The 57,671-nt window shown below is 43.8% G+C and carries 47 protein-coding genes (2 of these 47 cut by a window edge); 28 read left to right on the forward strand and 19 right to left on the reverse strand.

The window, feature by feature from the left end; genetic code table 11:
• The 3 genes from BR06_RS0105785 to BR06_RS0105795 all read right to left on the reverse strand — a co-directional run.
• On the reverse strand, positions 1–1,145 hold the 5' end (the start) of the coding sequence (locus tag BR06_RS0105785) for an efflux RND transporter permease subunit (protein ID WP_031481047.1). Its footprint begins 2,086 nt before the window's first position; only the first 1,145 of its 3,231 coding nucleotides appear in the window; the start codon lies at positions 1,143–1,145; its stop codon lies off the left edge, out of view.
• Positions 1,142–2,302 (reverse strand): efflux RND transporter periplasmic adaptor subunit, encoded by a 1,161-nt coding sequence (locus BR06_RS0105790; protein ID WP_034602881.1) that lies wholly within the window; start codon positions 2,300–2,302, stop codon positions 1,142–1,144. Before BR06_RS0105790 ends, BR06_RS0105785 begins: the two co-directional genes overlap by 4 nt.
• Before the next feature lie 83 nt (positions 2,303–2,385).
• Entirely contained in the window at positions 2,386–2,763 is a 378-nt protein-coding gene (locus BR06_RS0105795; RefSeq protein WP_051676940.1) for a cupin domain-containing protein, read from the reverse strand.
• A 332-nt stretch (positions 2,764–3,095) separates the two neighbouring features.
• On the opposite strand from BR06_RS0105795, the gene BR06_RS0105800 reads away from it, so the two are divergent.
• A complete protein-coding gene (locus BR06_RS0105800; protein WP_031481053.1) occupies positions 3,096–3,749 on the forward strand; it encodes a TMEM175 family protein in 654 nt (217 codons plus the stop codon).
• Here BR06_RS0105800 and BR06_RS0105805 read toward each other — a convergent pair.
• Positions 3,730–5,040 carry an alpha/beta hydrolase gene (locus BR06_RS0105805; protein ID WP_031481055.1) on the reverse strand — a complete coding sequence of 437 codons (1,311 nt, stop codon included), beginning with the start codon at positions 5,038–5,040 and terminating at the stop codon, positions 3,730–3,732. The genes BR06_RS0105800 and BR06_RS0105805 overlap by 20 nt on opposite strands.
• Positions 5,041–5,230: 190 nt before the next feature.
• On the opposite strand from BR06_RS0105805, the gene BR06_RS0105810 reads away from it, so the two are divergent.
• Both BR06_RS0105810 and BR06_RS0105815 read left to right on the forward strand, forming a co-directional pair.
• A complete protein-coding gene (locus BR06_RS0105810) occupies positions 5,231–6,850 on the forward strand; it encodes a TolB family protein (protein WP_031481057.1) in 1,620 nt (539 codons plus the stop codon).
• A 26-nt stretch (positions 6,851–6,876) separates the two neighbouring features.
• On the forward strand, positions 6,877–9,300 hold the full coding sequence (locus tag BR06_RS0105815; protein ID WP_031481059.1) for a fatty acid cis/trans isomerase: 2,424 nt from the start codon (positions 6,877–6,879) through the stop codon (positions 9,298–9,300).
• A 75-nt stretch (positions 9,301–9,375) separates the two neighbouring features.
• Here the strand turns inward: BR06_RS0105815 and BR06_RS0105820 are convergent, their stop codons facing one another.
• Positions 9,376–11,373 carry a beta-1,3-glucanase family protein gene (locus tag BR06_RS0105820; RefSeq protein WP_031481061.1) on the reverse strand — a complete coding sequence of 666 codons (1,998 nt, stop codon included), beginning with the start codon at positions 11,371–11,373 and terminating at the stop codon, positions 9,376–9,378.
• Positions 11,374–11,803: 430 nt separating this feature from the next.
• Between BR06_RS0105820 and BR06_RS0105830 the strand changes: the two genes are divergently transcribed.
• The gene (locus BR06_RS0105830) at positions 11,804–12,877 is read left to right on the forward strand and encodes a TRAP transporter substrate-binding protein (RefSeq protein WP_051676941.1); all 1,074 of its coding nucleotides are present in this window, start codon (positions 11,804–11,806) and stop codon (positions 12,875–12,877) included.
• Positions 12,878–12,952: 75 nt separating this feature from the next.
• Here BR06_RS0105830 and BR06_RS0105835 read toward each other — a convergent pair whose 3' ends face one another.
• The 5 genes from BR06_RS0105835 to BR06_RS0105860 all read right to left on the reverse strand — a co-directional run bounded on the left by BR06_RS0105835 (position 12,953) and on the right by BR06_RS0105860 (position 19,694).
• On the reverse strand, positions 12,953–13,198 hold the full coding sequence (locus BR06_RS0105835) for a GlsB/YeaQ/YmgE family stress response membrane protein (RefSeq protein WP_031481065.1): 246 nt from the start codon (positions 13,196–13,198) through the stop codon (positions 12,953–12,955).
• 426 nt (positions 13,199–13,624) lie between these two features.
• Positions 13,625–15,109 (reverse strand): M81 family metallopeptidase, encoded by a 1,485-nt coding sequence (locus BR06_RS0105840; RefSeq protein WP_031481067.1) that lies wholly within the window; start codon positions 15,107–15,109, stop codon positions 13,625–13,627.
• Positions 15,110–15,466: 357 nt separating this feature from the next.
• Positions 15,467–17,089 carry a sodium/proton antiporter NhaB gene (nhaB, locus tag BR06_RS0105850; protein ID WP_031481069.1) on the reverse strand — a complete coding sequence of 541 codons (1,623 nt, stop codon included), beginning with the start codon at positions 17,087–17,089 and terminating at the stop codon, positions 15,467–15,469.
• A 154-nt stretch (positions 17,090–17,243) separates the two neighbouring features.
• Entirely contained in the window at positions 17,244–19,043 is a 1,800-nt protein-coding gene (locus tag BR06_RS0105855) for an SLC13 family permease (protein ID WP_031481071.1), read from the reverse strand.
• A 42-nt stretch (positions 19,044–19,085) separates the two neighbouring features.
• Entirely contained in the window at positions 19,086–19,694 is a 609-nt protein-coding gene (locus tag BR06_RS0105860; RefSeq protein ID WP_031481073.1) for a hypothetical protein, read from the reverse strand.
• 495 nt (positions 19,695–20,189) lie between these two features.
• On the opposite strand from BR06_RS0105860, the gene BR06_RS0105865 reads away from it, so the two are divergent.
• A complete protein-coding gene (locus BR06_RS0105865; RefSeq protein ID WP_031481075.1) occupies positions 20,190–22,235 on the forward strand; it encodes a S16 family serine protease in 2,046 nt (681 codons plus the stop codon).
• On the opposite strand, the gene BR06_RS0105870 is transcribed toward BR06_RS0105865, so the two are convergent.
• The 5 genes from BR06_RS0105870 to nagE form a co-directional block, all read right to left on the reverse strand.
• Complete coding sequence (locus BR06_RS0105870; protein ID WP_084154038.1) at positions 22,232–23,578, reverse strand: sigma-54-dependent transcriptional regulator; 1,347 nt, start codon at positions 23,576–23,578, stop codon at positions 22,232–22,234. The genes BR06_RS0105865 and BR06_RS0105870 overlap by 4 nt on opposite strands.
• A complete protein-coding gene (locus BR06_RS0105875) occupies positions 23,575–24,903 on the reverse strand; it encodes an ATP-binding protein (RefSeq protein WP_235727674.1) in 1,329 nt (442 codons plus the stop codon). Before BR06_RS0105875 ends, BR06_RS0105870 begins: the two co-directional genes overlap by 4 nt.
• A 285-nt stretch (positions 24,904–25,188) precedes the next feature.
• Positions 25,189–26,901, reverse strand: a complete 1,713-nt coding sequence (ptsP, locus tag BR06_RS0105880) for a phosphoenolpyruvate--protein phosphotransferase (protein ID WP_031481081.1) — start codon at positions 26,899–26,901, stop codon at positions 25,189–25,191.
• 46 nt (positions 26,902–26,947) lie between these two features.
• Positions 26,948–27,205, reverse strand: a complete 258-nt coding sequence (locus BR06_RS0105885) for an HPr family phosphocarrier protein (protein ID WP_031481083.1) — start codon at positions 27,203–27,205, stop codon at positions 26,948–26,950.
• An 8-nt stretch (positions 27,206–27,213) separates the two neighbouring features.
• Positions 27,214–29,073, reverse strand: coding sequence for an N-acetylglucosamine-specific PTS transporter subunit IIBC (nagE, locus tag BR06_RS0105890; protein ID WP_031481238.1), 1,860 nt, complete (start codon positions 29,071–29,073; stop codon positions 27,214–27,216).
• A 326-nt stretch (positions 29,074–29,399) separates the two neighbouring features.
• Here nagE and nagA point away from each other — a divergent pair, with 326 nt between their 5' ends.
• On the forward strand, positions 29,400–30,539 hold the full coding sequence (gene nagA, locus BR06_RS0105895; protein ID WP_031481240.1) for an N-acetylglucosamine-6-phosphate deacetylase: 1,140 nt from the start codon (positions 29,400–29,402) through the stop codon (positions 30,537–30,539).
• A 96-nt stretch (positions 30,540–30,635) separates the two neighbouring features.
• On the opposite strand, the gene tpx is transcribed toward nagA, so the two are convergent.
• A complete protein-coding gene (gene tpx, locus BR06_RS0105900) occupies positions 30,636–31,151 on the reverse strand; it encodes a thiol peroxidase (protein WP_031481242.1) in 516 nt (171 codons plus the stop codon).
• A gap of 249 nt (positions 31,152–31,400) precedes the next feature.
• Between tpx and BR06_RS0105905 the strand changes: the two genes are divergently transcribed.
• The 6 genes from BR06_RS0105905 (at position 31,401) to BR06_RS0105930 (ending at position 38,713) form a co-directional block, all read left to right on the forward strand.
• On the forward strand, positions 31,401–32,543 hold the full coding sequence (locus tag BR06_RS0105905; protein ID WP_031481244.1) for an iron-containing alcohol dehydrogenase: 1,143 nt from the start codon (positions 31,401–31,403) through the stop codon (positions 32,541–32,543).
• Positions 32,543–33,727, forward strand: a complete 1,185-nt coding sequence (locus BR06_RS0105910) for a two-component system sensor histidine kinase NtrB (protein ID WP_031481246.1) — start codon at positions 32,543–32,545, stop codon at positions 33,725–33,727. Before BR06_RS0105905 ends, BR06_RS0105910 begins: the two co-directional genes overlap by 1 nt.
• 8 nt (positions 33,728–33,735) lie before the next feature.
• A complete protein-coding gene (locus BR06_RS0105915; protein WP_031481248.1) occupies positions 33,736–35,076 on the forward strand; it encodes a sigma-54-dependent transcriptional regulator in 1,341 nt (446 codons plus the stop codon).
• Positions 35,077–35,453: 377 nt separating this feature from the next.
• Positions 35,454–36,635 (forward strand): iron-containing alcohol dehydrogenase, encoded by a 1,182-nt coding sequence (locus BR06_RS0105920; RefSeq protein WP_031481250.1) that lies wholly within the window; start codon positions 35,454–35,456, stop codon positions 36,633–36,635.
• 504 nt (positions 36,636–37,139) lie between these two features.
• Complete coding sequence (locus BR06_RS0105925; RefSeq protein ID WP_031481252.1) at positions 37,140–38,306, forward strand: ATP-grasp domain-containing protein; 1,167 nt, start codon at positions 37,140–37,142, stop codon at positions 38,304–38,306.
• Between the two features lie 92 nt (positions 38,307–38,398).
• Entirely contained in the window at positions 38,399–38,713 is a 315-nt protein-coding gene (locus BR06_RS0105930; protein ID WP_031481254.1) for a hypothetical protein, read from the forward strand.
• Positions 38,714–38,821: 108 nt separating this feature from the next.
• Here the strand turns inward: BR06_RS0105930 and BR06_RS0105935 are convergent, their stop codons facing one another.
• Entirely contained in the window at positions 38,822–39,733 is a 912-nt protein-coding gene (locus BR06_RS0105935) for a hypothetical protein (protein ID WP_031481256.1), read from the reverse strand.
• Between the two features lie 128 nt (positions 39,734–39,861).
• Here BR06_RS0105935 and BR06_RS0105940 point away from each other — a divergent pair, with 128 nt between their 5' ends.
• The 8 genes from BR06_RS0105940 (at position 39,862) to BR06_RS0105980 (ending at position 48,009) form a co-directional block, all read left to right on the forward strand.
• Positions 39,862–40,692 carry a hypothetical protein gene (locus BR06_RS0105940; RefSeq protein ID WP_031481258.1) on the forward strand — a complete coding sequence of 277 codons (831 nt, stop codon included), beginning with the start codon at positions 39,862–39,864 and terminating at the stop codon, positions 40,690–40,692.
• A 365-nt stretch (positions 40,693–41,057) separates the two neighbouring features.
• The gene (locus tag BR06_RS0105950) at positions 41,058–42,338 is read left to right on the forward strand and encodes an anti-phage deoxyguanosine triphosphatase (protein ID WP_051676942.1); all 1,281 of its coding nucleotides are present in this window, start codon (positions 41,058–41,060) and stop codon (positions 42,336–42,338) included.
• A 28-nt stretch (positions 42,339–42,366) separates the two neighbouring features.
• Positions 42,367–43,839, forward strand: coding sequence for an FkbM family methyltransferase (locus tag BR06_RS0105955; protein WP_031481262.1), 1,473 nt, complete (start codon positions 42,367–42,369; stop codon positions 43,837–43,839).
• Between the two features lie 3 nt (positions 43,840–43,842).
• On the forward strand, positions 43,843–44,610 hold the full coding sequence (locus tag BR06_RS0105960) for an exodeoxyribonuclease III (protein WP_031481264.1): 768 nt from the start codon (positions 43,843–43,845) through the stop codon (positions 44,608–44,610).
• 157 nt (positions 44,611–44,767) lie between these two features.
• On the forward strand, positions 44,768–46,924 hold the full coding sequence (locus BR06_RS0105965) for a methyl-accepting chemotaxis protein (RefSeq protein WP_031481266.1): 2,157 nt from the start codon (positions 44,768–44,770) through the stop codon (positions 46,922–46,924).
• A gap of 119 nt (positions 46,925–47,043) precedes the next feature.
• Positions 47,044–47,349: an NIPSNAP family protein gene (locus BR06_RS0105970; RefSeq protein ID WP_031481268.1), complete on the forward strand. Its 306-nt coding sequence runs from the start codon at positions 47,044–47,046 to the stop codon at positions 47,347–47,349.
• Between the two features lie 207 nt (positions 47,350–47,556).
• Positions 47,557–47,709 carry a hypothetical protein gene (locus BR06_RS20290; protein WP_156952662.1) on the forward strand — a complete coding sequence of 51 codons (153 nt, stop codon included), beginning with the start codon at positions 47,557–47,559 and terminating at the stop codon, positions 47,707–47,709.
• Positions 47,710–47,811: 102 nt separating this feature from the next.
• A complete protein-coding gene (locus BR06_RS0105980; RefSeq protein WP_031481270.1) occupies positions 47,812–48,009 on the forward strand; it encodes a hypothetical protein in 198 nt (65 codons plus the stop codon).
• Between the two features lie 42 nt (positions 48,010–48,051).
• Here the strand turns inward: BR06_RS0105980 and BR06_RS20295 are convergent, their stop codons facing one another.
• Positions 48,052–48,228 (reverse strand): hypothetical protein, encoded by a 177-nt coding sequence (locus BR06_RS20295; RefSeq protein WP_156952663.1) that lies wholly within the window; start codon positions 48,226–48,228, stop codon positions 48,052–48,054.
• A 267-nt stretch (positions 48,229–48,495) separates the two neighbouring features.
• On the opposite strand from BR06_RS20295, the gene BR06_RS0105990 reads away from it, so the two are divergent.
• Positions 48,496–49,182 carry a hypothetical protein gene (locus BR06_RS0105990; protein ID WP_156952664.1) on the forward strand — a complete coding sequence of 229 codons (687 nt, stop codon included), beginning with the start codon at positions 48,496–48,498 and terminating at the stop codon, positions 49,180–49,182.
• Between the two features lie 149 nt (positions 49,183–49,331).
• Here BR06_RS0105990 and BR06_RS0105995 read toward each other — a convergent pair whose 3' ends face one another.
• Positions 49,332–50,651 carry a malic enzyme-like NAD(P)-binding protein gene (locus tag BR06_RS0105995; RefSeq protein WP_031481274.1) on the reverse strand — a complete coding sequence of 440 codons (1,320 nt, stop codon included), beginning with the start codon at positions 50,649–50,651 and terminating at the stop codon, positions 49,332–49,334.
• A gap of 293 nt (positions 50,652–50,944) precedes the next feature.
• On the opposite strand from BR06_RS0105995, the gene BR06_RS0106000 reads away from it, so the two are divergent.
• The 7 genes from BR06_RS0106000 to cobM form a co-directional block, all read left to right on the forward strand.
• On the forward strand, positions 50,945–51,700 hold the full coding sequence (locus BR06_RS0106000) for an RNA methyltransferase (RefSeq protein ID WP_031481276.1): 756 nt from the start codon (positions 50,945–50,947) through the stop codon (positions 51,698–51,700).
• A gap of 75 nt (positions 51,701–51,775) precedes the next feature.
• Complete coding sequence (locus BR06_RS0106005) at positions 51,776–52,519, forward strand: tetratricopeptide repeat protein (protein WP_031481278.1); 744 nt, start codon at positions 51,776–51,778, stop codon at positions 52,517–52,519.
• Between the two features lie 27 nt (positions 52,520–52,546).
• A complete protein-coding gene (locus BR06_RS0106010; protein ID WP_031481280.1) occupies positions 52,547–53,923 on the forward strand; it encodes a cobyrinate a,c-diamide synthase in 1,377 nt (458 codons plus the stop codon).
• Positions 53,924–53,964: 41 nt separating this feature from the next.
• Positions 53,965–55,152 carry a DNA polymerase IV gene (gene dinB, locus BR06_RS0106015; protein ID WP_156952665.1) on the forward strand — a complete coding sequence of 396 codons (1,188 nt, stop codon included), beginning with the start codon at positions 53,965–53,967 and terminating at the stop codon, positions 55,150–55,152.
• A 7-nt stretch (positions 55,153–55,159) separates the two neighbouring features.
• Positions 55,160–56,242 (forward strand): cobalt-precorrin-5B (C(1))-methyltransferase CbiD, encoded by a 1,083-nt coding sequence (cbiD, locus tag BR06_RS0106020; protein WP_031481284.1) that lies wholly within the window; start codon positions 55,160–55,162, stop codon positions 56,240–56,242.
• 166 nt (positions 56,243–56,408) lie between these two features.
• Positions 56,409–57,629, forward strand: coding sequence for a bifunctional cobalt-precorrin-7 (C(5))-methyltransferase/cobalt-precorrin-6B (C(15))-methyltransferase (locus BR06_RS0106025; protein ID WP_031481286.1), 1,221 nt, complete (start codon positions 56,409–56,411; stop codon positions 57,627–57,629).
• Positions 57,630–57,633: 4 nt separating this feature from the next.
• A protein-coding gene (cobM, locus tag BR06_RS0106030; RefSeq protein WP_031481288.1) for a precorrin-4 C(11)-methyltransferase crosses the window boundary here: on the forward strand, positions 57,634–57,671 show its 5' portion. The gene runs 724 nt beyond the window's last position; 38 of the gene's 762 nt are visible here — the first part of the coding sequence; its start codon is at positions 57,634–57,636; its stop codon lies off the right edge, out of view.

Genomic DNA, 57,671 nt, shown 5'->3' on the forward strand with positions numbered 1-57,671 from the left:
GTGAAAGCGAGTAAGAGAACAACCGTAAGCACCGCAAAACCAAGGGAATTCAGCAAATCACTAACTTTAGCATCTGCAGTTTTTCCGTAGTCTCGAGAGACCTCCACTTCTATTCCAGCGGGGAGCACGGTAGTCTTTAGCTGGTCAAGACGAGCAAGAACTGCTTCGGCGACCTTAACTGCGTTCGTTCCTTTTTTCTTGGAAAGAGCAATGGTCACAGCAGGACGAGAAACTTCTTCGGAAGGTTGTCCCGTTCTAGTTAAGTAGAGCCGCGAAAACCCTATCCGTGAATAAGCAGAGGGTTCTTCAGGACCATCTACCACCACTGCGACGTCACGCATATAGACCGGCTTGGAATCAAAAACACCTACAATCAGGTTTTCCACATCGGCGGCAGATTCCAAGAAAGAATTAGCAGAGATTGTAATCTCTTTATTGCCGGACAGCACAGTACCCGCCACGGCAGACTGATCAGCTCCATCAAGCGCCTTAACTATATTCATGGGAGACACGCTGAGTCCGGCCATACGCTCCGGCAGCAGTTCTACCCGAATCTCGCGGGATCTTCCCGAAACGAGGGAAACACGCGATAGATTCTCCACTTCTGCAAGACGTGAGGAAAGCTCTTCCGCCACGCGCCGCAGTTCAAAATCAGAAATTTCAGGATGACCAGCCGATGGATAAAGGGTGAGAGCAACTATCGGTACATCATCAATTTCAACGGGCTTAACGGCCCATCCGGTCACAATTCCCGGCACTTTTTCAGTATTTTTTGTAATGGCATTATGAAGCTTGATCAGTGATTTTTCACGATTTTCGCCCACGAAGAATCTGACCGTAACCATGGCAGTGTCACGGTAGGAAACGGAATAAACATACTCAACGCCGTCAATTTGCCACAAAGCTCGTTCAAGAGGAGTAGTTATAAGTTTTTCAACTTCCTCAACTCCCGCACCGGGAGCCTGAACCACAATGTCCGCCATAGGTACAACGATCTGCGGTTCTTCCTCTCTTGGAGTAAGTTGGATCGCGGCTACACCGAGCAAAAGAGAGGCAATCACTAAAATAATTGTCAATTTAGAGTGCAGAAAAAATCTTACAGCGGAAGAGATCAGCCCTTTAGACTTTTCGTCTAGCGTACTCATTTCAGCTCTCCGGTTGGTTCCAGAGCTGTCATGCCGACAGTCTCATTACCTCGCAGACCGGACATAATTTCAATATTTTTACCGTAAGTCAGACCTGTCTGAACATATACAGGCTCCCAAATTTCGCTGGTATTGAGCAAAACAGTCTCAAGCTGGCCCACTCTGGAAACAGCGCGTTCAGGCACAACTACTATTTCCTTTTCTCTGATAGGAACAAGTAATCTGCCGAACATTCCGGGGTATAAACCGGGCAATTGCTCAAGTCCCACCTTAACTAAGAAAGTCCGTGTTGATGGGTCCGCAGACGGCACAACTTCTTCAACAATGCCTTCACATCTCTCATTTAGAGCACCTATTTCCACAGACAACTTTACACCGGGCCGAACCTTTCCAATGACACCTTCACGGACTAAAGCTTCGAGCCTGAGAGATCCACTTGTCTGAATAAGCATGAGACTCTTACCGGGAAAAGCGATATCGCCCGGTTCTACCTTGCGTCTGGCGACTTCTCCATCAGTGTGAGCTAAAATTTTTGTGTAGCCGAGGTTAATTCGTGCTTCCTCAACGCCCTTAAGTGCTTGCTTTACTTTAGCAGATGCGGCGGTAAAACCATCATCAGCCTGCGCTAGGTAGGCTTTGGCCTGTAAATAGTCTGACTCCATGCGATCAAGTTCATCAAGTGTAGCCACCTTATCTTCATGCAGGATTTTGATTCGCTTCCATGTTGAAGTAGCTTTGGAAGATGCCGCACGCGCTGCGTTAATGGATTCTGCAGCCTGCCTACGCAAAGCTTCAGCAGATTTTAGTCCCTGCTCTGCACTTTCAAGACGGGTTTGAAAGCCTCGACTATCAAGTACTATAAGTTCGTCATCCTTACTTACTTTATCCCCTGCGCGGACAAGAACTTTCAGCACTTTTCCGGTGACTTGCGATTCAATATTTGTTTCGGTTTTCGGACGAACGGTACCAACAGCCTCATACATAACAGGTACGGTGACGAGCTGCGCCTGCACAGTCAAAGCGGGGTCTTCCGTCGACCTTGTCGGAACGATTCTCCCCTGCTGAATCACGCCTGAACTAAAAGCACCTGCCAGCCATAAAACCAGCAAGGTAAGTCCCACTCCGCAACCGGCAACCAACAAACATCTTTTTTGCATTCTAAGTCTCCGAAACAGCAAAATCGCAAATAAAAAAGGAGAAAGCCTTAAACGACTTTCTCCTAATTAATCTCAATTTATAGTTATACTTTTTTTTCTTTAATCAGAGTCAAAAGCATTTTAAATCTCTCATTGGACTTAAGTCCATGAGCAATGTTAGCAGGCATTACAATTGATTCACCCGCTCTAACTGTGAACACCTCATCTCCAATCGTGATTTCAGCTGCCCCATCAAGCACCTGAACCATTGCGTCACCCGGAGTAGTATGAGTGCTGATACCTTCACCCACATCAAAAGCAAATAGAGTAAGGGTCACTGTTTTATGCTGAGACAATGTTCTACTCACAACCTGCCCTTCTTGATATGTAACAAGATCAACTAGGCTTACAACTTTTCCATGATCAATATTCTTAATAATCACAGGATTTGGAACTTTTTTGAGGAAGTTTGGATCAGCCATGATTGCTCCTTTTTATATTCAACTTTAATTACTGAAATAAGAGAACTGTTGCTCTCGTAATTTCATGATACACCTTTTTCAAAACATAGAAAACAAAACAAAGATATTATACAAAGTATTCTGAGCCATTAATTGTGAAGATTTAAAGTTTTGACCTATCTTGCTTTACCGTTTGCTTCAAAGACTTTGCATACCCACAAAAACTAACATATTACCAAACATACTATCTAACCCACTGGGGAAATGATTCCCTGAGTCAATAGAACAACCAAATTGCAACATTTAATATGATATAAGTCAGAACAGCAGCAAATATAAATGGAGAGCACATTATGAATCAGGAAGAATATCGAGAAAAACGGCACGCAAGGCAGTTGCCACGATTAAAAGTATTCATGGACGTTGTCTTTGCTATTTTACTTTGGCAAATTTTTATGATGCTGCCTGATATAAAGAATTATCCTGAAGTGAAGACTGTCTGGGAACTTTTGACCATAGATTTAGACGACTTAGCTACATTCGTAATAGGATTGATTTTTATAGTAATTTACTGGGGCCAAAATAACAGACTATTCAGCCATCTGGTTTCAACAGATAATAAACACACAGCCATATCCGTAGTTCAGCTATTTCTGTTGCTTACATACTTTCATTTCATGAGTATGGGTCTTAGATTTAACGATGACCCGTCAGCTCTACTGATGCAATCGGTGTCCCTTGCGCTGGTGGGTTTCACCTCTATGTGGGGCTGGCATTATGCTGCGAACAAAAAAGACTTGATCGACAGCGATATGCCTAAAAACAACATCCCATATATGAAGGTTACGATTCTTCCTGAACCAATCGCAGCATGCATCTCCATCCCATTTGCCTTTGTGGGGCCAATTGCCTGGGAGATTTCATGGCTGTCATACCCGATTGTCGCTTACCTGATAAAAAAATATGTAAATGCACAGGTAGCAAAGGCTATGGATTCGACTCCTTAGCTATCTTCTTGGCAAGCCTACGCATTATCCTTTCATGCAGCTTCTCCATATAATCTTCTGGAAAGGACCAGACAGGACCGTAATCCTCACGCTTTAAACCTCGCTCACCAGGTTTAAGATTATATTTAAGGGTCATCAGAATATCACTGCTAACCTGCGGACTTTGCCTGAAATATGCGTGACCAATCCCACTAGCGGCGTCTGAATCGTTTGTCACATCCACTACGTTCAGCTTTGGATTACCTTCAAGAAATCTTTTAACGGTTAGAGTTATTTCATTACCCAGTTGGCCAAGTCTTGACCTGCTAAACACCCATCCAGAGAAAGCAAGAGCCTGATCATTCTCTGAAATATAAACAGTTATATCATCTACAATATCAAGTAGTCCCTCATTTATATTCGCTCCGAACATATCCGCATCCAAGTCACCGCCAAGGAGCATAACATGGCCAATCCGAAGTTTTTCTCCACCATGCCTGCGGGTAAGACTTAACTGCGACAAGCTCTTAACAACGATACGGGCTCCGACACTATACCCCAAAATGTGAATCCGTTCCGCGTCTGTATTCTCAGACAAAAAAGATATCAACCTTCGGAGCTGATAAGATGATATTTCTGCAGTTTCTAAATCGGCAAGGTAGGCCATGACGCGAGGAGTTGAAGGCCATGAGAAGGCTACAAAAGCTCCTTCGTACCCAAGAAAATGCCACAGTTCCGATGCCACTAAAATCGGATTATCAAAATCAACTTTGTACCCGTGCACATATATATAAACATCTTTACGAGACGAATTCGCAAGAGTTTCATTAATCCGCTTAGCAAATTGATCATCTTGAGCAGTTCGCCCGCTTTTCAAAACTTCCTCAGCATAGAATGAATTCAAACTTTTGTTGAATAAGCCATACTCTTGCACGTCTGTAACGCTAAGTGGATATTCTTCAGAACGATTTTTAAGCAGTGAAATTTCTCGAACTTCTTCAAAAGTATGCTCACCTTTTCCCATCATAATCCTAGCCTCTCCAAAACGCAGCACACCACCACGTTCTCCGCTATATTGGGTAGAATTGGCAACAGCAGGAGCACGGTTAGTCGCATAGAAAATCTCAGTGGGAGGAACAAGAACACCCTTGCTTATATTCAGAGCCTCTTCAATTTCGGGATTGTATATAGAAGGAGCAGGCATCAAATTTAGGGTAGAAGGGCCGCTGCTTGAACAGCCTGCAGCCAAGGAAAGCAGGACAAGCATCAATAACATATGAATATTATTTTTTTTTATTATCAGTGTGTACATGATAATAATCTAAATTTATAAAATCATTTTGTCCACTCGGTATGCTAAAAAAGTTTATGCAAACTTATTTTTAGCAGCCCTCATCTGTGGATTGAACACAACATAATGGCGTGATACTCTGACACATAAATAATTTTTAAATACTCCTCATTCTGCACACATGACATAATCAGTTTAAACCCATTAAATAATGAAAAATACCACAAGCAAAATATTAAAAATACTCCTTCTTGCCATAATTGCTATGACAATAGCTGGGTGCACTCCCAAAAAATGGACATGGGACAGCCATCTAAGTTCACCGGAATCCATGACCAAGGAAACAAAGTTCTTTCTGCAAAAAATAGTAATAGAAGGCATACCTTCTACAGTTACAGCACTGAAAATAACTCGGCCCGTAAATGGTGCTGTTTTCCCATCTGAAATTGCAGCCCCCCAAATAATCTGGAACGACGAAGACCCGGATTCCAGAAGCTGGTTCATTGCTTTTACTTTCGAAAACGGACGAGCTCCGATCTATGTATACAGTTCAACTACATCATATGAACCGAACCGCAACTTATGGGAAACAATTAAAACGAACTCAGTCAAAGCTCCCGCAACTATTTCTATATACGGATTCAAGAATAAAGATGGAAAACCAGTTGCAACCGCAGCCTCAAGTGTAAATATCAGAACATCCACAGACCCAGTTGACGGAGCCATTCTGTATAGACAGGTTCCACTCCCTTTTAAAGTAGGGGTTAAAACTTTTCGCAAGCTAAAATGGAGACTCGGAGATATTTCTTCATACAATGAGCCTCCTGTTATTTTGGAGAATCTGAACACCTGCGCAAACTGCCATCAGGGATCAAAAGACGGAAGCCTGATCAGTATGGAATTAAACTATAAGGGCGATAGCGGCGCTCAGTTTATCGCAAAAGTGAGTGAAAACATTTCACTTTCAGACAAAGATTTTATGACGTGGACTGATTATCCAAAATCCGTGGTCTTGCCGAAAACACGTGGACTCTTCGCTAGACTCTCGCCCTCCGGCAAATATATAGCCAGCACAGTTAACGAGATTTCATATTCTGCGGTGACTAATTCTGGCAAATACAGCCAGCTATTTTTCCCAACATATGGAATTCTGGCCTGTTACTCTACTGATACGAAGGAGATAAAAGCCCTGCCCGGTGCGGCAAGCCTCGACTACATACAAACTAACCCCGCATGGAGTCCGGACGAAAAAGCCATCACCTTTGCACGCTCAGAAACCATGAACAAATATCATGAAGATGTTTTCAAAATAAAAACTAGCTTCGAAAACAAGAACATTCATGAACTGAACGAACAATTTCCTGTTCAATATGATCTATATACAATCCCTTTCAATGCAGGAACTGGCGGGCAGGCAAAGCCGCTTAAAGGTGCTAGTAATAATGGAAAAAGCAATTACTTCCCAAGATACTCCCCAGATAGTAAATGGGTAGTATTTACACAAAGCAAAACAGGAATTATGCTTCAGCCTGACAGTGAATTATTTATAGTTCAAGCAAAAGGCGGAGTCCCCAGAAAAATGAACTGTAACCGCACATCCTTCAACTCCTGGCACAGCTTTTCGCCAAACGGGAAATGGATGATCTTCAGTTCCAAGGTAAATTCCGAATATACCGAAATTTTCATGACTCACATAGATGAGAACGGCACGGATAGTCCGCCTGTTCTTCTCTCGCGCTTCAGCAGCAATAAGTATGCGGCCAATCTTCCAGAATTTTTAAATATCAGGCCAGATGCGATTAAAAGTATACACGTTAGCAACCATAACTGATCAACCGCTTAACAAACGGGCAAATAATGAATAAATTAATCTCCTTAGCTTTTCTACTTATAGTCCTTCTTGTGGGCTGTACTTCATACTACCGTGACTCCCAATTTAACAAAGCGTATGGACCGGTTCAAGCCATAGACCGCAGGGTCACGGCTATCCCTCCAGGCGATATTTCCTTTTATAATGATGTACGACCTATTTTGGAAAGACGCTGCGACGTTTGCCACAGTTGCTACGATGCGCCGTGTCAGGTGAAGCTGACCAGTTTTGAGGGGATTGACCGTGGCGGTAGCAAAAGCATGGTCTACGCTTCTAGAGTTTTACGAACAACTCCAACACGGCTTTTTATTGATGCAGACTCAATTGGGGAATGGCGCCAACTGGAATTTCACCCAATCTTAAATGAACGCAATCAAACTCCAAAAGCTAATGTACAAAATTCACTAATCAGCCTTATGCTAGAGCTAAAAAAAGACCATCCTCAGCCCATTTCTGACCTTCTCCCATCAACCTTTGATATCGGGCTTGATAAAGAAGGAGCCTGCACTACAGCTGAAAATTTTGTTGACTACAAAGAGAAGTATCCATTGTGGGGAATGCCGTATGCACTTCCAGGACTAACCGCAGATGAGCACAAAGTTTTAACAGAATGGATAGAACAGGGAGCTAAAATAACCCCGCGCCCCGAACCAGCCCAAAAATCAGTTACTCTCATTACCGAGTGGGAAAATTATTTCAACAGAGATTCGCTTAAAGAGCAGCTTGTTTCCAGATATATTTATGAACATTTATTCATGGCGCATATCCATTTCAAAAGCTTAGGGGACCGTGAATTTTACCGCATGGTCAGATCCAGCACTCCGTCCGGTGAACCTATTATCGAATTAAATACTGACAGACCTTATGACGACCCCGGACCGATCAAATTTTACTACCGCTTAAGACCTGTTGTCAGCACTATTGTTGCAAAGAACCATACTGTTTATACAATTGATGAAACAACTATGGACAGGTACAATGAGCTATTTTTCGAAGCAAAATACAAAGTGACATCACTCCCCGGATACGAGGTCGGTTATGCTTCAAACCCCTTTAAAGTTTTCAGAGAAATTCCGGCTAAATCGCGCTATAAATTCATGCTCGACAACGCAAAATATACCATTGAAGGGTTCATTAAAGGGCCTGTTTGCCGTGGCCAGATTGCACTCAATGTAATAAATGACCATTTTTTCGTGTCATTTATTAACCCGGATAAAGTTACCGTCAGCGATGACACCGCTTTTTTAGACAGAGTTAGCGACAATCTAGCTCTGCCTACGTCCGTAGAAAGCACCATTAGACTCGTTTCACTCTGGTACGAATTCAACAGCAAGCAGCAAGAGTACCTAACCGCCAAAGAAGAGCACGAACAAGGAATTTTCCCTGACAATAAAGGCTGGGATCTCTCGTACATCTGGGATGGTGACGGACACAAAAACGACAACGCTCTACTAACCGTATTCAGGCACTTCGACAGCGCAAGTGTGGTGAAAGGATTTATTGGTGAGAACCCAAAAACAGGATGGGTCATCGATTATCCGATGCTTGAAAGAATACATTACTTACTGGTCGCAGGTTTTAACATCTTCGGAAATGTCGGCCATCAGTTGCAAACCCGCCTTTACATGGACTACCTGCGAATTGAGGGAGAAAATAATCTACTGAAATTCCTCCCACAAGATAAACGCATAGCAATCCGCAGCAATTGGTACCAAGACACCAAGGATGAATATCAAGAAGAATTTGAAATGGGTCTCCACGGCATGAAACTCGAAACCAACGTTGAATTCTCCACCGATAACCCTAAGATAGAATTTTTCAGCATGATGAAGAAGCATGTAAATATCCCCATAAAAGAGCACACATCCCTTGGTGGTTGCCCGGACGGAATATGTCCAGGCACGACCTCTAATCCTTTTGAACGGAAAGCAGACAAAGCCTTCTGGAAAATTGCGCAACTTCGTGGCAAGCAGGTGCAACTTGTTCCTGACGTATGCTTTGTTCATATAACCACTGGTAATGACAAAACAGACCTTATTTACACCGTCATTCGCAACAAGGCTCTTAGCAACAACTCGTTTCTACTTGATGAGGAACGCCGAAGAGTCATCGAAAATGACACCTTAACTGTTGTTAAAGGTTACATAGGAAGCTATCCGAATTCTTTTGTAAAAGTTGATATCGATGAAGTTGAAAGTTTTGCGGAGGAATTAGTGAAACTAAGAGACCCCATTGGATACTTCAACTTAGCTTCAAAATACGTGGCAAGAAGAACAAGCCCCGATTTCTGGACAGAATCCGACTGGCATAATCAAAACTTCTTAAAAGAAGATCCGGTAGAAGCAGGTCTTTTTGATCTTTACCGCTATCATCGTATTTCTGAAATGTTTGAAGTGGAATTTAAATGGTAAAAAAAGAGGCCCGAAATACATATACGTATTTCGGGCCCTTATTTTTATTTAAGAGATAAACTAAAGAATCTTATTCTATAGAGAACGGTTTCGAACACGAACTCTCCTTCGCAAACATATCCCAAACACAGCTATAAGAAACAGCCCTGCAATTTCAAAGGTGAACCCTGCATTTGAATTCAAGACACACCCTGAAGACGTGTCACTCTTTGTTCCTGCGCTAACAGGGTCAGTGATTTGTCCGGCAACTGGATTTTCATCATATGGCCCGTCATCTTTTATGACGAAGTGAATGTAGTACTGAGTGCCATAAACGAGACTATCCATTTGCATCAGATGATTCCCGGACGAATCAGTAACCCACCAGTAGCCGTCAGTATGACTGATTCCGGAAACAGCATACTTATATGCAAGTGTAGCACCGGAAGAATACAGCTTCAATAACTGCAATTCCGAAACAGTCCCCGTGGGTAATTTATCACAATCCATCATAAATGTAGCCACAGATCCCGCAGGGCTGACTGTTCCATTAAAGGAACAAACAGATGTGTGCGGAGTAAAGTCTTTGGTCGAATACTGTGCCGACAATTGCGCCGCGGTCAAAGTTTTACCTGTGAAGTTAGTAAGTTTCACAGTCACCCCAGCAGCCTGTGAGGTGCTTTCAAAGACAGACGTGTGCGGAGCCTCAGGCTCAATGCTGAATTTAAGATAAGCATTCGTGTCAACGGAAGTATCAAACTGTAAGAGGTTATTACCGAGTCTATCCTGCAACGCGAATCCATACCCTGAGGTATAGCCATCAAGTGCATCAGCGTAAGTATGGTAATTTGAAGAGTTAGTCTGAACCTTACTAAAAACAGTTCCATTTCCTGCAGGGGTATCAGCCAGCAGGAGTACAGAATTATCTACCATCCGTCCGCCCCACCACTCTGTGCTTGTGAGGTTTCCTATTGCGGTTCCTTTATATGTAACCTTACTGGCAGGAAATCCCCAACTCATTCCGGCAAGCAGATCACCTACAACCCGCCCAGAAAAATCGTTCACAATACCGGCAGTAGGAGTTCCACCACCAATCTTATAACTCGGATTATTCCCATATACGCCGGCAGCGTTATTCAAAGAATCCAGCGAAATGGTAATAACCATGTCTGTTCCGTTTCCAACTCCCTGCCCTTGCTGAACAGCCGGAACACAGGGTGCAGTTCCATTTCCTGAGTCTTTTTGCGGAGTCAAAGTCGCATTTCCGAAAGTATCAAAAGTAGCGATGTAAGAGAAACTCTGAGCCTGTGTAGCGTTACTGGCTGAAGGCTGATTTCCTGTCCCAACATAAGTTCCATTGAGATAAACAGGAGTCCCTTGAAGGGTAGAATTTAAATACCAAGACCAGTCATGATATAAAGGAGCCTGCATGCTAGGCGAGATTACGCGAACAGACTTTCCCGTGACTGGCAATCTGTTACCAAGAACACTTGTAGTGGCAACTCTATCCATAAGTACTGTACTAGTAATCTTAGTCAACTGCGGCGTATTTACACCACTTGTAGTCGCATTCACAGCTTCCATGGACATAGAAATGGATGCAAAGTCAATATATGAAAGGTCAGCAGTAATTGAGCTGGCATTCACATTTGCTTCAAAATATTGATAGCGGCGCGTAAAATTTGCGTCGCTAGGATTTGCTGGATTAGGCTGGTAACAATGACTGGGGACATCAAGTCCAGCCCCGCCTATCGTCACATATATACGCCCAGAAATGAACTCCGTAATTGAAACAGCAGGTGTGGAAGCTGGAGCGCTGCCACCAACGGAGGTTGGACTGGTCAAATCTGCCAAGGCGTATGCCCTGTTCGTCTGCAAACTATTATTAAGAGTCGTCGCATTATTATACGTCCCCGTAATAGAGCTTGCATTATTTACACAATTAAAAAACTGCACATAAGTGTCCGTAGCATTTAATGTCGAAGGTATTTCAAACACAATTGGAACAGGATCCATAGCAACTGCTGCATTCGCAGCATTCGTTGCAAAAGCTGAAAAAACAGACAAACAAACTATTAAAAGAATCCTTTTCATATCTGGCCCCTTGCGTTTTAAAGTCTACCTTTGAACGAAGTAACTAAGTATTTTTTAGTTAAATATATTTTTATTAATTCCTTATAAGTATTAACTATATTTTCATAATATTCCATACTAAAAAAATATGTATTTTAAACAGATCATTTTTACGAAAAGCCTCATATTTAAGGATACTTATAAAATACATACAAACTCTTTACGCAGCAACAAACTGTCGTAAAAAAAAATATCCTTATGCTAACAACCGCCCTCATACCGACATTGATCTTTTAAGACTTGAAAAGGACCGGATTGAATGCAATAAAACAGAGCACTTTGTAGTTATTATCAGAGACAACCTTGTCTATTGCCTCCTAAAACTACAAATAGAATCATATTATTTTGCCAAAAGAAGGAACACACAGCCTTCCATACAAGGAGCTTGAAAGTGAAATCTACAATTAAAGTCTTTACGTTTTTTGTTTTGCTAACCCTGCTAGCAACACCGGCATTCGCAGCTAAGAAAATTAAATGGAAGCTGGCCATGACATGGTCTACAACCCTTACCCCACTTTCTACAGCTCCAATTCAGTTATCCAAAATGGTCCGCGAGATGAGCGGCGGTAACTTTATTATCCGCGTTGAAGGTTCTGAAAAGCATAAAGCTCCGCTTGGCATCCTCGACATGGTTAAAGGTGGCCAGTATGACATGGGCCACAGCGCATCATACTACTGGAAAGGGAAAGACATCGGAACCGTATTTTTCTGCACAGTGCCTTTTGGCATGAATGTGGATGAGCAGTACGCTTGGCTATATTACGGCGGCGGCATGGAGCTTATGCAGGAAGCGTTTGATAAGTATAATGTACTTAGCTTTCCCGGTGGTAACACAGGCGTTCAGATGGGCGGCTGGTTCAAAAAAGAAATCAAATCCCTCAAGGACCTTAAAGGTCTCAAAATGCGTATTCCTGGACTTGCAGGCGAAGTTTTTGCAAAACTAGGTGTGAACGTAACCAATATCCCTTCCGGCGAACTTTACACATCTCTTGACCGTGGAACCATTGATGCTCTTGAATGGGTTGCTCCTTCTATGGACATCAAAATGGGTTTCCACAAGATCGCACCATACTACTACACAGGCTGGCATGAGCCAGCATCCGAGCTTCAGTATATCATCAATAAAAAAGAATACGAAAAGCTTTCAGCTGAATACAAAGCTATCCTTAAAACAGCCATGAAAGCGTGTTCCATGGACATGTTCATCGACAACTACGCAATGAGCATTGAAGCTTGGGACAAGATGAAAACTGATTACCCTAACATTAAAGTTAAAGAATTCCCTAAACCAGTTCTTCAAGCTATGAGTAAAGCGGCAAACGAGCTTTACGACAGCTACGCGGCTGAAAACGCATTCTTCAAAAAAGTGCTGAAATCACAGCGCAGCTACATGAAGAAAGCCCGCGCATGGACTGCAATATCTGAGTTCAATTACATCAAGACTTCAATGGAGCTCGATAAGTAAAAGACTAATCAATACGCAAAAAAAAGGGTTACTCTCAAATCAAGAGTAACCCTTTTTTTTGTCGTAAACCAACGATCAGATCCGCTTAATCAGCCGTAAGAGAAAAATCAGAATCACTGCACCGACTGTAGCTACGAATACTTGTCCGATAAATCCATGAGTTCCGACGCCAAGAAAACCAAAGACGAATCCACCAATCACAGCCCCGATAACACCTACAACAATATCACCTATAAGACCGAAACCTCCGCCTTTCATAAGCAATCCAGCCAACCAACCGGCAACCAACCCAATCAATATAAACCAAATTAATCCATGCATTGCAGACCCCTAAAGATTTAAGGTTTCAGACCACTCCAATTTAGCACGGCTTTTTAGAACAAGCAAAACTAATAAAATAATGTAGCACAACGTTCAGCGCTCTTCCAAAATCCATAAAATCAAGCCATACTTGCTTCGGCCTAGCATCTATCAAATAAACTTTTTGGAACCGCCGCAGTTATTGAACTGGTCTCCGACAGCGCAGAGTTGCCTATCGTATATCAAATGGTACTTTTGAATTAGACAGGACAATTAATGGCTAATTTTCTTATATATGGAGACATATGAAAACGAAGCCATGCCTGACAATCCGCTTGATGTAAGCGTGGACGGGTTTCCCCGAAGTGGAAGAAGATGAAGCACCCATTCATTTGCTGGTTAATGACTATGCTAAGTATAATTAAAGACTTTTAATTTCGCGTAAAATCAAATTTCAAACTGATCGAGCGGAAAAATAGGTCTTGGCACATTACGATAGGGAAGACGGTCATATCGCGGGGTGCAAAGTGCGCCGCTGTCACAGATAATTATTTGTCCCGCAATAGGTTCAAACGCTGCTCGAAAATGTTGCATAGACTTCAGCGCCACAACCTCTTTGCATAGTGGGTCGATATTAAAGGCTTTAAACTGCTGTAAATCTAGTATTTGTCCGGGAATGGTAACCACTAATATTTCGATGCCGCCAACACGGATAACGGCACTTGGTCCGAAGCTACCGTGAAGCCCATGAAGCATGGGGCCATCGCCAATAAAGTGTCCTTCGCTCAGAAAAAGAAGTTCGGCATCGACAACAAGTGGACCTCCACCAAAATCAGGATCGGTCTTGCCACCAATCGCAATCTGAACAGATTCACCAACAACCGCTTCCTGTAACGTCTGCACCGCCTCTCCATCCACTATGGGAGCAAAACACCCATTGGCTACCCCCGCTCTCAGCAGTGCTCGCAATAGATCAGTTGAATCGCCATAGCCACCGGCCCCGGGATTATCCGCATAGTCTGCAATGATCAATGGCCCGTTGTCTGGTTCGTAAGACGCGGCAATTGCGGCAGCCTCTGTCACGTCTAGATAATCGTTGAGAACGTCAAAACGCTTGTTCCAGATATCATCCGCAATGGTTTCGGAGAATGCAGTGTGCGCCGCGAAATCCCCTTGTCCGGTGACAAGCACAGTTGGGCCAACATCCCTGACATCAGCACTGGCAAATCCTCCATTGACACTTACGGCAAAAACATCCGGTTGCTCCTCATATTTACGTGCGGCAGCAATGCGTTCAATCATCGGGCCGATATCTGTTCGGCCACCATTAATTTCTTCGAGCATGGGCCGACTGGCGCGGACTGTCCGTGGATTGATTTCGCCAGCCATAGTCCGCTGTAAAATCTCGCCAGCTTGCTTGCCAATATCCCGCATATCGATGTGCGGATAAGTTTTGTATGACACAATGATGTCAGCCAACCCGCATATCTGCTTACCCACATTTGCATGTGGATCAAGAGTGATGGCAATCGGCATTTTAGTGCCCACCAAACTGCGGATACGGCGCAACAGTTCACCTTCACCATCATCACAAAAATCTAACCCCATCGCCCCATGTAGGCCAAGAAGCAGTCCGTCATATTGATGGTTCTCGATACTGCAAAGAATTGGTTCGCATAGCCAATCAAATGCCTTGCGCCTAATTTTCCCGCTTGGCCCAGCAGCGGCACTGAGGACATGAGTTATCTGCCAATCGTGCTCTCGTCCAACATCAAGAAACCCAGCCAACGACGTGTTTTCTGCTCCCCTCTCGGCAATAGCAGCGTCGCCCATTAGTACATAGCGCGCCATGAAAGCACGCCTGCCTGTTCTGTGGCGGCTAAAGGAATTGGTTTCGTGAGACATTTCGGCAGTCATTACATTGAAAGACATCAGCAAATCCTTGCATAAAAAATTGCCTCGCGCTCATCACCAAATGCGACTTGCCGGGCTTTTAAAATGTTTCTCGCCATGCATCAAGAAACTGCTCGGTTCATGATATGTCTTATAGAATATTGCAATTACTTTCTTTACCATTCTGGCGAACAAAGTCGATTTTCACAGGGGAGGGGTAATAGTCTTACTTGCGGTATATTTCGTTTGGAGTTTTGTATGCAGACTTATGAAAAGAAAGCACGATTACAGAAAAAGTTACGCCTAATTACACACTATAATTCTGTCCCCGATCTCCCGAGGGGGGCAGCCCTGACAGGAGATCGGGAATGCCGCGTTTCAAGCGGCGGCTATTAACTACAATAAGTAATTAACAGCAAGTAGGCCCGTTATAGACATCGTGATTGTGTAGGGTAATGCAAGCACTACCATCCGGCCGTAAGATAATCTTATAACCGGAGCAAGGGCCGATGTTAGAAGGAAAAGGAAAGCGGCCTGACCATTCGGAGTGGCAACACTTGGGATATTGGTTCCGGTGTTGATTGCCACTGCCAACTTGTCAAAATTATGCATAATATCAATAATCTTAGTCGCTGTAGCCTGAGGCATACCAGCGACAACATCAGCACGAAGCAAATGAGGATCAGTCAGTTTTGCCATCAAAGCCTGTCCACTGATACCTATGCCAGGCAAGGTTCCGAGTAAGTTGATGAAATGCAATTTGGTTTCAGAGATGTAAACTGTTGCGACAAAAACATTGTCTGATATTGCAGAAAGCAAACCGTTGGCAATGTAGTAAGCTACAAGCTGTGTCTGTCCCTTAAGACTGAGAACAAATTCAATGATGGGATGAAATAGACCTTGATCATGAATCACTGCGACAATGGAGAAAAAGACGACTAAAAGAGCGGTAAATGGCAATGCTTCTTCAAATGCTTTACCGAGTTGGTGTTCTTCCACAATACCGTTCATAGATGTAAGTATAATAATCACTGACAGACCAACAATCCCAACTGCTGCCAAATGGAAAGCAAGAGCCGCAATCAACCATACCCCGGTCAAAGCTTGAACTACCAGTTTCGTTTTGCCTTTCTGGCCCTGGTTTTCTTCCATTTCTATGGCAGTTTCCAGCAAGTGGGAACGAATGTTCCCCGGTAGTGTTGAACCATATCCAAAAAGATGAAATTGCTCGACCGCAACGCAGGTCAATAGTCCCACAGCAAGAACCGGCATTGTCACAGGCACCATTCTTAGAAAAAAGTCTGCAAAATGCCAGCCCATTTCGCTGGCTATGAGCAAGTTTTGAGGTTCACCCACCAGAGTGCATACTCCGCCAAGTGCGGTCCCTACCGCACCATGCATCATTAAGTTGCGCAGAAAGCCTCTAAATTCTTTAAGATCTTCACGATTTTTTTCGACAACAACCTTATCACAACATAGATCATGATCACATTGCATGCTCTTACCAGACGCAAATCGGTGGTAAACATTATAAAAACTGTAACCGACAGCAATCATAACAGCCGTTACAGTCAGCGCATCTAAAAATGCGGACAAAAATGCTCCCGCCAGACAAAACAGCAGAGAAATTAATATTTTAGACTGAACTCGAACAAGAATACGCGTGAACGTGAATTGCAAAAAATCTTTCATGAAATAAATACCTGCTACCATAAAGATAAGCAGCAGAATTACTTCAAAGTTTTTAAGAGCTTCATGATAAACTGTTTCTGGAGAAGTCAGACCTATAATTACAGCTTCAAATGCGAGAAGACCACCTGCCGGAAGGGGGTAACACTTCAAAGCCATTGCCAGAGCGAAAATAAATTCAGCAATTAATGCCCAACCAGCGACAGTGGCTCCAAGTGCAAACATAAGGCATGGATTTAAAATTAAAAAAGCGACAATGACCATTTTATACCACTTAGGAGCATTGCCTAGGAAGTTGCTACCGAGTGATTGCACAAATGATGGCTGCATCAGTTTCTCCTTATAAAATTAAAAAATGACGGTAGCAGATTCGCACTATCGGATTGTATAATAACCATCCGACAACGTTCCCTGCACCCGTCTTATTATGTTTGGAAAAAATCATATGAGCCGGGGAAAATTCCCCGGCTCTTGGTTCTTTGAGTTAATATAAAACCATCAAGGTAAAGATCATTACTCCCATATAGAGTACGGTCATACCTGTCCCTGCCCGGACGTAGTCGATCGTTTTATAACCACCGGGACGCATAATGAGTGCGTTAACCTGATGAGTTGGCAACACGAATGTATTGGATGCCGCAACAGCTACTGTCAGTGCCGCAATGCGAGGATCTACGCCTGCATTCAAAGCCATATTCATGGCTAACGGAACCAGTAGTACAGTTGCTCCAACGTTTGATGCAACCAAAGTAAAGAATGAGGTCAATATACCAATTACCGTCAGCAATACCACCGTTGAAGGATGGCCGAGAGCAGACATGATAGTTGCTGCAATATATTGCGCGGCTCCAGTGTTTTCAAATGCCATTCCAAGCGGGATCAGCCCTCCAAGAAGGAAGACAGTCATCCAGTCAACTGACTGGTATGCTTCATCAATGCTTAGAACCTTAGTCAGAATCATGCCTAAAGCTCCTGCGAGTAAGGCAATGGAAAGCTGAATGTGCAGTGCCAGAATCAAGAACAGAGATACACCTAGCCACAACAAGGCAAATTTAGCCTTATCAGTGCGTAGTATTTCTCCCTTTACTTCTTCTGTGAAAACAAAATCAGGTCTGTCTTTAAGCAGATGGAACATCTCCCAGCGACCATGGAGAAGGAAAGCATCTCCAGACTCAATCTGGAGATCACTTAAACCACTGATAAAGAGTTTTTCACCACGAAAGATTGCAAGCGGTGAAACCTGAAAGCGGTTGCGTAAACGGATTTCGGAAAGAGTCTGCCCGACAAGTTCCGACCGAGGAGTTACAATACCCTCCATTATTCCGGCATTATTAGGAGAAAGCTCTTCTGCAAAAGAGCTAAGCTCTTCCTGCAGTTCCCACCCAAAGTTGTCAGCCATATGCTGCACAAACTCACGGTGACCGACTATAGCCAAATGGTCACCAGGTCTGATGACTTCAGAAGCATCAGGAGCAATTTTGTGTTGTTTGCCATGATCTCTTGCAATGGCAACCACTGTTGAAAAATAAATGGGCCGAAGTGCGAGGTTCTGTAGATCCTCATCACTTTCCCATGTCTCTGGAACATGGACCTCAAACAAAGAGCCGATACCGCCGTATGTATCATTCAAAAGCTCCGACATAGGACCGGAGAATTCAGCGACATCCTTACTAGGAAGAATAAATCTTCCAAAAAGCATAAAGTATATAAGAGCTGCCACAAGCAGCGCAATTCCTATAGGGGTAACACCGAACATCCCGAAGGGTTCGTACTGTTTCCCACCAACAATCATCAAATCGTTCAACAAAATCAGAGGACTTGATCCGACCAGTGTCAGACAGCCACCGATAATTGCACAGAACCCCATGGGCATCAGCAATCTTCCAACCGGAACCCCGGTCTGATTGCCGATGCGTTTTGCTGCAGGGAGAAACAGGGCCGCAGCCCCGATATTCTGCATGAACCCTGAAATGATCGCCACGGTACCGGCAATCAAAGTCATGATTCGAGTTTCACTTTTACCGGCAAACTTGAGGATAACTCGGGCCATTGAGTTCATAACACCGGTCTTGTCCAGTCCGGCCCCGATGATAATAACGGCTATAATTGATACGACAGCATTACTGCTTAAACCACTGATTGCCTGTTTAGGCGTAACCAATCCGAGCAAAGGAAGAAGTACCATCATAATGATACCGACTACATCCACACGGACCCATTCGAAGATGAAGAGCAGTATTGCGAAAGCAAGAACTGCCATTACTAGAATAATCTCTGGAGTCATAATTTACCTTTTAAGCTTAAAGCGTAATGCTGGTTTGCAGGCCTATTTTACCCGCAGCATCGCTCGTGTATATACAGGGATAGCCGTATTTGTTTTTCTATCTGCGACATCTTCCATGACATAACGGTAGTCGCAATCTTCACAATGAAGTTCTGCGACAACAGCATCTTCTTTGCCGCTTTTAATAAGGTGTGCGAACAATAGACCGGCCTCTTTAGCTTGGCCGGAAAAATCAGCGATATTCTCTTCAGATTTATCGCGGAAATTGTTGAAATCTGAACCATGTTCATCGAGGTTCAGCGCAACCAGACTGCTTTGAGTCTTGGCTGCCATGCCTATTGCATAGCTGACGACACTTCCAGAGAAAGCCGCGCCTTTGCTGACAACAAGAATTTTTCCACCGGCAGTTGTTGTTTCTGAAAGATTCTTAACAAGTTCATCATTTTCTTTTTGGGAAGTCGGTGCCTTCTGGCTCTTGAGCCGAAAACGGTTTAACAATGATTTCAAGAAAAGCCCCCTTTCGTTTTGGCCAGCTAATAACTGGTCCCGATTAATGGCCCATTTGCCTACGCTACAGGTATTGCACTGATTTTTGGCCTTTGTTGCATAATGTCGATCAAAGAAGCCAATAATGTACTGAACGGTAGCCATGGAACCTCCTCGTTTTTGTTTCTTCTCACGCTCCTTAAGATCAATAAGCATGCCAACCAAAATAACACCCCCAAACTATCGTAATGTATGAATATATATAAAGGACGCAACTTTAGCTCAGTTTGAGATGTTGCGTTATGCAACTCTGATTATCCAAAATATCGTGAGTAATGCCCAATCTACGTAAAACAGGGGGTTAATGCATGTTTCATTTTGCAACATCTTCGATCGGATCATTACAATCTAAGAGATTCTAATGGTTTCTTAATTTTTTAATCAGGATCGTTATACCCCGCATAAACAGGGCTGATGCTAGGTTGTGCCTTTCCTCACAATGTTTTCAGATACTTTTTTTGCGTTTAAAACTGCGAGCTGAAGGGGTGTTGTTTCACAATGCAACATTAACAACGTAAGTCATTGATGATAATAACTGTCTTATCTCGAATGGCGTGACGTAATATTTCTATAATGATTTTCAGTGAGAAGGATGTGCATATGCTAAGGTGGTTCAATAAAAAAAATGACGAGAAACTGAATCCGGAAGTGAAAACTCCAGATGAAAGTAATTTACCTCAGCAGAAAAACGGAGCGCAAGAGCTGGTCGAGCGCGTCAATTCGGCCGAACTTCCCGACCACATAATAAATACAACTCATGATGAATGCGAAAGACTGCTTAAGTTGGACAGTTCGTCTCCTGAATTCGCTATCGGGCATAACTATCTTGATTTTATACTCTCTTTACCGTGGAATAATACCACTAAGGACGACCTTGACCTTGAGCGCGCGAAAGAAGTGCTTGATGCTCGGCACTACGGTTTAAATAACGTAAAAGAAAGAATTCTTGAATTTCTTGCTGTAAAGAATCTTCGTAGCAGGATCAATCCAAGCTTAATTATTGCTGACGATGAAATCATCGCCAGAGAAAATCTATCCATCATTTTTGAACACGAGGGATTCACAGTAAGAACTGTTGCCAACGGACAGGAGGCTGTGGAGGCCATGGAAGATGAGCCTGCGGATATTGTGATAACCGATCTTAAGATGGATGTTATGGACGGCCTTGAGCTTCTTGAAGAGGTGCGAAGCCGCTGGCCTGATACAGGTGTGATAATGCTCACGGGGTATGCAACAGTGAAAACAGCTGTAGCAGCCATGAAAAAAGGAGCTGACCAATATCTGGGTAAACCGGTGAACCTGACCCGCCTTCGTGAGCATGTGCAGGACTTGTTAGGTAAAAATCAACGAATTCAAGGATTGCGAGGACCTGTACTCTGCTTCAGCGGTCCTCCCGGAACAGGTAAAACTTCAATAGGGAAGGCTATCGCAGAGTCAATGGGACGTAAGTTTATATGTATGTCCCTTGCAGGACTACGGGATGAAGCTGAATTGCGCGGACACCGCCGCACTTATGTAGGAGCCATGGCAGGAAGGCTTTTGCAGGAAATTCAAAAATCAGGAGTGCGCAATCCGGTTATTATGCTGGATGAGATGGACAAGATTATTCAGAATTTCCAAGGCGATGCAACTTCTGTACTGCTTGAAATTCTTGATCCTAAGCAAAATTCAGAGTTTGTAGACCAGTATCTGGGATTGCCGTTTGACCTTTCAGGAGTTCTGTTCATCGCCACTGCAAACATCATTGACCGTATACCGGCGCCGCTACGAGACAGAATGGAAATGATCGAATTTTCGAGCTATACACTTAGTGAAAAATCTAAAATAGCGACCAACTACCTCATTCCTGAGCAACTGCTTCAGCACGGCCTTGGAATAAAGGAAATTACAGTGCAGCCCAAGGCTGTAAAACATCTCATTATGGATTACACCCGTGAACCTGGATTGCGCGGGCTGGAAAAACAGATTGCATCACTTTGTCGCAAGCTGGCGAGAAAAATTATAGCAAAAACGGATGGGAATAACACATTCGTGGTCGAGCAAGAGCAGCTTGCGGAAATCATGGGGCCTCCCCCGCATTTCACAACCTCTGCCAGCGAGGATCCTAAAGTCGGACTGGCAACAGGGCTCGTCTGGTCTGAGAATGGAGGAGAAATAATCTTTGTGGAAGTAGCAAAGATGTATGGTAATAAAAATCTAATTCTAACTGGATCTCTTGGAGATGTTCTTCAAGAATCTGCTCAGACGGCTTTGAGTTTCATTCGTGCCAACGCTGAAAAATTTGACTTGTCACCTGACTTTTTTGAATCTTCGGATATTCATGTACATATTCCCGCCGGATCCGTGACAAAAGAAGGGCCTTCCGCTGGAGTTACCATTGTTATTGCCATCCTGTCTCAGCTGACTGGACGCCCTGTATTGCAGAATATGGCTTTCACAGGAGAAATATCACTACATGGAGATGTGCTACCAGTCGGCGGAGTTCGCGAGAAAATCATGGCCGCCTCAAGGTCTGGAATTCGTACCGTAGTTTTACCTAGTAAATGTTCGTATGCCCTCCAGAGAATAGAGCCGGAGGTACTAGAAGGAATCGAAATCCATCTTGTAAGCAGATTAGAAGAAGCCGTAGAACTGGCCCTTCTTTAACTTTTCTCCTTTTCCAGACCGAGACGCTTCATTTTACGCCATAGGGAGACTCTATCTATCCCGAGAATTTTGGCTGCCTGTGTCTTATTTCCGTCTGTAGCAAGCAAAACCTTTTCTATATGGTGGGATTCAACCTCCTCCAACGTCTGTAAAGGATTATCATGAGGGATATCGCGTATCTCCCTCGGTAGCAGGTCCGGGGTGAACACGGTCCCCTTGGAGAGAGCCAAGGCTCTTTGAGCAATATTTTCCAGTTCTCGAACGTTACCCGGAAATGGATAATTCATTAAAGTGTCTAACGTTTCTTGAGAAATAGTATTAATGGCCTGAACCGGAGTCCTGTGTTTTTCAAGAAAGTGCCCTATCAACACAGGAATATCTTCCCGATGTTCCCGCAAAGGCGGAGACGAAAGAGTTACTACATTTAACCGATAAAAAAGATCCTGTCGAAAAGTACCCTTTTCCACATTCTTTTTCAGGTCACAGTTGGTAGCCGCGAGAACCCTGATATCAATCGGGATCTCCTGAGTTCCTCCCACGCGCAAAAAAGTGCGTTCTTGAAGGACCCGCAAAAGTTTCACCTGCATGTTAAGTGGAAGTTCACTCATTTCATCAAAAAATACCGTCCCACCGTTGGCAACCTCAAGTATACCTTTCTGTCCGCGCTGAGCTCCTGTAAAGGCTTCTCGTTCATGGCCGAATAATTCTTTATCCATTAACTCTGCAGTAAAAGTCCCACAGTTTATCGCCATGAATCTTTCCTCTGAACGAGGGCTGAGCATATGAATGCCACGGGCGATAAGCTCCTTACCAGTACCGGTTTCTCCTTGAATAAGAACATTGCAATTCATATTTGCAAGCTGTTTGATGGTACTTTTCAATTTAAGAATTTCATCACCTTGCCCAACCAAAGGAAAATCCTGCTTACCTTGTGCCAGCACCTGCCTGAGGCGCAGAACTTCCACCGATAACGCCCTGCACTCCAGAGCCTTACGAATCTGTGCACGTAATTCATCGAGATTGAACGGCTTTGCAATATATGAGTGAGCTCCATGTTGCATTGCAGACACAGCCGTAGTCACAGCTGCATGGCCGGTAATAACTATGACCTGTGTTGAAGGCTCCTTCTCTTTAATATGCTCAAGCAGCTCAATTCCGTTCATGCCCGGAAGCATGAGGTCAGTAAGCACTAACTCAAATTCAGCTTTTTCGAACTGCTGCAAGGCTTCTGATCCAGAACCGACCGCAACAGTAGTGTACCCTTCCTTATTTAGAACATGGGTAAGATTATCTCTTGCGATTTCCTCATCATCAACAATAAGGATTTTAATGTCGCTCATCATGCTTTCATACCTTCAACCAGAGGGATGGTTATATAAAAAGTTGTTCCTTTGCCCTCGCGGCTTTCGGTCCGGATATGACCTTGGTGCTTTTCAATAATTCCATAAACAATATATAGTCCCAGCCCGGTGCCTTGCCCGACTTCTTTTGTCGAAAAGAACGGATCAAAAATTCTTTCCAGCGTGTCCGGAGTCATGCCTTCACCTGTGTCGGACACAGTAATAATTGCATTATCATCTTTGGTAGAAGCGGCAATACGTATAGAGCCTTGCTTCGGCTCAATAGCCTGAATAGCGTTGATAAGCAGATTGATAAATGCCTCCTGCATCTTGCGCCGGTCAACTCGAACAACAATATGTTCCGAGATGCCCTTTGTAAGAGAAATATTTGATGGAACCTGACTTGAAACAAGGCTTATTGCTGATTGTACAATCTCATCCAGTTCGATTGGCCCCGGAGAATACTCACGTTCGCGGGAAAACTCGAGAAGCCCTTTCACAATATCACGCGAGCGGAGTGTCTCCTGCATAATATTATCCATCATTTTATCGGAAAGAACATCCTTCCCTTTTGTTCCTTCCATCAAAATCTGACAGGATGTTGAGATATTATTAAGAGGATTGTTTAACTGGTGGGCTATGCCGGAAGCAAGAGTTCCTATTGATGACAACTTCTGAGCCTGCACCAACTGGCGACGCCTCTTTTTCAATTGTTCAACCATAGAATTTAGCGCAGCAAATACCTGCTGAATTTCATCATGAAAATTTTTGATCGGCAATGCCTTAAAAGTTCCCAGTGATATTCGTTTTGTCGCATCCTGTACTTGCCTGAGAGGCTTCAAGATGCTTGAAGAAACAAACACCACAAGAATGAAAATAACTACAGCGATCCCAACCATGGAGAATGTTAGGTTTGAGCGCAACTTCTGGTTAATAGAAAGAATGTTCTTTCTCTCGAAACGGGAAATTGATTTGGAATCTTCCACAAGAGCCTGACCCACTTCTCTAATATTACTGTTTTGAGTTCCGGCAAAGAGGTTATTCTTTTTCCCCGATAATTCAAGGTTATGTAATAAATTTCTATAGAGATCCAAATTGGTTTTCAGACTTTTACCTGTTTTCTTTATTTCTTTATTAATGAACTCCTGCATTAACGCAGAAAGTAACTTGTCGGTCTGATTAAGATATTCAAACCCCTGAGCAAGCAGAGCATTATCGTGGTATAGCAAAAAGTTTTTTTCTGTTCTCCGGATTTCCAAAATAAGATTACTGAGGTCATCAACTCGCTCAACAAGCATAACCTCTCGCTCTAGTTGCAAGGTATTCATGTATGACAACATCCCTATGCAACCAAAACAGATGGAAAAAATAATAATTCCTAAAATAATTTTTTGACGAATATTTAATTTGGGCACGCGGATAACCTTCTTTGCAAACGTTACTCTGATTGAATTTATATGATTCCAAGTGTTAATTGAGTCTAAATACGACTAGTGCAGGTAAAAGGCAAACGGAAGCAGAGCCAGACATGAAATAATCATCAGCGAAATACATAATAAAAACTAAAAACCGAACACATTTACTGTGCAATATCGGCAACAAACATGTTCTTCTCAGCCCCAATATTCATCCAATTTCATTTTAACCTCAGTAGCAGTGGAAAGCCCCAACACTTCTTTTGCAATCTCGCGAAGTCTGGCGAGGTCCTGTCTTCTTATTGCGTTTTTCACCCGTGGAATATGCACTGGACTCATGCTGAGTTCTTCCACCCCCATCCCCACTAAAAGCAGAGCGGAATTCACATCCCCGGCCATCTGCCCACAAACGCAAACAGGCTTTCCTTCCTCGCGAGCGGCATCAACAGTGTGTTTGATACCAAGAAGAACCGCTGGCGAAAGCTGTTCAAAGAGATCAGCTATACGCTCATTCTGACGATCCACAGCTAGAGTATATTGAGTCAGATCATTTGTGCCTATACTGAAAAAATCTGTTTCGTGAATAAGATGCGGAGCGAGAAAAACAGCTGCCGGAGTTTCGATCATTACTCCTAGCGGCAGTTCTTTGGCATGAGCAATACCTTCATGCTCCAAGGAATTTTGGGCCTCGGCAAGAAATTCTTTGAACCTGCGAACCTCATCCAATGATGAAATCATGGGCACGAGAATCCTGACATCACCGTGCACGCCAGCACGGAGCAAAGCTCGCAACTGACGTAAAAGCAGACGAGGGCGTTCAAAACACAGCCGTATGCCACGACATCCAAGGAAAGGATTATCTTCTTTAGGAAGATCCAAATAAGGCAGGTCCTTGTCTCCGCCTACATCCAGCGTGCGGATGACCACAGGCATACCCTTCATATCTTCTACAACAGACTTAAAAGCCTGATATTGCATTTCTTCATCAGGCTGTTCAGCTGTTTCCATGAACAGAAACTCAACCCTGTATAATCCTACTCCCTCGGCCCCTTTACCTAAGGCTGGTCCACTGTCTGCAGGCGAACCAATATTGGCAGCAAGCTTGATCCTTACTCCATCACGAGTCTGAGCGGGCAGGTCACGCCCCCCTTCAAACTGCTTGCATTCGAGCATATATTGCTCACGCTGAGATTCAACATGTTCAAGCTGGGACGGAGTGGGATTTACAATAATATGATTATGTTCAGCATCCAGAGCGATCATATCCCCATTACAGATTGCGCTTGTGGCCCCTTCGACTCCCACAATAGCGGGAATCTCCATAGAGGCCGCCATAATAGCAGTATGTGAAGTTCGGCTGCCCCGCTCGGTTATTATTCCCATGACCTTGGAACTATCCAGCACCGCGGTCTGTGACGGTGTAAGCTCCCCGGCCACGATAATGACTTCACGGTCAAAAATTTCAAGACTTTGCGGAGCAATGCCCAGACAATTGAGCACGATCCTTTGCCCTAAGTCGCGCATATCCACGGCGCGGGCTTTAAGATACTCGTCATCCAACTCTTCCATGGCCGAAACATGCTCGCTTATAACGTCTTCAACAGCTGCCGGAGCAGTGAAACATCGGTCCTTAATCTTTTCAATCACGGCTTCGGACAATTCTTCGTCCTCAACCAACATCAGGTGGGCTTCAAAAATTGCGGCTTTATCATCACCCATTTTTTTACGCACTTGTGCTTCGATCAAGGTTAACTGTTTCACGGATTCAGCTATCGCATTCTTGAATTTATCAATTTCCCTTTCAATAAATTCAGCTGCGACAGGAGACCTGTCAAAACTGACCGGTTCATTGCTCAGCACAACGGCCTGCGCAAGAGCCACCCCTGGTGAGACAGATATTCCACTAAACATTTGCAAGCACCTCCGCATCCTAAATCCAGAATATGCCTTTAGGGCGTTATTTCAAAGACACTAGAAAATTTGAAAGAGTTGCAACAGCTTCCTGCTCATCACTGCCCGTAGCATCAATGGACACATCCGCACCCTTAACAAGCTCCAGTAATTGCAATTTAAAAAGACTTTTGGCGCTGGCAGACTTCCCGTCCACGCTTACTTTAATATCAGATTCGAACCCTTTAGCCATCTTGACGAACTCTGCCGCAGGTCTGACATGCAAACCATCTTCGGCCTGAATTGTGATTGTATTTTTGGTCATATTACACTCTATTTTTTCTTAATAAACAGGATAGGATCGCCGGCAGCAACCTTGCCACTAACTTTGGTCATCTCACCGAACTCGTCCATATTGCTTATGACTACGGGAGTAATCACGGACTTAGCTTTCTCGGTAAGAAGGGCCAAGTCAAAACGGATAACTGGATCACCCTTTTTAACGGTTGCGCCTTGCTCAGCCAGCCGAGTGAATCCCTCTCCCTTGAGATTTACGGTATCCACACCAAAATGGACAAACAACTCAATCCCATCATCGGTGAGCATGCTGAACGCATGATTAGTCTTGAAAATCTTTCCTATTATCCCGTCAGCAGGAGCACACATGGTGTCTCCGCTAGGAATGATAGACACACCGTCTCCCACTGTTTTTTCAGCAAAAACCGGATCAGGAGTATCTTCAATAGGAAGAATCTCACCTTCGATAGGAGAAAATAACGTTAAGGATTGGGATTCCAGAAGGTCGGATTCTTCTCTTTTCATACCGCCCATGGCCATAGCTACCAGTTCTGCCTGCGTTCCGAGAATAACCTGAACGCCCTTTTTACCCACACGAACAACGCCTTTGGCACCGCAACGCTTAAGACCATCATCATTAATGATAGACGGGTCATTAACTTCAAGACGAAGCCTGGTGATGCAGGAGTCAATGGAAATTAAATTGGAAAGGCCACCCAGTTCTCTAACGCAAGCTTGGGCGAGGTTTAACGTGTCCTCGTCCGAAATATCAACAAGAGCGATGCCTGCATCGTCCTCTCTACCGGGAGTCTTGAGATCGAAAAGCTTGATGGCGAAGACAAACAAGAAATAATAAACAAAGAAGAAAATTGCTCCAAGCCCTAAACCGAGCAGAGGGTTCTTAGCGAGTCCATAGTTCAGCACATAGTCAATGGCTCCTGCTGAAAATCCGAATCCGAGCTTGATATCAAACAAACTACACAAGGCGAGAGAAAGGCCCGTCAACACTGCATGGAAAACGTAGAGAACCGGAGCAATAAACATGAACAAGTATTCGATTGGTTCTGTAACCCCGGTGAGAAATGCAGTGAAAGCAACAGAAAATAGTATCCCTGCCACTTGCGCCCGATGTTCAGTTCTAGCTGTTTTGTACATTGCAAGGGCAATGGCGGGAAGACCGAACATCATTATCGGGAAAAATCCGGCCATGAATCCGCCTGCATCAGGATCTCCTGCAAAGAATCTATGCAAATCACCATGTACAACCTGACCAGCAGCATTGGTGAAATCACCAAACTGGAACCACACGATATTATTCATGATATGATGCAATCCAGTAGGAATGAGCAGTCTATTCATGGTTCCGTATACAAATGTCCCGATGGGGCCGGACCCGATAACCCAATTGGCGACGAAGTCAATTCCGGCTTGAACAGGAGGCCATGCAAAATTGAAAAAATAGGCAAGAACCAGAGCGCAGCCCGAGGTTGCAATCGGCACAAATCTTCGGCCTCCAAAAAAGGCAAGCCATTCAACAAGTTTGATTTGATAAAAGCGGTTATATAGCGTCCCGGCGACCATCCCCATAACAATACCGGACAAAACCCCCATGTCCAAATCCTCGTTCAAACTACCGAGGGCCGCAGTAAACACCAGATATCCTATAGCTCCGGCAAGTGCGGAAGCTCCTGCATTGTCTTTAGAAAGTCCCACGGCAACACCAATTGCGAAAATCAGTGGAAGATTGGAGAAAATTGCATCCCCAGCTTTAAAAATAAATGGAATATCAAGCAGGTCTCCGGCCCCTAAGCGTAACATCAAAGCTGCAACCGGCAAAACTGCGATGGGCAACATCAATGAACGACCCAGCTTCTGCAAGCCTTCCAAAATATTCATAACTCTTCTCCTAACAATTTTCACTTTTACTGGACACAAGATCCAAAAATTCATGCATTCCGCCGCCCCGACTAATCTACGATAATTCTAGTTATATGCAGCAAAAGCAGTATAATAGGAAAAGTAGTTTAACAAGAAAAAGAACTTATATTTTGCCGTATAGGTCAGAACGACACATCGATCGCCAACATTATTTCTGCCTAGTTATCTAAGTTAATCCTTCCGATGGCAATGCCTAAAATGAGTTCATAGGGTTGTACAATTTACAGTATTAGTCATAGTTTCAAGCATCTAAAAACCTTCAAGGCCACAAATAGGTAACGCCAGTGTACGCACTAACCAATTGCACCATTTTCACCGGACTGGAAATTTTGACAGATTCTGCGGTCATAATTGAAAAAAAACACATAATGAATGTGGTAAAAACAAATTCTATTCCACAGCAGGCTGAGGTCGTTGACCTAAACAAGGCTGTTCTCGCACCTGGCTTCATTGATCTGCAACTTAACGGATGTGGCGGACTATTTTTCAATGATGACATTTCAGAGGAGACTCTGGACATCATGACCAAAGCTATTCTGCCTACGGGCTGCACTTCGTTCCTGCCGACTCTGGTAAGCGGACCGGAAAAAGAGATCGTGAAGGCCTTAGAGGTCGTACGGAAATACCGAAAAAAGAATGGCGAAACAGTTCTCGGATTACATCTAGAAGGCCCCTATATCAGCCATAAATGCAAGGGGATACACAATCCGGACATGTTAAGAGAGCCAAGTGACAAAATAATTTCCCTTATTGCTGAATACGGGGCTGAAGTAACCAGAATATGTACCATAGCCCCGGAAAAGGTAGAGCCGAGATATGTTAAGCAGCTAGAAAAAGCCGGAGTAAGAGTTTCCGCAGGACACAGCGCAGCCAGTTGTTCGCTAGCCCGTAAAATGTTCAAGGCTGGAATGAGCATGGCAACTCACCTTTTCAACTGCATGGAACCACTGCAAGGACGAGAACCAAGCCTTATTGGGGCCGTTTACCTTGAAAAACCATGGACCGGAATAATCGCCGACGGTGTGCATGTATCATGGGACAATATTGAGCTGGCAAAAAACATTCTAAAAAACAAACTGTTCTGCGTTACCGACGCAACTTCAGCGGTGAGAACGGATATCACAGAATTCGTGCTCGGTAATCAGACTGTTTATGTGAAGGACGGCAAATGCGCCACAGCTAGCGGAACCATCGGAGGCTCAATGCTAACCATGGACAAAGCTGTACGCAACTGCGTCAATCACGTAAAAATTGAGCTTGCCGAGGCACTAAAAATGACCTCACTCTACCCCGCCAGAGCTATAGGAATTGATTCGGAATACGGAATGATAGCCCAGTACTACCACGCGGACCTAGTCATTCTGGATCATGAAAGCCTCAAAGTACGCTCGGTCATAAAGAGTGGAAGACTGCATAAATTTTAGTGGCAATTTACTTTTTGCCGAGCCAAAGACCCAAAAAAAGGCCCCTTACGATGTTTATTCGTAAGGGGCCTTTTCGTAATTGAGTTTTCTTTCTATCTAAACAAGTTTCTTAGCTGCATCTAGAGCTGCATCATAATCTGGCTCTTCAGTAATCTCTTTCAAGTACTGAACATATTCAACTACGCCATCTTTGCCGACAACAAAAACGGCTCTGCTCAACAAACGAAGTTCTTTGATCAAAACTCCGTAAGCTTCACCGAAGGATGCTTCTTTGTGGTCTGAAAGAGTTGTAACAGCCTCAACTCCAGCAGCTCCGCACCAGCGGGCCTGAGCAAAAGGAAGATCCATGCTGAGAGTCAGAATGGCAATATCATCGCCGAGGCTGGCAGCTTCATTATTAAATCTACGGGTTTCCATATCGCACACAGGAGTGTCCAAGGATGGTACTGCGCTCAGGATAAGAACCTTACCCTTGTAATCTTCAAGTGTTTTAGGAGTCAGACCATTATCAGTAACGCTGAAATCTGCAGCTTCATCACCAATTTTAACCTCAGCCCCAATAAGGGTCAGAGGATTTCCAAGAAATGTTATTACTCCAGTTCTTTCACTCATGCTTTATACTCCATTTGGTGTTTTAATTTTCATGTAAAATAGCATAGCCCGGTGCCAGCGGCAACGAACAAATTAAAATTATAACAACTGACAGCTAAACTTAAAGACCACCGAAAACAGTGTATTTTTTTGATGCCAAAATTATTATGAAGATGACTTTCTTGACTTTATCACATCCTGCGGAGACAATCCACTTGGAATGAAGACCATTACAACAAAAAAAAGCCCCGCCGTTAGGCAGGAGTACATATGCAAATAACTAAATTCGCTATTCCCGAAGTAATCTTCGGCAACGGAAGCATTAAATTTCTTGCCTCGTGCGCACAACGTCTAGGCGCCAAAAGAGTTTTTCTTGTCAGTGACAAAGGCCTTGAGTCTTGTGGATGGGTCCAGCAAGTCATGGACCTTCTCGCAGAGGCAAAACTCGAGTGTATATACTTTAATGATCTGACCGCCAACCCCCGAGATACTCAGGTTCATAGGGGAGCGGAACTTTACCATGAAACTAACGCCGACGTCATAATCGGCCTTGGGGGCGGAAGCCCCATTGATGCAGCAAAAGGAATAGCCACCATCGTCAGCAATGGCGGAAAGGTCAGTGACTATGAAGGGGCAAACCGCATAAGCCACCCGCTGCCACCCATGATTTTCATCCCTACTACAGCAGGTAGTGGTTCAGATGTTTCCCAATATGCAATCATTAGTGATAAAGAACGTGAAGTTAAGATGGCGATTATCAGCCGCTCACTAGTTCCAAATATTTCGATCATCGACCCGGAGTTACTCGTAACGAAATCGCGCAAACTTATTCTTGCCTCCGCGGTGGATGCACTGGCTCATGCGATAGAATCCTATATCTCAAGACTAGCTTCTCCATTCACCGAGCCACAGGCATTAAATGCCATCAAGCTGATCGCCGAAAACCTCGAAGCTGCTGCAAACCATAAAGACCCTGAAGCTCTTACACAACTTGCAATTGCAAGCACCGCCGCAGGAATGTCATTCAGCAACGCTGGACTGGGAGTAGGTCATGCCCTAGCCCACGCCCTTGGTGGACGATATGACGTTATGCACGGTATGGCCCTGCCTATTTTGCTGCCGTCTGTGATGCGCTTCAACATTCCAAGCTGTAAGCTAAAAATAGCAACCATCGCTCGGACAATAAACGGAGCAAGTCTCTGTTCTATAGATGAACAAGCAGAACAGGTCTGTGATTCGTTGCAAAAAATGTTCGAAGACTTAGGTGTTCCCATGCGCCTCAGAGACCTTGTCCCTGACGAAGCCGATCTGGAAGAAATATGCAAGGTCGCAGTAAATGATGCCTGTGCAGTTCCAAACCCAAGAGAAGCCAATTGGCAGGACCTCCTCGGAATCTGTAAAGAGGCATGGTAATGAGCTCAAATACATCACTCACAGACCTTATTGGAATTGAGCATAATAAGCTTAATTTCTTTCAGGAATTACAAAAAAACATTGAAGAACTTACTACTATCAACTTGCAATCTGAAGACCAGCGGCGCGAGATTGCAGCCATCCTTGATGGAGTAACAGATGTAATGATGGTTCTTTCAGAAAATCTGGAAATCATATCGGTTAACCATGTTTTCGAAGAACTTTTTCCGGGCATAAACCCCATAGGAAAGACCTGTTACAGTCTGTTTAGAAACGTCGACAAACCCTGCCCAGAATGCCCGGCTTTTCGAGCTATTTCCACCAACTCAGTATGCAAAGAGACAGCTATATTCCGTGTTGACAGCAGAAATCTTCAGTTTGATATGGTCGCGTCCCCGCTTAAACATCCTGACCTGACTGAAAACCGCATTCTCATATTCAAGCGGGATGTAACATTAGAAAAAGAGTATCAGGCAAAATTTTATCAGGCTGAAAAGATGGCGACGATTGGTGTTCTTGCCGCAGGTGTTGCACACGAGATTAACAACCCCATGGCAGCCGTAGCTGGATTTGCAGAAGGTATACAGCGCAGACTTGCCCGGCTTGACGAATCCGTACCGGACGACTTAGCAGACGATTTGCATGACTACACCGACACTATCCTGAAAGAATGCTCAAGATGTCAGGACATTGTTAAAACATTACTGTCTTTTAGCCGCCCTGTAGCTGCAGACTTTCTACCGGTTGATATCAATCAAGTGGCTAAAGACACACTTCGCCTTCTGGATCATCAGCTTAGGAAAAATAAGGACATAAATCTTACAACTGAACTGACAACGCCAATACACCACGTTCATGGGGATGAAGCTCAACTTAAACAGGTTATTCTGAACCTGATGACCAATGCCGTTGACGCTGCGGGAGACTCGGGCGAAATTAAGCTTCAAACATTTACCGAAGGCGATAACGTCGGTCTGAGAGTCTGTGACTCGGGTTGCGGAATTCCGCCCGAAAACATAGATCTTCTTTTTGAGCCGTTTTTCACGACAAAATCAGTGGGCCACGGGATCGGTATCGGACTTTCCACCTGTTATAATATAGTTAAAGATCACAACGGTGAAATAGTAGTAGACAGCACCCCCGAAGAAGGCTCCTGCTTCACAGTTCTTCTACCAATTAAGTGAGATAATATATGCCTGAAACATACAAAATTCTAGTTGTGGATGATGAAGAATCCATACTCAAGCTACTGAGCAAAGAACTAACCAGCTCAGAGCGAGTCGTCCACACAGCCAATTGTGCGGAAAAAGCTCGAGAACAAGTACGTAAAGATCGTTATGATGTAATCATTTCCGACATCAGACTACCTGATGGAGATGGACTCGACTTACTGACAGAGTTCAAAGACATGGAACCTGATGTCGAAGTTATCCTCATTACCGGACATGGCAAGATTGATAACGCAGTAGAAGCTATCCGCATCGGCGCTTACGATTATATCACCAAACCGTTCAGATTGGACAGAGTTGAACTGGTAGTTGATCGTGCCTGGCAGCGAGTTTGTTTGCAGCGAGAAAATAGAAGTTATAAACATTCACAAAGCGGAACTGACAAAACGCAGCTTGTTGGCAACGCGTCCTCAATAAAACACATCAACCACCTTATTCATAAGGTAGCTCCTACAAATGTTCCGGTTCTCATAACCGGGGACTCGGGAGCGGGTAAAGATGTTGTTGCCCATAGCATCCACCTTGCCAGCGAGCGCTGCGGAAAACCGCTTATAGTTAAAAACTGTGCTACGCTGCAAAAAGAACTAGCTCGAAGTGAACTTTTCGGCCATACACGCGGCTCTTTTACTGGAGCCATGGATAACAGTGACGGCCTTATGACCTTCGCCCACACTGGAACACTTTTTCTAGACGAAATCGGAGAACTGCCGATGGAAGTACAGGCCTCGTTGTTACGAGTCCTTGAATCGCATAATTTCAGGCGTGTAGGGGAAAAGGATGAGCGAACAGTGGATATTCGCTTTCTTTTCGCGACCAACCGAAACCTCGCTCTGGAAGTCGAAGAAGGAAGGTTTCACGAAGCCCTTTTCCACCGCATAAATGTTTTTAATATCAATATTCCGCCCCTGAAAGACAGACGCGAAGACGTACCTCTACTTGTAGACTTTTTCCTGACCAAACTCGGCCAGCAAATGGGGCAGGGTGAATACTCCATCAGCGAAAAAGCTATGAAATGCCTGCTTTCTTATTACTGGCCAGGAAATGTCCGCGAACTTCGCAACGTGCTTGAACGCAGTATTATCCTATCGGACAATTATGTTATCACCGCGAACTGCCTGCCGAAAGAAATTGCAGACCAGCCGGAAAGAGACAGCGAAATCGGAGTGCTCTCACTCGAGCGGATGGAAAGAGAACATATCATCAAGGCGCTCAGTTTCTTTAATAACAACCGTCAGAGAGCAGCAGAAGCCTTAGGAATAGGGCGCAAGACTCTTTACCGTAAAATAGACAAATACAACCTATAGAATAGAAAGAATCACACTCTCGCAGATTCAGAGAAACTCACGAAACAATAAATCCCGAAGATAATATTTCTTCGGGATTTTTCTATTGCCAAGTATGACACACACACCCTATACACTGAGCCAAAACGACACACACACTCCTCATCCCCCATTCTAAATACCCCCATTGAGATTGTGCTTTTTAGAACAAGTATAATCAGGGTTAAATAGACCCACGGACAAGGCACTTGTATACAAAAACGCAAACCACCATACCTCATAAACTACTAGAATGTATGAAGTTACAACTTGGCCCCGTTATTGCTATATGAGAGCTATTAATAAGCACTCGGCAAGCCCAACCTTCAATAACCTGTAGCTTTAAAGGATGGTCCAACATGGCAGTACGTGAACAAGTAAACGGTTTCTTTATTCCTAGCGTTACCCTTATCGGTATCGGCGCACACAAAGAAATTCCAGCTCGCATTCGCTCTCTTGGTGGCAAGAAGCCTCTCCTCGTTACTGACAAGGGAATCACAGCAATGGGCATGACCCAGCAGATTGTAGATATCTTGAAAGCTGAAGGTATGGATTGCGTTGTTTATGATGAAACTATCCCTAACCCTACCGACAAAAACGTTGCTGACGGCGTAAAAGTATACAAAGACAGCAATTGTGATGCTCTTATCTCCCTCGGTGGCGGTAGCTCACATGACTGTGGTAAAGGTGTAGGACTTGTTGTAGCTAACGGTGGAACAATCCACGACTTCGAAGGCGTAGACAAATCTACTAAACCAATGCCTCCTTACCTCGCAGTTAACACAACTGCTGGTACTGCTTCAGAAATGACTCGTTTCTGTATCATCACCGATACTTCTCGCAAAGTTAAAATGGCAATCGTTGACTGGCGTGTAACTCCAGGCATCGCACTTGATGATCCATTGTTAATGATGGGTATGCCACCGTCCCTTACAGCAGCAACAGGCATGGACGCTTTGACTCACGCAGTTGAAGCTTATGTTTCTATCATCGCTACCCCGATCACTGACGCTTGTGCTGAAAAATCTATCAGACTTGTTTCTGAACACCTGCGCGCAGCAGTTGCTAACGGACAGGACATCAATGCTCGTGAAGGCATGTGTTACGCACAGTACCTAGGCGGCATGGCTTTCAACAACGCTAGCCTCGGCCACGTACATGCTATGGCTCATCAGCTTGGTGGATTCTACGACCTTCCACATGGCGAATGTAATGCTATTCTTCTTCCACACGTTGAGCAGCACAACCTGATCGCTAACCTTGACCGCTTCTGTGACATGGCAGAATGGCTTGGAGCAGATGTATCCGGTATGTCCAAACGTGACGGCGCAGAAGCATGTCTCACAGCTATCCGCCAGCTTTCTAAAGACGTAGGTATCCCTGACGGCTTGATTGCTCTCGGCGAACGTTACGGCAAGAAAGTATCTGAAAAAGATATCCCAACTATGACAGCTAACGCACAGAAAGATGCTTGTGGTCTTACTAACCCGCGTTGCATGACAGACGAAGCAGTTGCAGCTATCTACAAAGCAGCTCTTTAATTAAAAAAAATGGTAGATTCCGGCATTCAATGCCGGAATCTACTTCTCACAAGATTCGGTCAGCGGACAGTCCGGGCTTACACAGATATGGATTTTGTTAAGGCAACCCCAGACTGTTCGAATAGCTTGAAAGCATGAGTTCGGGTGGAGCTGTACTCAAACGCACTTTAAGCTGGCTACATATTTCCGAGGGGGGTTCACTCCCCCCCCTCTGATATATCCTCTAAGAAGAAGGCTCAAAAGATCTCTGGCAAAATACATGCCTCCCATCATTATTATTTCATCTCTCACTTATTTCACATCATACTTATTTCACATCTTTCAGAACTTATTTATAAGCTCTTAGTTTTTGCGTCGAGCGCACCCATAAAACATTCTGTCATCCCAAATATTTTGAACTCTGCCCCTGTACAATTACGCCCTCCCTTATTAAGTACTTCTGACAAAGACCGACTCCCTTTTCTGAAAAAATTCAGACATACTAAATATCTTTAAGGAATAACAATGTTCATCCTCGAAAAACCATATGTTTCTGATTTGCTCAAAAAGACTTTAGCAGACCTGAATGCAAAAGTTCTTGGTAATGAGACTGCACACGAAGCTATGCAGAATTCACCGCTTTCTCTTCTTAGTGAGCTGGAATTTATTAATAACTATAATGATAACCCTGCACAGCCGGTCTATTCCAATTCCGAAAACGCAATTGACTGGATCGACAACAACTTAGGCTCCAGCGATTTACCGCAAAAGATTCGCCTATTTAAAGACAAAGCAGCCTTCCGCGATCTCGTAAAAGATATTTACCCAGACTTCTTCTACAGAACGGTAGAATTCGAGGATCTCGATTCCATCAATCCTGGAGAACTACCTATCCCCTGCGTAATTAAACCAAGCGTAGGTTTTTTCAGCCTGGGTGTTCACATGGTCGAATCTATTCAGGGCTGGCATGACGCTGTTTCCAAAATTAAAAATGAAGTTGAAGATATTAAGACCATGTATCCTGCAAAAGTGCTGGAACTTGATACATTCATAATTGAGCAATGCATCGAGGGTGAAGAGTTCGCAGTAGATGTATATTTTGACGGCGAGGGAAAGCCAGTAATCTTGAATATTCTAGGCCATCTGTTCGCATCAAGCGATGACGTAAGTGACAGAGTATACATAACATCCACTGAGATCATTCAAAAATGGCATAGCAAGTTCGAAGCACTGCTAACTGAAATAGGAAAACGTGCCGGACTTAAGAACTTTCCAATGCATATCGAAATCAGGGGAGATGAGAAGGATAATCTTGGCGTAATCGAGGTCAACCCCATGCGCTTTGCTGGATGGTGTGTAACGGATCTTGCCTACTTCGCATATGGAATCAACCCATATAAATATTTCATGGAAGGTCTCACGTCTGATTGGGATGAGATATTTGCGAAGAATAAAGATAAAGTATGCGCCATGGTTATTGGCGAGATTGATTCGTCCGTTGACCGTTCTAAAATAAAAAGCGTGAACTACGAAGCATTCAACTCCTATTTCACTAAACCACTTGAATTACGCAAGATTGATTACAATGAATTCCCTGTGTTCGCATTCATGTTTGCGGAAGTGGAGAAAAGCAATATGGCCGAGCTTAAGAATGTACTGCATGCGGATTTTAGTGAATATTTGGTTTTTTAGTGAGATTACTCGCTTTCACATGATCTTCTTTGACAAGACCGAACATTTACGGCAATTCCTATAGTATAAAAACAAACCTTCAAGGAGATAATATGAGTTCCACCATCGATGACTTGACCATTCAATATGAAGAAAACGGTGAAATCGTTATAAAAGAGTTGAATAAAGAAGTGCTTACGAAAGGAGCATGGACCACTATTCTTTTCCGCTACAAGCAGATTGACCGCAAAACTGAAGATTTCGGTAAAGACATGTATACCATTCGTCGTTACCAGAAGCAGAATGGTGAATACCGCCCTAAATCCAAATTCAACATTTCCAGCTCAAAGCAGGCTCGCAAGATCATTGACGCTTTGGAAGTCTGGCTCAAAGAGGAAGAAGACGTAGCGGCAGCAGCGGCTGAATAGCGCTTCCTTTTCGATTTTTCCATTGCCACTAAAAAACTCCGCTCAGAGATTCATCTCTAAGCGGAGTTTTCTTTATATGAAGCCTAAGTTTAATGATCACGCGCAAAACTAATTAACAGTATACGCCCCGCTAGCTTCAACCTTCTGTACAGTAGAATTTGAGATGGTGAACCATAAAAATTCGCTGAGCCGTGTGCCGATCTCATTCTGCTCGCTATAGTTGCAGCCGACCAGCCAACCGGAATCGGTGAAATAGCAATCCGTGCAACGTTCCATCTGCAACGTTTCGGGAAACTCTGAATTTTCCTTCAAATATTTTATTACCTCTACATAGTAACCGTCAGCTGCGGTCTTCTGAGGTTTATCGCCGAACTTTTCCAAATCTTTCATAAATTCATCGTACTTACTTTTGTAACGATTATATTTACTTTCGTAGAGACCTTCGCCCGGATTGAGCCTCATCAATTCTGCGTAGATGTCCATATTTGCTTTGAAATCACGCATTGGAAGCGTCTGCGCCTGAGCATATAATTTCTTTTCAAGCCTTCGTTGGAGCTTTTTATCGTACCCCTTGAGCTGCTTGGTGTACTTGGAGTTATCAGGTTCAAGGGAAGCAAGCTGTGAGTAATATTTGGCTAATTCTGAATAATTATACTTAGACGTGTTTTCGATTCTAAATAGCAAATCTTTTTCTGTCGCTAAATGAATGAGAGCCTTAAGCTCATCATTCATCAGATCCGTATTCTTTTCAGCGACAGCCAAAGCTGTTTCGGCGTGCCCCGTTTCTATGAGCCTTTTCATACTGAAAACAATCTTTTCACGGGCTCGATCATCTTTTTCAGTCTGAACTCGCACCTCTTCAAGGCGAATTTCTTCGGCAACGAGCGCCTCTTCAACAGCAATATCCTTTTGCACCTTAAGTACACAGATAACTATTGCGATCACAACGATTACACCTGCAATTGCAGCAAGTATTATTTTTTTACTCTGTAAAAATTCTTTAATTGGCAAAATATTCATGACTGGGAAGATACGGCCCAGAGTTAAGTCCGTCAATATCAGGAAAAAATTTAATACAAATATATCTAAAGAAACCTAAACTAATCTACTAGAGCATCCGATAAAAATACTAAGGAAGGAATACGGTCATGCAAATCGACGCATCAGCATTAAAAAGTACATACGAAGCTCCTAGCTGGCAAAACAGTCAGGCTTCGCTTTTGGGCGGGAGCCGGGCTTCTGGCGTTGGAGCGGCTCGCCTTAACGTTTCGGCCCCATCCATAAACGCTGCTGACCAATTCGCCGATCTCATTGCTCAAAAGGCGGTAGTACCGGAGAATTCGGACAAAGCTGTTCAGCAGGGAGACTTGGATTCCGCTACGTATTCCAAAGATCCTTCTGAGCTGGCTTCCGCTCTATCAGAAGCATCCAACTTCATCGAAACTAAATTCGGCAAAGAAGCCGCGACAGCCTTTAAAGGCCTTGTCATAGCAAACTCTGGCGACCAGATCACCGAAGATTCGCTCAGCAACGGACTGCTAAAGTCCATCCAGTTTATTGATAGGAATTTCGGATTTGCCGCTGGCGATCAGGTTATGAGTCATTTCAACTCAAATCTGAACAATGCTATGAACAACCATTTTGAAAACGGTTTGCAAGAACACTTTTTTGCTGCGCAGTCCGGCACGAATGCGAAAAACAATCTGGGCAATACCTTTGCTCAAATCAGCCAGCAATTCGGAGAACAAACAGCCGAGTCCATCGAAAGCCTGATTGATCAAGTTCTGAGCGAAAATGGAAACTCTCTTGATTCATTTAAAAAAGGGCTGGATGAAGCTTTAGCGCAGGCCGAAGATCTGAACCCGGGTATTACCGCACAAACAGCTCCGATGGCTGCAAGTGAGCTTATGGACAACATCCAGAACTCTGGTTCCCTAGCACCGCCCGCTAAGGGCTCTGTACTAAACGTGTCCGTTTAACTTTCAATGAGATATTTCACTATAAAACTTAATTCGCGCACCCTACGGACTATTCAAGTCCGTTTTTTTTTGCTAAGAGTTTGAATCTAAACTGACAAGCATTACATGGAGGAAAGGGATATGATGAGCTTTTTCTGGTTTTTTCTCGGTCTCGGATTGACTATCGCAGTCATCAGTTTCATCAAGGCTACAAGTTCTACAGAAGAATAGCCTCGGTATTTTTAACGGGTAACCCCGTTTCAATTTTCCAGAAAAGCCCGCAATATGCGGGCTTTTCTCATTTTGTTTTGACACCGCCCCTTCCCTGTGGCTTTATCTCTCATATTCAGTCCAACATATCTTCATATATTTTTCAGGAGCAATCGATGCCGGATTCTAAATTCATGGAACGCTTTCATAAAGATATTGACCCCATTCGCAAAACAGAATGGAGATCAGAATATAGCCGAGACCTTGCGCGCATAATACATGGCGCAGCCTTCAGGCGTCTTCAAGGCAAAACACAAGTAATGGGCACGGGTGAAGGTGATTTTCACAGAACCAGGCTGACTCATTCCATGGAAGTAGCCCAAATAGGACTAGGGTTATTTGAAGGCGTAGAAAAAGGTAGTTTGAAGGAATATGTTTCCGACAGTTTACAACCATACTTAGCTACAGCGCACCCCGTTATTTCTTCTGCATGTTATGCTCATGATCTTGGCCACCCTCCTTTTGGGCATGGCGGCGAACAAGCGTTGCATGGAAAGATGAAAGAGAGTGGCGGGTTCGAAGGGAACGCGCAAACTGTAAGACTTTTAACCAGACTCGAGAAATATCATAAAGGCAAGGGTATTAATCCCACAAGACGGGTTCTGCTTTCCGTGCTGAAATACCCAGCCAGTTTTTCAGAATACTCACCCAAAGCTCAGCGCGACAGCCATCCTCCAAAATGCTTTTATCAGAGCGAGCTGGAACTTATAAACTGGGCAATAGAACCATTTTCAGAACAAGATAGAAAACTTTTTCGCTCAATATCAAAAGGCAAGCCGCGCAACATGACTTTTGATGCATCTGTAATGGAATGCGCTGATGACATAGCCTATTGCACGCATGACTTAGAGGATATTATAGCAAGAGAAATCGTCAAAAAAGACGTCTTACTTGATGAACTTAGCACCTATTTTAACGAAAACGGACCAATTGAAATTGATGGTAAAAAGCTGAATATAGACAGCTTTACCCCGCTATTCGAAGATAGCTATGCGCGCAAAAAAAGTATCGGAGAAATTGTTAACGTCCTGATCACATCCATTTATTTGAAAGATCATGAAGAATTCGAACATCCATTATTGCGCTACAGGCTAGCTATAAATGAAAAGATAGAGCCTTTTACCGATTTCCTGAAAAAAAGGATCACTTACGGCCTGGTAGTATCGAAACCTGCAGTCAAAATGCTTGAACGCAAAGGCCAACGCATCATCTCCTCTCTTTTTGATGAATATCAGCAAGCTCCTGACCAACTCATACCAAATTGGGATGTTCTAGAAGGCGAATCCAACAGCCGTAAAATTTGCGACTACATAGCGGGAATGACAGACACATATGCGGAAAAAATATATCACCGCATGTTTACTCCCGGCGTAGGTTCAAGCAAAGATGAATTGTAGATAAACATTATAGAAAGTCGGTTAAATCATGACTCGGGAAAAAATATTAAAAGCTCTTGAAAACCATGCAGACACGTGGATGCAAATTCCAAGTGTGTTCAGAGACAAATCAGGTGCGCCTGAATTTGAAATGGTTCTGGCTAAATCAGAAATGAAAGATGTCGGAGTATCTTCGCTTGTTTTCAGAGAAACCAAAACGGGTGGGTTCGAATATGCATCGCGAGCTTTTTTGCACGCCCACCTTCAACCGAATGATATGTTTATCGATGTCGGCGCACATTTCGGACTCTACACTCTTACCGCTGCCCTAAAATTTCCCGGAAAAATAAAAGTCCTAGCCATTGAGCCGCATCCATTAAATGTTAGCAGACTCCGCATGTGGACAGAGTTTAACGAGTGCTCAGCCAGTGTAACCATAGTAGAATGCGCAGCTTCTGATCGCAGCGGGCACAGCCTGCTCAGGCTTGATTCATCCATGGGACATAGCCTTCTTCCGCGAACAAACCCAGTCGACAAAAGAGCCCCCATCAAAGTAGCTATCGACACTGTGGATAACATTGCATCTAAAGCCGGATTCACTGATTATGATGGCCGAATTTTCCTCAAAATTGATACAGAAGGCCATGAGCTACAAACCATAAAAGGGGCTATCGAACTGCTCAAAACAGGACGTGTAGCAGCCATCATATGGGAAAAAGGACACTTTCATATTACCCCAGAGGGCATGAAAGAATTCGTGGACATTATGAATATCCTACGGGACTTAGGATACGATTCATTCAGATTTCCGCACGAAGATATGGGTGGGCCGCTGATTCCCTACGTTATAAGTCACGAATCGTGTAATATTATAAGTTTGGATTCTTCAATTGCGCCGCGGCCTAACTATGAAAAACCATGGGGAGCACACTGTTCAATGTCCTCATCTATGCGCCCTAAAGCCGCTGATGAGGTGACCAAGGCATATACGGAAAGGCTTATAGCAGCAAAATCTACGGACTGCGGACGCTGGTCCAGATGGGATCACCTGCACAGTGAATCAGATATCCGCGCAGGGCTTGCTGGGCAATTTGTACCTGAACATTCTAAGGTCCTCGACGCGGGAGCAGGCATGATGCTCTTGCGCGATTATATACCCGAAACGTGCATATACACTCCCCTTGATATTGTTGCTCGCAGCAGAAAATGTATAGTTGCCGATCTCAATCAACATCAATACCCTGATCAAAAATATGATGTTATAATGGGGCTGTTTATAATTGAATTCCTTCATGAACCTGAAGAGTTTCTAAAATGGGCATACAAATCATCAAACAAATTAATTTTCACGTACTACCCTGCACGCCCGAACTCTGAAAGAGATCGAAGAATTGCAGGTTTATTTAACGACTTAGGACATAAAGAGATAGCAGAAATGATTGAGCTCTCAGGTTGGAAACTACTAAAGATGACTGGCATATCAGCTGGACAAATTTGCTACCAATGCGAAAAAAAGGATTAAAAAATGAAAATATATTCATGGAATGTTAATGGATACCGGGCCGTAATTAAGAAGAATTTCACTGAGTGGTTTACTGAAAGTGACCCTGATGTTGTCATGCTCCAAGAGACAAAAGCTCACCCTGACCAAATCCCTGACGAAAACCGCGATTACGAAGGTTACGAATCCGCATGGAACTGGTCCAAGGTAAAGAAAGGATATTCCGGCACAGTGTGCTTTTCGCGCACTCCGGTTATTTCAAAATCTTTCGGCCTGCCAGACGAAAAATACCAAGGCGAAGGACGAGTTGTGCTCATGGAATATGAGCACTTCTATCTATTCAATATTTACTACCCCAACGGGCAGATGAATGAAGAGCGGCTTGAATACAAGTTAGGCTTTTATGACTGTTTCCTTGAATATGCTGAGGAGTTACGCAAAAAGAAACCTATTGTCGTCGGGGGAGATTTCAACACAGCGCACACAGAAATTGACCTGAAAAATCCGAAACCTAATTCTGACAAGTCAGGATTTCTGCCTATTGAACGAGCATGGCTGGATAAGTTTGTTGAGCACGGATATATAGATACTTTCCGCATGTTTGAAACAGAAGGCAGCAACTACTCATGGTGGAGCTACCGCTACAACGCCCGCAAAAACAATGCAGGGTGGCGCATAGACTACTTCTTCGTATCAGAAGAATTAAAAGACAATGTGAAACGCGCATGGATTGAATCTGAGGTGCTAGGATCGGATCACTGTCCTGTCGCCATTGAATTAATTTTTCCGTAATCCGTAAAAAAAAGGCCAAATTTTGACCATTTCAACTCTTAATACAATTATATGGCCTCTTTTAGCTTAATATTATATGAGTTCTTTATTAAACAGGTACTTTGATTTGTAAGATAGTTATGAGGCTTCAAAATTAATTTTTTTTAAGGAGAGGATTATGCTCAAAGATATGCGTATTGGCCCTAAAATTGCCATTAGTATTAGTGTACTAATGATTTTAATTTTCGTAGCTTTTACGAGTATTACAGTCATTAAAACCCGAAATTCTTCAAGAATACAGGCCAGTCATATGGCCGAAGAAATGGCTAGCCGATATGGTAATCAAGTCAAAAACAATATTGAAAAGGCTCTGGATGCATCACAAGCAGGAGCTGCTGTTTTCATGGCATTTAGCAATTTCGGAGACAGATTTGACCGAGATCTAGCAGATGATATTATTAAAAAACTGACACTCTCTGATCCCATGTTTTTCGGAACTCAAGTTGTAATGGAACCAAATGCTCTTGATGGACGAGATGCTGAATATAAAGGAACTAAAGCGTGGTACGGCCCTAATGGCGAATATGGCCCTTATTTCTGGAGCGAAAATGGAGAATTGAAAGCTGAAGATCTAATTCAGTACAAGCCCGCCACAACGCGCGCATGGTACATGGGACCCCGCGATTCAGGGGGGCCGATTTTAACTGAGCCATACTATACTGAAGTAGCTAAAACCAACATGGCCACAATCAGTGTCCCAATTATAAAAAATGGTAATTTTATCGGGATCGTAGGAATCGATTTTGTTCTCGAAGCATTCCAAAAAATGGTCGGCAACATTCACCCTATGGACACAGGGTATGCTTTTCTTGCTTCTAATAAAGGCTACTGCGTAGCTCACCCCGATAAACAGTTAGTCGGAAAAAACATTACCGAAGCTTTTCCCGAAAACATCCGTTCTGAAATATCCGCTGACATTGCGAGTGGTAAGTCATTTCATAAAGATATTATCTCACCCCTCGATGGTAAAGAATACTTCTTCCTGTTTGAACCTATCGTAATTGCTGGAACAAACACCCCTTGGTCCATTGGCTTAGCGATTCCAACGCAAAAAATTTATGCTGAGTCTCATGAATTCCTTAAAGTCAGTCTTTTCCTATCTGCCGGCGCGATATGCTTAGTTCTTATCGTAGTACTACTTATCGCCCGCAGCGTAGCAACACCCATTAATGCGATGGTTGGCTTTGCACAGGACATTGCAGATGGAAACTTTGACTCAAAGCCTGACAGCCGCCGCTTTGGCGGAGAACTTCTGACTCTCTACAACGCATTGTCCAGTATGGTGACGAGCCTTGTGGAGCTGATTGGCACTGCTGAAGAAAAAACTCAGGAAGCAAAAAGGCAGACAGAAGCCGCGAATATAGCTCTTGAAGAAGCACGCCAAGCGAAAGAAGCTGCAGAGACAGCTAAAGCGGAAGGCATGCTCCAAGCCGCAAACCAGCTTGAGGAAATTGTAGATCAAGTAACATCTGCATCAGAAGAACTTACCGCGCAAATCGAAGAGTCCAGCCGAGGAACAGAAATACAGCGTGAACGAACTTCTGAATCCGCAACCGCAATGGAAGAAATGAATGCCTCGGTTCTTGAAGTGGCGCAAAATGCTTCTAATGCAGCAGAAAGCGCACTTGAAGCAAAGAGAAATGCCGAGGATGGTGGTACAATCGTCGCAAACGTTGTCTCCTCTATCAATTCCGTCAATGAAGCCACCGAGGTTATGGTTTCGGGCCTAAACGAACTTGGTGGGCAGGCTGACGGAATCAGCCAAGTTATCACCGTCATCACCGACATTGCAGACCAGACCAATTTGCTAGCTCTTAATGCGGCAATTGAAGCTGCACGAGCTGGAGAAGCAGGTCGCGGGTTTGCTGTTGTTGCAGATGAAGTCCGTAAACTTGCAGAAAAAACAATGCAAGCCACTCATGAAGTAGGCCAAGCAGTGCACGCAATCCAAACGGGAACTCGTAAAAACATTGATGAAATGAACAATGCTGCGAAAATGGTAGTCCAGAGCACTGATTATGCCAACAATGCAGGAGAAAGCCTTCATTCTATCGTTGAAATTGTTGATATAACCGCGGATCAGGTAAGATCGATTGCTACTGCCAGCGAAGAACAATCCGCAGCCAGCGAAGAAATTAGCCGAGGAACTGAAGAGGTAAATCGGATTGCAGCTGAAACAGCAGAATCCATGGACCAATCCATGCGGGCAGTAACGGACTTAGCTAGACTATCTTCAGAATTGCAGAACTTAATTGAAGAACTTAAAGACGTTTAAACTCGGAATAAAAAGACAATATAAAAAGGGTGTGGTCAAACCAGAGTTTTTCGGTTTGGCCACACCCTTATTTTAAAAAATAGTATTTTTATGAATACGTTTTAGAACAAGGTTAAAATATGATCACCTGCTACCTGCGCTATGTCATAGACCCATACAAATTGGACGAGTTTAAACATTATGGAGAACTCTGGATTCCGCTCGTAAATAAATTTGGAGGAATTCATCATGGCTATTTCCTGCCGCACGAAGGCGCAAATAACATAGGCCTTGCCCTGTTCAGCTTTCCATCGCTAGCTCTCTATGAAGAATACCGCGAGAAAATAAAGGAAGATCCTGAATGCATAGCGGCAATGGACTATTCAGCAAAAACAAGGTGCATAGTCAGCTTTGAACGCAGTTTTATGAAGCCTGTTTTTGAATGATTTCTGCCAATATCCTAGCAATACCGATTAACCCTGCACACCTTAGTCTCTTAACTACCCATATTTAATATTAAAAGCGGCTCACTTGAACAATTAAGTGAGCCGCTTTTCGGCTTATTTTATATTACTCTATCTTTTTACTTGAAATTGATTATCAAGTTCATTAAGACTTGTTTCTAACAGCAACCTAAACGAAAGGAACAAATCATGACAATGACTACATCCATCTCATCCAAGAACAAACGTGACTTTTTGAAAAAGACTTTAAAAACTCTCTCGACCCGCACAGTTAAATCAGAATTAGTTGAAACCGTAAATTCCAACACCAGCACACCTAGCTCTCAATCTGAGCAAAACTAACCTTCAATACAGGTCCTCAACTCACAAATTAAAGCTCAAACGTATTCCCAGTGAGATCTCATTTAATGGGAAAACTTTAAGTTAAACAACAGGAGCAATTAAATGGCTGAAGCAATTAAAGAAGCCGCGCGAATGCGCCGTGAACATGGTTGGAAAACGTATTTAATTAAATTCAATGACTATTACTCTTACACTTTCAATCCTAAATTTTTCCCTAATTTTGAGCTACTTGGAGAGGTGGATGCAGAAGGAAAGGTAAACCCTGTGCCGAAACGTAAAAAATCATTTTTCCACACGTAAAACTGAAAGTGCATGCATGATACTGAAAAGAGGATGATAAATCTAAGATTCATCATCCTCTAAAGTATCAGCAGTCTGCTCCGCAATTCGCTCGGCAACGTCTAGCAATTCCGGTGGGATTACCCCGTCACCTGTTAACTGCCTAAATAGCTCTTCTTCTGACAAGCCGGATGAGGTTGCTACTGCAAGCTGCTTCGCTGTAAATTCAATGTGTTTCATTGGGGGGTAATACTTTCATATTCTGTACTTTGCAAAGATTTTGATTTTACCATTTGCGACACAACCAGCCAAACGCTGTCGAATAGATTCTTTATCCTATTATTATTGGGAATGACGAATTTGCTCGAATAATTATTTGGCATAGATGCTATTGGGCGAAAGAGAAAAGGACAAAAGTTAAGATTAGACTCTGCGGTGAAATACAAACAATTTTATCAGAAAAAACAGAGTATCGCACAGTCAAAAAGACCGAAGTCAGGAGGGCTAGTGCATTTAAAGCATATAGAGGCGGAGACCCCGAACATGGCGATTATGGATGTTCCAATAACCCGTGGACGGGCGATAGTAAGTGCGCAAATTATTAGTGCAGTTTTTCTACTGGCAATATTGTTGACAGGCTGTCAACAGCATAGAGTGACAGACGCGTCCTCTTTTCTGGGACCGCCAATAGGGGAAACTATCCACCTTGAAAGGATGTCAGATGGCGCGGTAAAAAAGAGAATCTGCACATCCATTTCTAAATCAGGCGTTTACTCCATCGAAGAGAGAACGAGGTTCATTAATGGAGACACCACGCAAAAGGGACTGCCAGAGTGGCTTATGCGCATCCTTAGAGGTGAAGAAGATCTTGTTGAGAACTACACGCTAGAAGCGAAAGATGACAAATTAATAGTTACGAGAAGTGAAGAACCGTCCTTCACAATGATGGACTTTAAAAATCCGAAATGGGTTCAATACGGAACAATGTACCCTGATGGAAAATTTAAAGTGGAATACCGCATTGTTAAAGAAGAGGTTGCTAATATCCTTGGAAAAATGCGGAAAGTTGTATATGTGGAGACACATAGCCGTTTTGGCAAAAACGCATATACTATTGCTTCAGGATTAGGAATGATTCACTCTGAAATTCACAATGAAAACTCCGTCTCTGTTGATTTTACCCTAAAAGAATAATCACCACACTCGCCAACGAATCTTTTGGATAAACATAACGAATGCCGCAAAACAAGAAAAAGGGTTAGCTAAATAATTAGCTAACCCTTTAATTTTATCATTCAGTTCCCCAAAGAGAATGCTGATAATTCAACTATGAACTTCTAATATTAGAAGTCGTAATTGAAGGATTCTACAGCAGCGTTACCGCGAGCCTGAGAAGCTTTGAGGCGTTCTTCAAGTTCAACTTTGTATTTTTCGAGATCGAGCTCAATGCGGGCAACACCTGTGTCCATAGCAGCTTTAACGACAGCAGGAGCAACGCGAGTCAGTACACGAGGATCAGTTGGTTTCGGGATGATGTAATCCATACCGAACTCAAGTTTATCTACGCCGAAAGCATCACAAATATCCTGTGCTACAGGCTCTTTAGCTAGCTCTGCAAGAGCCTGAGCTGCTGCCAATTTCATTTCAGCATTAATGATGGTAGCACGACAGTCGAGTGCCCCGCGAAAAATGAAAGGGAAACAAAGAACGTTGTTAACCTGGTTAGGGTAATCGGAGCGGCCTGTTCCCATGAGGATATCAGGACGAACTTCTTTAACGTCTGGGTAAGGAATTTCAGGATCAGGATTAGCACAAGCAAAGATGATTGCGCCCTGAGCCATGGTTTTAACCATATCCTGATTGATTGCGTCTTTAACAGAAAGGCCAAGGAACATATCTGCGCCGACCATGCAGTCAGCGAGGGAGCCGTGATCTTCTTTCTGTGCGAAGTCAGCTTTAAAGCCAGTTACACCTGCGCGACCTTCGAAAAGGAGTCCGCGAGAATCAAACATGAAGATATTTTCACGGCGTACGCCTACAGTTACATATAATTCGGAACAAGCAATCGCAGCGGCGCCAGCACCTGATACTACAATCTTGATTTCGCCAATATTTTTTCCGGTAATCTCAAGAGCATTAATGATACCTGCAGTGGAAATAATAGCTGTTCCATGCTGATCATCATGGAAAACAGGAATATTCATTTCTTCCATCAGTCTTCTTTCAATTTCGAAACACTCAGGAGCTTTAATATCTTCGAGATTAATACCACCGAAAGTAGGCTCAATCATTTTACAAAATTCGATAACTTTTTCTGGATCAGTAGCATCAATGTTAAGGTCATAAACATCAACGTCTGCGAAAATTTTAAACAGTACGCCTTTACCTTCCATAACAGGCTTACCTGCAGCAGGACCGATATTACCAAGGCCGAGAACTGCTGTGCCGTTTGAAACAACAGCAACAAGGTTCCCTCTACCTGTGTACTCATAAGACAATTCTTCGTCGGCGTGAATCGCGCGACAAGCTTCTGCTACACCTGGTGAATATGCCATTGAAAGGTCTTTTTGAGAACTACAAGGTTTGATGGACATCACTTCCAACTTACCTTTTCTACCATCACTATGATACTTTAGAGCTTCCTCTTTTGTGAAAAGAGCCATGCCTCAACCCCCATATAAAAGTGTTTCTGATGATTGGCCGATCAACTAAACTATCCTTTCCCTATTGCTGCAAGCCCAATTGGTCAAGCTTTCTTAGCAATTTTGTAATTTTTCTCTTCCTAACATACAAAATTATCATACTCCACCTCATATAGAGTAGACAGGGCCGAAAGATAAATCTACTAACTTCCCAGCCACCTTACCTGGTGACATTAAGACAAATTTGAAAATATTACATATAAATTATTCATATAAATAAGTTAATCGTTCCTCCAAAGCTCCGCGGAGATAAAATGTTACAAGACCTCAGTATAGTACTGTTTCGCACCAAATATCCTGAAAATATAGGGTCGACTGCCCGCGCCATGAAAAACATGGATTGCTCAAGCTTAATACTAGTGACCCCGCCCATATGGAATATGGAAAAAGCAATGCCGCTTGCTACCGCGAAAGCTCATGAGCTGGTTGATAATGCAAAAATATGCCCGGACCTCAGTACAGCTCTTGCTGGCCACACAAAAATATACGGCACAACAGCCCGCACCGGAGGCTGGAGAAAAGGAGCTTTAACCCCGGCCTCAGCCGCCCCGCGCATAGTGGAGCAGCTTCGAGCCGGAGAAAAAGTCGCCATTGTTTTCGGTCCTGAAGATAAAGGATTGACCAACGATGAAATAAAGCTCTGCTCGCAACTGATTAACATACCTACGAGTGAAGAGAGCAGTTCCTTAAACTTATCACAGGCTGCCCTGATCCTTCTTTATGAATGTTTCAAACATTCACTTGAAAATCCTTTTGTCCCCGCAGGACCTCCCGGCGAACGTTCTACGACTTTTGAGGAGCAAGAAGTTTTACTTGCAAACTTGCAGGAAACACTTTCTGAGATTGACTTTTTAAATGAAGACAACCCCGAATACTGGATGCTCCCTGTAAAAAGATTCATGGCGAAACTGGATATTAAAAGAAATGAATTCAACTTGCTGATGGGAATTTGTCGGCAGGTAAAAATGGTTGTTCAAAAAAATAAAGAAATTAATTTGGAAAAGAAGTGAAAACTACCTTCTCAACAGACCAAAATATCGATATCGTGAAGGCACAATACTTCAGAATACGCGCGGAGCCTATAAATGACCGATTCTAGTACAATCCAAGACCTCAAAGGGGTTTTTTCCTGCCAAAAAGTTGCCAAAGTAGGCACAGGAACAACTACGCGCAGAGTGGCGCAGGTTGGATATTATTTTGTTGAGCAATCAGGTAAAGACGAATTTGATGTTCGCCCTCTCAACAGTAATTTTGTTCCTATCGGAAATGCGGAAAAAATAGACCGTGAAACACTGCTGAGAGACTACACTCCAGAGCCTGAAATGTACCACAAGCAGGTTTTGCCGAACATGAAAGATCTTCAGAAAACCCTTGCGCGCGCAGACAGAAATCGTAAACAGGGCAATTCTTTCAGCGCTGAAATGGAATATTCCAGTGCAGTAAAAGTTGACGAAACCAATGTGCGGGGCAACTTCGGAGTTGGTCTTTGCTTCATGGAAAGAGGCGAAACAGAACGCGCAAATGACGTATTCACCAGGCTCATTTCCATGGATGCTGCATTTGAGAAAGAACACAAACACCTCTTTAATGACTTCGGGATTAACCTTCGCAAGTCAAAAATGATTCCTCAATCTATTGAGTACTATGGAAAAGCAATATCTCTCAGCCCGGATGACGAGCACCTCCAATATAATATGGCCAGAGCTTATTTCGAAGCAGAAGATTACGATAATGCTCGCAAGGTGCTGGCGACATGCCTTGAACTTAATCCTGAATTTGCAGAAGCAAAGAAATTCATTGCCTATCTTGATAAAAATAAACTGGGCTGATTCCCCAAAAACCTTTATAGAGATGACATGAACTCTATTAAAGGCTTTATCATTGCAGGCACGCACAGCGGATGCGGCAAGACCTCCGTCACCCTAGGATTGATGGCTGCTTTTGCGCGCAAAGGTCTACGGGTTCAGCCATTTAAAGTAGGTCCGGACTTTATTGATCCGGGGCACCACTCCAGGGCCGCAGGACAGATCTGTCACAACTTAGACGGCTGGATGCTTTCTAAAAACACTTTGCGCGACATATTTTCAAGACATTCGCAAGGCTCTGACGCCGCCATTGTTGAAGGTGTTATGGGGCTTTTTGACGGATACTCAGCTCTTGAAGAGACCGGCTCCACCGCACACTTATCAAAGGCTCTAAATCTGCCTGTAATTCTTGTTGTGGATGCACGCGCTATGGCTCGGTCCGCAGCTGCGCTCATTAAAGGTTTTAGCGAATTCGACCCGGACACTGCTGTTGCCGGAGTGATATTCAACAGGGTCGGAAGTAAAAATCACGAACAAACTCTGCACGAAGCAATTTCTCTGACGGATATTCCTCTGGTCGGCTGTTTACCTAGACGACCGGAAATCGAAACACCATCACGCCATTTAGGGCTGATTACTCCTGAACACTTAGAAGATTTGGAAGGTAAATACGCGGCTCTTGCCGATTGGGTTGAAGAACACCTCGACCTTGAAACAATCCTCGAAGCATTGCCGGATATCCCTATGGAGCCGCGCTTCGATGAACTGCCAATGATCCCACGTACAAGAATCGCAATTGCGCAGGATGAAGCATTCACTTTTTATTACGAAGAAAACCTGCGCATGCTCAGATATGCCGGGGCTGAACTCGTGCCATTTTCCCCCATAAATGATAAGGAACTGCCGCTAAATATTTCAGGCATTTACCTTGGCGGAGGTTATCCTGAACTCTCTGCATTTGATCTCGCACAGAACACGAAACTACGCAGAGCCATTGCCGAATTCTCTAAATCCGGCAGGCCTATATACGCTGAGTGTGGCGGTTTCATGTATCTTATGGATTCCATTTCAAATAAGGAAAGAGTCTTTCCAATGTGTGGTATTTTTCCCTTCCGCTCAATTATGCAAAATAGATTTCAAGCTCTCGGATATAAAGAAATAGAACTCACCGAAGACTGCATCTTGGGGCCGGCAGGAACTATCGCCAGAGGGCATGAATTTCACTACTCAGCTCTTGAAGATATGCCGGAATCAGCTGAAAAATGTTACATGGTCAGCAATAAAAAAGGTGAGCCTACCCCTGAAGGTTTTATTACTGAAGGCAATACTTTGGGCAGTTATATTCACCTCCACTTTGCCAGTAATCCAGACATTGCGACAAATTTTGTTGATTCATGTGTCAACTTTTCCGAGCAGGAAGAAGACTAACTATCTTCAACCGAATCGTCTTTTCATAACTGAGCAAACTCATGCAAAAATTCATCATGCACCTTGATATGGACGCTTTTTTCGCGTCCGTAGAGCAAATGGACAATCCCGAATTGCGAGGAAAGCCCATTGCCATAGGATCCCCGCACAAGCGCTCAGTGCTAAGCACTGCTTCATATGAAGCTCGTAAATTTGGGGTGCGCTCAGCCATGTCCTCTGTGCATGCGCTTAAACTCTGTCCGCATTTGATTCTTGTTCCCGGAAGAATGGAAAGATATAAAGACATTTCCAATCAAGTGATGGCTGTTTTAGGCAATTATTCTCCTGTTGTTGAACAAGCTTCAATCGATGAAGCATACCTCGACATAACAGGTACAGAGCGGCTTTTCGGCCCTCCTCTCGAGTTGGCTGAGAACGTTAAAAAAGATATCCTTAATACGGTCGGTTTAACGGCCTCCATCGGGATAGCACCTGTTAAATTTCTAGCTAAAATCGCATCAGATTTAAAAAAACCTGCGGGTATCTCAATAATTGAAAAGGATGAAGTCGAATCATTTTTAGAGACTCTGCCCATTGAAAAGATACCCGGTATAGGCAAAAAAGCACTGCCCCGTTTTCATTCTTTCGGCATTAGATTTGCCGCTGACATGCGCCGTTTTTCTCCTGAATTCTTCAAAGAAAGATTTGGCGAGCGGGGGCTTGTTCTACACGCCAAGGCTGCCGGAATAGATCCGACCCCTGTTGCCGTTGGCGGGCAGATGAAATCATCTAGCGCGGAGAACACCTTCGGCGATGATGTCTGCGATCCGCAAATATTGAAAACATGGTTACTGAAACAGTCCGAAAGAATCAGTGCTGATGTCCGCAGAAAAGGACTGAAAGGGCGCACTGTCACCCTGAAAGTTAAATTTCCAGACTTTAGGCAAATTACTCGTAGTAAAACCCTAGCTAAAAGGACTTCCAACTCCGACACCATATATAAAGCAGGTTGCAGATTGCTAGAGGCGGAAGGCTATATGGGCCCCATTCGTTTAATTGGCATCGGCATTTCAAACTTTGAAGATCGGAGCCGGCAACTTTCGCTACTCACTACGGAAGAAACCTTGGATGATGACAAAAAGCTTGATGATTTAGACAAGGCCGTTGACAAAGTTCGCGAAAAGTTCGGCACAGCGATGCTCACTCGTGGCAGCCTGCTAAAACTGTCCTCAAAAGTTAAAGGGCAGTAAGCTTATTATGAAAAAAGATCTTCGCGAAGGTTTCACAACGGGATCAGCATCAACCGCAGCCGCAATGAGTGCGCTACGAGTACTTCTCGGCGGACAATCGCCCGAATCTATAGAGATACCCCTACCCGTCAAGGGGAGCCTAACCATTCCCGTTCACAGAACCGAGCTTGATCAAACATCTGCCCGCGCTATTATCATAAAAGATGCTGGAGATGATCCTGATGCCACCCACGGACATGAATTTCACGCGGTTGTAGAGCACATCGATAACGGCGAAGAATTGCGTGTTGAACTATCAGGCGGCATAGGGATCGGCAAAGTCACCCTCCCCGGCTTACCAGTTCCAGTTGGTGAACCCGCGATTAACCCTGCGCCGCGCAAACAGATTATTGCCGGAGCATTGCAAGAGATTTCCCAAATATTCCCAAACTTAAGTGGAATAATAAAGATCCGTATAGAAGTACCTCGAGGCGAAGAAATCGCGCTTGAGACCATGAATTCACGGCTAGGCATATTGGGCGGGATATCAATTTTAGGAACACAAGGGATAGTGCGCCCGTTCAGCCATGCGTCATGGAAAGCCTCCATTGCGCAAGCGCTAGGCGTTGCCAGAGCGTCTGGGATAGAAGAAGTTATCTTCACCACGGGCCGCAGAAGTGAAAAATTTTATCTAGATCATTTTCCCGAGACTCAGCCAATCTGTATGATTCAGGCCGCTGATTTTTTCAACTGGTCCATGCGGCAAGCTGAGCTTAAAAAGTTCCGCAAAATTAGATGGGCATTATTCATCGGCAAGCTGGTAAAACACGCCATGGGATTCCCCTACACTCACGCCAAAGATTGGAGCATAGACTTCCCACTCCTAGCAAGTTGGTGCGAAGAACTAAACATAGACCAAGCAATCACAGCCCAAATAGCCGGAGCCAATACAGCAAGACAAGTCTTTGAAATGCTCCCTAAAACACATCAAACAGACTTCACCCAAATGCTAATCAACAAAGCCCAAATTAACGCGCTAGGTTTTACAGGCAAAAGCAATATGTCGATCAAATACTGCCTATTTGATTTTGATGGAAATATTTTACGTTAATATTTTGTTTTTATGCCTCCGGCGGCTCGAACCCTTTTGGAAAAAGGGTTCAAGACTCCCAAAACTTTTTGGCGGTTTAGTCTTTTTTACCCCCCCCAAAAATATGAGTTTTTCTCTGGCCGCCGGAGGCCTTTTCTATATCTAACTTCCGTTGTATAAGGGCGACATGAAACACGCTGTACAAATAATTGGCCTGCACCCTGGTAGCCTTGAGCCTATGGAATCTTCGCGCAATATTATCGCCAATGCCGATGTTCTGGCTGGTGGTAAAAGATTGTTAGACAAATTCCCAGATTTCAAAGGCGAACTGCTGCCCTTTTTTTCTCCTGTGGCCTCCTTTGCGGCAAAACTTGAGGAGCTTAGCAATGCAGATAAAAAGATTGTGCTCCTTGCTGATGGCGACCCACTGCTTTTTGGCATTGCAGAGAGCATGATCAGGAATCTTGGCGCTGAGAATATATGCGTTACACCTTGTGTATCGACAGTTCAGCTAGCAGCCTCAAGACTAGGGCTTGCTTGGAAAAATTTCGAAATATTATCTCTGCACGGCCGGACAGATTTATTTCCATTATTTAGTGCTTTGCAACGCAGAATGGATTGCGCTGTTTATACCGACAAAATCAACTCTCCTTACGTAATAGCTAAGGCTCTTCTCCAAAAAGGAGTTACCGGATACACAATGACTGTAATGGCAGACCTTGGTACTGAGTCGGAAATCTTTAAGACTGCTGCTGTAGAAGATTTTACAGATTGCATTTGTTCAGATCTGAATATTGTTTTGCTGACGGCTGAAAGAACAAGTGAAAAACACCCAATTATTGGCCGCAATGATGATGATTTCATACGCCAAAAAGGGCTTATTACTAAACTTCCAGTCCGTGCGGCAGGCCTTGCCCTGTTAGGGCTTAGTAAGGGGCTGACCATATGGGATCTTGGAGCTGGTTGCGGCTCAGTTTCCATTGAAGCTTCATTTCTTGCTGAAAATTCACAAATTTTTGCGGTAGAAAAAGACTCTGCGCGTGTGAAAATGATCGAAGAGAACATTCGCCAATTCGGGGCTTATACAGTTAAAGCTGTTCACGGAACAATGCCGGAAGCACTTGCCACGTTGCCCGATCCCGATCGTATTTTTATCGGCGGCGGTGTCGGGCGAGATAGCGCTACAATTGCGGAGGCAACAGCGCGCCTAAAACCTGGCGGAAAAATAGTTGTTCACGCCATACTGATGGGTTCCGTTCAGCGTACTAAAGAGACTTTCGACAAATTAGGCTGGCAGTGGCAAGCCATTCAACTTCAAGCAAATATCTCGGACAAACTCGCTGGAGATATCCGTTTTAAAGCACAAAATCCCGTCACAATAATGTGGGCTGACAAGCCGGAGACATAACAATATGGGCAAAGTATATTTCATTGGAGCTGGACCGGGCGA

This window comes from Maridesulfovibrio frigidus DSM 17176, assembly GCF_000711735.1.
GTDB lineage: Bacteria > Desulfobacterota > Desulfovibrionia > Desulfovibrionales > Desulfovibrionaceae > Maridesulfovibrio > Maridesulfovibrio frigidus.

Bases quoted from the DNA above. Each gene is read 5' to 3' on its own strand.
- BR06_RS20290 (WP_156952662.1), top strand. From the start codon at position 47,557: ATGACAATGACTACATCCATCTCATCCAAGAACAAACGTGACTTTTTG.
- BR06_RS0105930 (WP_031481254.1), top strand. From the start codon at position 38,399: ATGAGTTCCACCATCGATGACTTGACCATTCAATATGAAGAAAACGGT.
- BR06_RS0105810 (WP_031481057.1), top strand. From the start codon at position 5,231: ATGAAAAATACCACAAGCAAAATATTAAAAATACTCCTTCTTGCCATA.
- tpx (WP_031481242.1), bottom strand. From the start codon at position 31,151: ATGAGTGAAAGAACTGGAGTAATAACATTTCTTGGAAATCCTCTGACC.
- cbiD (WP_031481284.1), top strand. From the start codon at position 55,160: ATGAAAAAAGATCTTCGCGAAGGTTTCACAACGGGATCAGCATCAACC.
- BR06_RS0105860 (WP_031481073.1), bottom strand. From the start codon at position 19,694: ATGGCTACCGTTCAGTACATTATTGGCTTCTTTGATCGACATTATGCA.
- nhaB (WP_031481069.1), bottom strand. From the start codon at position 17,089: ATGCAGCCATCATTTGTGCAATCACTCGGTAGCAACTTCCTAGGCAAT.
- BR06_RS0105885 (WP_031481083.1), bottom strand. From the start codon at position 27,205: ATGACCAAAAATACAATCACAATTCAGGCCGAAGATGGTTTGCATGTC.
- BR06_RS20295 (WP_156952663.1), bottom strand. From the start codon at position 48,228: ATGAAACACATTGAATTTACAGCGAAGCAGCTTGCAGTAGCAACCTCA.
- BR06_RS0105815 (WP_031481059.1), top strand. From the start codon at position 6,877: ATGAATAAATTAATCTCCTTAGCTTTTCTACTTATAGTCCTTCTTGTG.
- BR06_RS0105875 (WP_235727674.1), bottom strand. From the start codon at position 24,903: ATGAATACCTTGCAACTAGAGCGAGAGGTTATGCTTGTTGAGCGAGTT.
- dinB (WP_156952665.1), top strand. From the start codon at position 53,965: ATGCAAAAATTCATCATGCACCTTGATATGGACGCTTTTTTCGCGTCC.
- BR06_RS0106000 (WP_031481276.1), top strand. From the start codon at position 50,945: ATGTTACAAGACCTCAGTATAGTACTGTTTCGCACCAAATATCCTGAA.
- BR06_RS0106010 (WP_031481280.1), top strand. From the start codon at position 52,547: ATGAACTCTATTAAAGGCTTTATCATTGCAGGCACGCACAGCGGATGC.
- BR06_RS0105925 (WP_031481252.1), top strand. From the start codon at position 37,140: ATGTTCATCCTCGAAAAACCATATGTTTCTGATTTGCTCAAAAAGACT.
- BR06_RS0106025 (WP_031481286.1), top strand. From the start codon at position 56,409: ATGAAACACGCTGTACAAATAATTGGCCTGCACCCTGGTAGCCTTGAG.
- BR06_RS0105855 (WP_031481071.1), bottom strand. From the start codon at position 19,043: ATGACTCCAGAGATTATTCTAGTAATGGCAGTTCTTGCTTTCGCAATA.
- BR06_RS0105955 (WP_031481262.1), top strand. From the start codon at position 42,367: ATGACTCGGGAAAAAATATTAAAAGCTCTTGAAAACCATGCAGACACG.
- BR06_RS0105920 (WP_031481250.1), top strand. From the start codon at position 35,454: ATGGCAGTACGTGAACAAGTAAACGGTTTCTTTATTCCTAGCGTTACC.
- BR06_RS0105935 (WP_031481256.1), bottom strand. From the start codon at position 39,733: ATGAATATTTTGCCAATTAAAGAATTTTTACAGAGTAAAAAAATAATA.
- BR06_RS0105940 (WP_031481258.1), top strand. From the start codon at position 39,862: ATGCAAATCGACGCATCAGCATTAAAAAGTACATACGAAGCTCCTAGC.
- BR06_RS0105995 (WP_031481274.1), bottom strand. From the start codon at position 50,651: ATGGCTCTTTTCACAAAAGAGGAAGCTCTAAAGTATCATAGTGATGGT.
- BR06_RS0105905 (WP_031481244.1), top strand. From the start codon at position 31,401: ATGCAAATAACTAAATTCGCTATTCCCGAAGTAATCTTCGGCAACGGA.
- BR06_RS0105970 (WP_031481268.1), top strand. From the start codon at position 47,044: ATGATCACCTGCTACCTGCGCTATGTCATAGACCCATACAAATTGGAC.
- BR06_RS0105790 (WP_034602881.1), bottom strand. From the start codon at position 2,302: ATGCAAAAAAGATGTTTGTTGGTTGCCGGTTGCGGAGTGGGACTTACC.
- BR06_RS0105805 (WP_031481055.1), bottom strand. From the start codon at position 5,040: ATGTACACACTGATAATAAAAAAAAATAATATTCATATGTTATTGATG.
- ptsP (WP_031481081.1), bottom strand. From the start codon at position 26,901: ATGTTTAGTGGAATATCTGTCTCACCAGGGGTGGCTCTTGCGCAGGCC.
- BR06_RS0105840 (WP_031481067.1), bottom strand. From the start codon at position 15,109: ATGTCTTTCAATGTAATGACTGCCGAAATGTCTCACGAAACCAATTCC.
- BR06_RS0105795 (WP_051676940.1), bottom strand. From the start codon at position 2,763: ATGGCTGATCCAAACTTCCTCAAAAAAGTTCCAAATCCTGTGATTATT.
- BR06_RS0105835 (WP_031481065.1), bottom strand. From the start codon at position 13,198: ATGCATGGATTAATTTGGTTTATATTGATTGGGTTGGTTGCCGGTTGG.
- BR06_RS0105820 (WP_031481061.1), bottom strand. From the start codon at position 11,373: ATGAAAAGGATTCTTTTAATAGTTTGTTTGTCTGTTTTTTCAGCTTTT.
- BR06_RS0105960 (WP_031481264.1), top strand. From the start codon at position 43,843: ATGAAAATATATTCATGGAATGTTAATGGATACCGGGCCGTAATTAAG.
- BR06_RS0105915 (WP_031481248.1), top strand. From the start codon at position 33,736: ATGCCTGAAACATACAAAATTCTAGTTGTGGATGATGAAGAATCCATA.
- nagE (WP_031481238.1), bottom strand. From the start codon at position 29,073: ATGAATATTTTGGAAGGCTTGCAGAAGCTGGGTCGTTCATTGATGTTG.
- BR06_RS0105800 (WP_031481053.1), top strand. From the start codon at position 3,096: ATGAATCAGGAAGAATATCGAGAAAAACGGCACGCAAGGCAGTTGCCA.
- BR06_RS0106005 (WP_031481278.1), top strand. From the start codon at position 51,776: ATGACCGATTCTAGTACAATCCAAGACCTCAAAGGGGTTTTTTCCTGC.
- BR06_RS0105870 (WP_084154038.1), bottom strand. From the start codon at position 23,578: ATGATGAGCGACATTAAAATCCTTATTGTTGATGATGAGGAAATCGCA.
- BR06_RS0105965 (WP_031481266.1), top strand. From the start codon at position 44,768: ATGCTCAAAGATATGCGTATTGGCCCTAAAATTGCCATTAGTATTAGT.
- BR06_RS0105865 (WP_031481075.1), top strand. From the start codon at position 20,190: ATGCTAAGGTGGTTCAATAAAAAAAATGACGAGAAACTGAATCCGGAA.
- BR06_RS0105950 (WP_051676942.1), top strand. From the start codon at position 41,058: ATGCCGGATTCTAAATTCATGGAACGCTTTCATAAAGATATTGACCCC.
- BR06_RS0105910 (WP_031481246.1), top strand. From the start codon at position 32,543: ATGAGCTCAAATACATCACTCACAGACCTTATTGGAATTGAGCATAAT.
- BR06_RS0105980 (WP_031481270.1), top strand. From the start codon at position 47,812: ATGGCTGAAGCAATTAAAGAAGCCGCGCGAATGCGCCGTGAACATGGT.